General features: G+C 73.7%; 45 protein-coding genes (2 of these 45 cut by a window edge). 31 read left to right on the forward strand and 14 right to left on the reverse strand.

The features are described 5' to 3' along the window. Positions 1–1,295 carry the 5' portion of a glycosyltransferase gene (locus BF93_RS08335; RefSeq protein WP_038371995.1) on the reverse strand. It extends 649 nt beyond the left edge of the window, so only the first 1,295 of its 1,944 coding nucleotides appear in the window; it begins with the start codon at positions 1,293–1,295; its stop codon lies off the left edge, out of view. Positions 1,296–1,423: 128 nt separating this feature from the next. Here BF93_RS08335 and BF93_RS08340 point away from each other — a divergent pair, with 128 nt between their 5' ends. Both BF93_RS08340 and BF93_RS08345 read left to right on the forward strand, forming a co-directional pair. After that, a complete protein-coding gene (locus BF93_RS08340) occupies positions 1,424–2,416 on the forward strand; it encodes an aldo/keto reductase (RefSeq protein ID WP_084148403.1) in 993 nt (330 codons plus the stop codon). A gap of 124 nt (positions 2,417–2,540) precedes the next feature. Next, positions 2,541–3,350 carry a DUF6270 domain-containing protein gene (locus BF93_RS08345; protein WP_051486717.1) on the forward strand — a complete coding sequence of 270 codons (810 nt, stop codon included), beginning with the start codon at positions 2,541–2,543 and terminating at the stop codon, positions 3,348–3,350. A 68-nt stretch (positions 3,351–3,418) separates the two neighbouring features. Here the strand turns inward: BF93_RS08345 and BF93_RS18955 are convergent, their stop codons facing one another. Further along, the gene (locus tag BF93_RS18955) at positions 3,419–4,573 is read right to left on the reverse strand and encodes a hypothetical protein (protein ID WP_051486718.1); all 1,155 of its coding nucleotides are present in this window, start codon (positions 4,571–4,573) and stop codon (positions 3,419–3,421) included. Between the two features lie 320 nt (positions 4,574–4,893). Here BF93_RS18955 and BF93_RS08355 point away from each other — a divergent pair, with 320 nt between their 5' ends. The 5 genes from BF93_RS08355 (at position 4,894) to BF93_RS08375 (ending at position 12,025) form a co-directional block, all read left to right on the forward strand. Beyond that, positions 4,894–5,898, forward strand: a complete 1,005-nt coding sequence (locus tag BF93_RS08355; protein ID WP_038371996.1) for an AAA family ATPase — start codon at positions 4,894–4,896, stop codon at positions 5,896–5,898. Continuing rightward, the gene (locus tag BF93_RS08360) at positions 5,895–7,265 is read left to right on the forward strand and encodes a DUF58 domain-containing protein (RefSeq protein WP_051486719.1); all 1,371 of its coding nucleotides are present in this window, start codon (positions 5,895–5,897) and stop codon (positions 7,263–7,265) included. The genes BF93_RS08355 and BF93_RS08360 overlap by 4 nt, the downstream gene beginning before the upstream one ends. Then, the gene (locus tag BF93_RS08365; RefSeq protein WP_038371998.1) at positions 7,262–9,838 is read left to right on the forward strand and encodes a transglutaminase TgpA family protein; all 2,577 of its coding nucleotides are present in this window, start codon (positions 7,262–7,264) and stop codon (positions 9,836–9,838) included. The genes BF93_RS08360 and BF93_RS08365 overlap by 4 nt, the downstream gene beginning before the upstream one ends. A 95-nt stretch (positions 9,839–9,933) precedes the next feature. Further along, a complete protein-coding gene (locus BF93_RS08370; protein ID WP_232226273.1) occupies positions 9,934–11,337 on the forward strand; it encodes a TrkH family potassium uptake protein in 1,404 nt (467 codons plus the stop codon). Next, positions 11,330–12,025, forward strand: a complete 696-nt coding sequence (locus BF93_RS08375) for a potassium channel family protein (RefSeq protein ID WP_051486720.1) — start codon at positions 11,330–11,332, stop codon at positions 12,023–12,025. Before BF93_RS08370 ends, BF93_RS08375 begins: the two co-directional genes overlap by 8 nt. A 65-nt stretch (positions 12,026–12,090) precedes the next feature. Here the strand turns inward: BF93_RS08375 and BF93_RS08380 are convergent, their stop codons facing one another. Next, positions 12,091–13,464: an NAD(P)/FAD-dependent oxidoreductase gene (locus BF93_RS08380; protein WP_051486743.1), complete on the reverse strand. Its 1,374-nt coding sequence runs from the start codon at positions 13,462–13,464 to the stop codon at positions 12,091–12,093. A gap of 396 nt (positions 13,465–13,860) precedes the next feature. On the opposite strand from BF93_RS08380, the gene BF93_RS08385 reads away from it, so the two are divergent. After that, positions 13,861–16,266, forward strand: a complete 2,406-nt coding sequence (locus BF93_RS08385) for a bifunctional metallophosphatase/5'-nucleotidase (RefSeq protein WP_051486721.1) — start codon at positions 13,861–13,863, stop codon at positions 16,264–16,266. Positions 16,267–16,449: 183 nt separating this feature from the next. Next, positions 16,450–19,107: an ExeM/NucH family extracellular endonuclease gene (locus BF93_RS08390; protein WP_051486722.1), complete on the forward strand. Its 2,658-nt coding sequence runs from the start codon at positions 16,450–16,452 to the stop codon at positions 19,105–19,107. 314 nt (positions 19,108–19,421) lie between these two features. Here BF93_RS08390 and BF93_RS08395 read toward each other — a convergent pair whose 3' ends face one another. Further along, complete coding sequence (locus BF93_RS08395; RefSeq protein WP_038372001.1) at positions 19,422–20,174, reverse strand: class I SAM-dependent methyltransferase; 753 nt, start codon at positions 20,172–20,174, stop codon at positions 19,422–19,424. 136 nt (positions 20,175–20,310) lie between these two features. Between BF93_RS08395 and BF93_RS08400 the strand changes: the two genes are divergently transcribed. The 5 genes from BF93_RS08400 (at position 20,311) to BF93_RS08420 (ending at position 26,817) form a co-directional block, all read left to right on the forward strand. Then, positions 20,311–21,147, forward strand: a complete 837-nt coding sequence (locus BF93_RS08400; protein WP_038372002.1) for a phosphotransferase — start codon at positions 20,311–20,313, stop codon at positions 21,145–21,147. Between the two features lie 112 nt (positions 21,148–21,259). Beyond that, positions 21,260–21,742: an ArsR/SmtB family transcription factor gene (locus tag BF93_RS08405; RefSeq protein WP_084148391.1), complete on the forward strand. Its 483-nt coding sequence runs from the start codon at positions 21,260–21,262 to the stop codon at positions 21,740–21,742. Position 21,743: 1 nt separating this feature from the next. Then, positions 21,744–22,403, forward strand: a complete 660-nt coding sequence (locus tag BF93_RS08410) for an SRPBCC domain-containing protein (RefSeq protein ID WP_038372003.1) — start codon at positions 21,744–21,746, stop codon at positions 22,401–22,403. A gap of 68 nt (positions 22,404–22,471) precedes the next feature. Then, positions 22,472–23,749: an exonuclease SbcCD subunit D gene (locus tag BF93_RS08415; protein ID WP_038372005.1), complete on the forward strand. Its 1,278-nt coding sequence runs from the start codon at positions 22,472–22,474 to the stop codon at positions 23,747–23,749. Continuing rightward, positions 23,746–26,817, forward strand: coding sequence for an AAA family ATPase (locus BF93_RS08420; protein WP_038372006.1), 3,072 nt, complete (start codon positions 23,746–23,748; stop codon positions 26,815–26,817). The genes BF93_RS08415 and BF93_RS08420 overlap by 4 nt, the downstream gene beginning before the upstream one ends. Before the next feature lie 49 nt (positions 26,818–26,866). Here the strand turns inward: BF93_RS08420 and BF93_RS08425 are convergent, their stop codons facing one another. Beyond that, the gene (locus BF93_RS08425) at positions 26,867–27,397 is read right to left on the reverse strand and encodes an Lrp/AsnC family transcriptional regulator (protein WP_084148392.1); all 531 of its coding nucleotides are present in this window, start codon (positions 27,395–27,397) and stop codon (positions 26,867–26,869) included. Positions 27,398–27,470: 73 nt separating this feature from the next. On the opposite strand from BF93_RS08425, the gene BF93_RS08430 reads away from it, so the two are divergent. The 5 genes from BF93_RS08430 to BF93_RS08450 all read left to right on the forward strand — a co-directional run bounded on the left by BF93_RS08430 (position 27,471) and on the right by BF93_RS08450 (position 33,338). After that, a complete protein-coding gene (locus BF93_RS08430) occupies positions 27,471–28,424 on the forward strand; it encodes an AzlC family ABC transporter permease (RefSeq protein WP_269519660.1) in 954 nt (317 codons plus the stop codon). Next, on the forward strand, positions 28,417–28,743 hold the full coding sequence (locus BF93_RS08435) for a branched-chain amino acid transporter permease (RefSeq protein WP_038372007.1): 327 nt from the start codon (positions 28,417–28,419) through the stop codon (positions 28,741–28,743). The genes BF93_RS08430 and BF93_RS08435 overlap by 8 nt, the downstream gene beginning before the upstream one ends. A 139-nt stretch (positions 28,744–28,882) precedes the next feature. Next, positions 28,883–29,392, forward strand: coding sequence for a DUF456 domain-containing protein (locus tag BF93_RS08440; RefSeq protein WP_038372009.1), 510 nt, complete (start codon positions 28,883–28,885; stop codon positions 29,390–29,392). A gap of 101 nt (positions 29,393–29,493) precedes the next feature. After that, positions 29,494–31,446 carry an ABC transporter ATP-binding protein gene (locus tag BF93_RS08445; protein ID WP_084148394.1) on the forward strand — a complete coding sequence of 651 codons (1,953 nt, stop codon included), beginning with the start codon at positions 29,494–29,496 and terminating at the stop codon, positions 31,444–31,446. Further along, positions 31,443–33,338 carry an ABC transporter ATP-binding protein gene (locus BF93_RS08450; RefSeq protein WP_038372010.1) on the forward strand — a complete coding sequence of 632 codons (1,896 nt, stop codon included), beginning with the start codon at positions 31,443–31,445 and terminating at the stop codon, positions 33,336–33,338. The genes BF93_RS08445 and BF93_RS08450 overlap by 4 nt, the downstream gene beginning before the upstream one ends. A gap of 400 nt (positions 33,339–33,738) precedes the next feature. On the opposite strand, the gene BF93_RS08455 is transcribed toward BF93_RS08450, so the two are convergent. Further along, the gene (locus BF93_RS08455; protein ID WP_038372011.1) at positions 33,739–34,674 is read right to left on the reverse strand and encodes an endonuclease domain-containing protein; all 936 of its coding nucleotides are present in this window, start codon (positions 34,672–34,674) and stop codon (positions 33,739–33,741) included. Between the two features lie 291 nt (positions 34,675–34,965). Between BF93_RS08455 and BF93_RS08460 the strand changes: the two genes are divergently transcribed. After that, a complete protein-coding gene (locus BF93_RS08460) occupies positions 34,966–36,699 on the forward strand; it encodes an ATP-binding cassette domain-containing protein (RefSeq protein ID WP_198025388.1) in 1,734 nt (577 codons plus the stop codon). A gap of 10 nt (positions 36,700–36,709) precedes the next feature. After that, the gene (locus BF93_RS08465; protein WP_051486723.1) at positions 36,710–37,660 is read left to right on the forward strand and encodes a class I SAM-dependent methyltransferase; all 951 of its coding nucleotides are present in this window, start codon (positions 36,710–36,712) and stop codon (positions 37,658–37,660) included. A gap of 134 nt (positions 37,661–37,794) precedes the next feature. On the opposite strand, the gene BF93_RS08470 is transcribed toward BF93_RS08465, so the two are convergent. Beyond that, positions 37,795–38,451 (reverse strand): DUF6318 family protein, encoded by a 657-nt coding sequence (locus BF93_RS08470; RefSeq protein WP_051486724.1) that lies wholly within the window; start codon positions 38,449–38,451, stop codon positions 37,795–37,797. A 266-nt stretch (positions 38,452–38,717) separates the two neighbouring features. Here BF93_RS08470 and BF93_RS08475 point away from each other — a divergent pair, with 266 nt between their 5' ends. The 6 genes from BF93_RS08475 to BF93_RS08500 all read left to right on the forward strand — a co-directional run bounded on the left by BF93_RS08475 (position 38,718) and on the right by BF93_RS08500 (position 45,668). Further along, on the forward strand, positions 38,718–40,454 hold the full coding sequence (locus BF93_RS08475; RefSeq protein ID WP_038372014.1) for an ABC transporter ATP-binding protein: 1,737 nt from the start codon (positions 38,718–38,720) through the stop codon (positions 40,452–40,454). Further along, positions 40,451–42,565 carry an ABC transporter ATP-binding protein gene (locus BF93_RS08480; RefSeq protein WP_051486725.1) on the forward strand — a complete coding sequence of 705 codons (2,115 nt, stop codon included), beginning with the start codon at positions 40,451–40,453 and terminating at the stop codon, positions 42,563–42,565. The genes BF93_RS08475 and BF93_RS08480 overlap by 4 nt, the downstream gene beginning before the upstream one ends. Before the next feature lie 16 nt (positions 42,566–42,581). Beyond that, a complete protein-coding gene (locus tag BF93_RS08485; RefSeq protein ID WP_038372016.1) occupies positions 42,582–42,863 on the forward strand; it encodes a ribosomal L7/L12 family protein in 282 nt (93 codons plus the stop codon). Between the two features lie 83 nt (positions 42,864–42,946). After that, the gene (locus BF93_RS08490) at positions 42,947–43,879 is read left to right on the forward strand and encodes an ABC transporter substrate-binding protein (RefSeq protein ID WP_038372018.1); all 933 of its coding nucleotides are present in this window, start codon (positions 42,947–42,949) and stop codon (positions 43,877–43,879) included. Further along, a complete protein-coding gene (locus tag BF93_RS08495) occupies positions 43,876–44,856 on the forward strand; it encodes an amino acid ABC transporter permease (protein WP_084148396.1) in 981 nt (326 codons plus the stop codon). The genes BF93_RS08490 and BF93_RS08495 overlap by 4 nt, the downstream gene beginning before the upstream one ends. After that, positions 44,856–45,668 carry an amino acid ABC transporter ATP-binding protein gene (locus BF93_RS08500; protein ID WP_038372020.1) on the forward strand — a complete coding sequence of 271 codons (813 nt, stop codon included), beginning with the start codon at positions 44,856–44,858 and terminating at the stop codon, positions 45,666–45,668. Before BF93_RS08495 ends, BF93_RS08500 begins: the two co-directional genes overlap by 1 nt. Before the next feature lie 53 nt (positions 45,669–45,721). On the opposite strand, the gene BF93_RS08505 is transcribed toward BF93_RS08500, so the two are convergent. Next, positions 45,722–46,420 (reverse strand): FadR/GntR family transcriptional regulator, encoded by a 699-nt coding sequence (locus BF93_RS08505; protein WP_038372021.1) that lies wholly within the window; start codon positions 46,418–46,420, stop codon positions 45,722–45,724. Positions 46,421–46,602: 182 nt separating this feature from the next. Here BF93_RS08505 and BF93_RS08510 point away from each other — a divergent pair, with 182 nt between their 5' ends. The 3 genes from BF93_RS08510 (at position 46,603) to BF93_RS08520 (ending at position 50,482) form a co-directional block, all read left to right on the forward strand. After that, on the forward strand, positions 46,603–47,979 hold the full coding sequence (locus tag BF93_RS08510) for a GntP family permease (protein WP_038372022.1): 1,377 nt from the start codon (positions 46,603–46,605) through the stop codon (positions 47,977–47,979). Further along, positions 47,979–48,752, forward strand: coding sequence for an SDR family oxidoreductase (locus BF93_RS08515; RefSeq protein WP_038372023.1), 774 nt, complete (start codon positions 47,979–47,981; stop codon positions 48,750–48,752). The genes BF93_RS08510 and BF93_RS08515 overlap by 1 nt, the downstream gene beginning before the upstream one ends. A gap of 116 nt (positions 48,753–48,868) precedes the next feature. Then, positions 48,869–50,482 carry a gluconokinase gene (locus BF93_RS08520; protein WP_051486726.1) on the forward strand — a complete coding sequence of 538 codons (1,614 nt, stop codon included), beginning with the start codon at positions 48,869–48,871 and terminating at the stop codon, positions 50,480–50,482. Between the two features lie 60 nt (positions 50,483–50,542). Here the strand turns inward: BF93_RS08520 and BF93_RS08525 are convergent, their stop codons facing one another. The 4 genes from BF93_RS08525 to BF93_RS08540 are packed head-to-tail and all read right to left on the reverse strand — an operon-like array spanning position 50,543 to position 53,690. Next, positions 50,543–51,559, reverse strand: coding sequence for an aldo/keto reductase (locus BF93_RS08525; protein WP_038372024.1), 1,017 nt, complete (start codon positions 51,557–51,559; stop codon positions 50,543–50,545). Between the two features lie 10 nt (positions 51,560–51,569). Continuing rightward, entirely contained in the window at positions 51,570–52,079 is a 510-nt protein-coding gene (locus BF93_RS08530) for a GNAT family N-acetyltransferase (RefSeq protein ID WP_038372025.1), read from the reverse strand. Next, on the reverse strand, positions 52,076–53,182 hold the full coding sequence (locus BF93_RS08535) for an App1 family protein (protein WP_084148397.1): 1,107 nt from the start codon (positions 53,180–53,182) through the stop codon (positions 52,076–52,078). Before BF93_RS08535 ends, BF93_RS08530 begins: the two co-directional genes overlap by 4 nt. 22 nt (positions 53,183–53,204) lie before the next feature. Further along, positions 53,205–53,690: a GNAT family N-acetyltransferase gene (locus BF93_RS08540; RefSeq protein WP_038372026.1), complete on the reverse strand. Its 486-nt coding sequence runs from the start codon at positions 53,688–53,690 to the stop codon at positions 53,205–53,207. A gap of 198 nt (positions 53,691–53,888) precedes the next feature. Here BF93_RS08540 and BF93_RS08545 point away from each other — a divergent pair, with 198 nt between their 5' ends. After that, positions 53,889–54,425: a low molecular weight protein-tyrosine-phosphatase gene (locus BF93_RS08545; RefSeq protein ID WP_038372027.1), complete on the forward strand. Its 537-nt coding sequence runs from the start codon at positions 53,889–53,891 to the stop codon at positions 54,423–54,425. Between the two features lie 65 nt (positions 54,426–54,490). Here BF93_RS08545 and BF93_RS08550 read toward each other — a convergent pair whose 3' ends face one another. Together BF93_RS08550 and pgm are read right to left on the reverse strand one after the other, a co-directional pair. Then, positions 54,491–56,272: a hypothetical protein gene (locus tag BF93_RS08550; protein ID WP_038372028.1), complete on the reverse strand. Its 1,782-nt coding sequence runs from the start codon at positions 56,270–56,272 to the stop codon at positions 54,491–54,493. 230 nt (positions 56,273–56,502) lie between these two features. After that, positions 56,503–57,671, reverse strand: the 3' portion of a protein-coding gene (gene pgm, locus BF93_RS08555) for a phosphoglucomutase (alpha-D-glucose-1,6-bisphosphate-dependent) (protein ID WP_198025389.1). 469 nt of this gene lie beyond the right edge of the window; only the last 1,169 of its 1,638 coding nucleotides appear in the window; the start codon falls outside the window, past its right edge; the stop codon is at positions 56,503–56,505.

Genomic DNA, 57,671 nt, shown 5'->3' on the forward strand with positions numbered 1-57,671 from the left:
TCGGGGCGGTTGGTCGCCGCGAGCACGCTGACCGTGGGCAGCGAGGCCGCACCGGGCAGCCCGCGCGGATCGCGCCGCCCGGTGACCTGCACGGCGTCCAGCACCGTGCGGGCGCGGTGGGTGTAGGTGTGCTCGCGCCAGATCCTCCGCTGCGCGCGGTGCACGGCGCGGTCCCGCAGCTCGCGCGAGCGCACCAGGGCCCGCACCACGTGGCCGGCCTCCTCGCGCGTGGCGACCACGGGGACCTCGTCGTCCTCGAAGAACTCGCCGATCGCGGGGGAAGGGGTGGAGACCACCGGGGTGCCCGAGGCGGTGATCTCGAAGATCCGCCGGGCGCACATCGACGGGCTCGTGACCACCGAGTTGACGTTGAGGAACACCTTGTACGCCTTGTACGCGGTGAGCATCTGCGGGTAGGCGAGGGAGCCGACCACCCGATCGGCGAGCTCGCCGGGGAACTGGTAGTTCTGGTCGTCGCCCAGGAAGCGGGAGAAGATCTCCAGCCCCGTGCCCATCCGCGGGGAGACGTCCAGCGCCCCGCCCAGCAGCAGGTCCATCTGCTCGCGGCGCTCGGGGAACTTGTGGGCGAAGTACATCCCCGCGAAGGCGACGTCGCGGGCCTGGTGCCCGTTCTGCGGGCGCACCGGGTTGTGCACCGCGGACTGCGCCGCGAACGGCAGCACGTCCACCCGCTCGTGGCCCAGCTCCTCGCGGTACCGCGGCAGCAGCGTCACATCGGTCGTGAAGACCTGGTCGAACAGGCGTGCCGTCTCCCGGAAGTCCTCGAAGTGCGGGGGATCCTCCTTGTTCCAGAACACGGTCGGGATGCCCTGCTCGCGGCAGTGCGCCACCAGCTCCCGCAGCGGCGCCGAGGGGGCCTTCGAGCCGGTGAGCTGGTACTGCCAGGCATCGGCGTTGCCGTGCCAGGCCGACTCCACCAGCAGCAGGTCCACCGGAGCCTGCGCGAGCTGCTCGCGCCAGCCCTGCGGGGTCACGGCCACGGTCTCGAACTCGTAGCTCCAGGCCAGCATCGAGAAGTCGTCGAGGATCACGGCGGCGCGCAGGCCCTCGAAGCGCGGGGGGCGCTGCGGCATCACGGCCGCCTCGAAGGACAGCGGCCCGCCGTCCTGCTGCGTGCCCGAGCCGTCGGCGGTGGTGGCGCGGATCCGCCGGCGCTGCTGCCACGTCCGCAGCTGGGGGACGCCGCCCTTGCGCAGGTGCCACAGGGCGGTGCGGGCGGTGCGGAGAGGCGACTCCGGCGTCCGGCCGGAGGAGCCGGGGGGCTGCGCTGACATGCGAGAGGACCTCGAGGCGATGGGCGGGGCAGGGACGGGCACAGCCTACGTCGTCCTTCGCCGGGGCCAGGGCAGATCCTCGGGCCGACGCCTGGACGCGGAGCCTCCCGTGTGATGTGCTCGCGGTCATGGATCCGAGACCCGACCTGGACGCCTCCCCGTCGCCCGAGGCCCCGCCGCGCGCGAGCCGCCCGGTCGAGGCGCGCCCGTTGCCGCGCACCGACCTCCTCTGCAGCCCCCTGACCCTGGGCACCTCCGGCCTCGGCGCCGGCACCGTGCCCGGGAGCCCGGAAGAGGCCCGGGCCGTGGAGCTGGCCGCCGCGATGCTGCACGGCCCCTACGCGCTGATCGACACGTCCAACGCCTACGCGGGCGGCCGCAGCGAGGCCGTCCTCGGCCTCGCCCTGCGGGAGGCGGGCATCGGCGACGGCCGCGCGATCGTGACCAAGGTCGACGCCGATCCCGAGACCGGCGCCTTCGACCGCGATCGCGTGCTGCGGTCCTTCGAGGAGAGCCGGGCACGGCTCGGGGTCGACACGATCGGCCTGCTGCACCTCCACGACCCGTACGGGATCAGCGTCGAGCAGGGCATGGCCGAGGACGGCCCGGTCGCGGGCCTGCAGGAGCTCAAGGAGCAGGGCGCGGTCGGGGCCATCGGCATCGCGGCCGGGAAGCTCGACCTGATGCACCGCTACGTCGGCACGGGCGCCTTCGACGTGGTGCTGAACCACAACCGGTACACGCTCGCCGATCGCAGCGCGACGGCCCTGTTCCAGGAGGCGGGCGAGCGCGGCATGGGCGTGCTGAACGCCGCCCCGTTCGGCGGGGCGCTGCTGGCCAAGGGGTCCGCCAGCGGAGCCACCTACGCCTACCGGCAGCCCCCGGCGGAGCTGGTGGACTGGGTGCGGCGCGTCGAGGAGCTCTGCGCCCGCCACGGGATCACCCTGCCGGCGGCGGCGCTGCAGTTCTCCCTGCGCTCGCCGCTGGTGCACTCCACGGTGGTCGGGATCTCCTCCGCAGAGCGCATCGCCCAGCTGGAGCAGATGCGGGGCACGGCGGTGCCGGGCGCGTTCTGGGAGGAGCTGGACGGGCTGGGCCTGCCCGCCACCGGCACCCGGTAGCGCGCCGTCGCCGCGGAGCGCCGGGGAGCCGCCGCGAACGTGCGATCCGCCATGCGGAGCCCTCGCGCGCGGGCGCGTGCGGGTACTCTGAGGCCCGCTTCCGCCCGCCCCCTGGAGGAGATCCGTGACCGCTCAGCCGACCGCCAGCGCCCGCCCTGCGCGCGTCGCCGTGTACGGCAGCTGCGTCGCCCGGGACACCGTCGAGGCCGCGGGCGAGGGGCAGATGAGCATCCAGGTCTACGTGGCGCGCCAGTCCCTGCTCTCCGCGGGCAGCGACGCGAGCAGCCATTTCCCGGCCGATGCGCCCATCGACTCCGCCTTCCAGCGCCGCATGATGGTCTCCGACTTCGCCGGCGACCTGCGCACCCACCTCGAGGCCGTCGCCGAGGACGTCGACGTGCTGCTGTGGGACCTCGTCGACGAGCGCCACGGCGTGCACGAGTACCCCGACGGGACCGTCGTCACCCGCAGCATCGATCTGGTGTCGGTCCCGGAGGCGCTCGCCGCCGTCGAGGACGCCCGCCACATCCCCTTCGGCAGCGACGAGCACTTCGCCCGCTGGACGGAGCGGGCCGATGCCTTCATCGCCGCCCTCGAGGAGCACGGGCTGCTCGCGCGGACCGTCGTGCTGCAGGTCCCGTGGGCGCTGATCACCGTCGCCGGCGAGCCGACCCCCTGGTCGATGGGCGTGCCCGCGCGCGAGGCGAACGAGTCCTACCGGCGCTACTACCAGCACCTGCGCGATCACGGCCTGCGGATCCTGGAGCTGCAGCCCCTCGCCGTGCTCGCGGATCCCGAGCACCGCTGGGGGTTGGCGGCCTTCCACTACACGCCCGAGGTGTACCAGGAGATCATCCGGCGCCTCGCGCTCGAGTTCGCAGTGCCGATCCCCGGGATCGACCCGGACACGGACCCGGAGACCGACGCCGCCTGAGCGACGCCGTATGAGCGGCGCCGCCGCACGGCGATCGAGCATGCCGTTCGAGGACTCCGCTCGGAGGCTCAGTCTCGCAGCGCGCGCCGGCCCGACCACAGCGCGAGGCCGCCGCCGATGACGGCCAGGGCGATGCCCACCAGCCCCAGGCGCAGGTCCACGCCCGTGTTCGCGAGCTCGCCGGGCTCCTGGGAGCCGGCCGACGCCCCGGTCTCATCGGGCGCGGGAGAGGTGGTCGCGCCCGAGCCCTGCTCGGCGCCGAGCAGCTCGGCGATGGCCGAGGCCATGCCCACGCCCGAGGCGGGACCGGCCGTCGCGGAGCCGGCGGGGGAGCTCGGCTCCTCGGACGGGGTCTGCGGGGCCTCGGTGTCCTGGTCGTCCTCCGGATCGGTGGTCGCCTCGTGATCGACCGGCACGGTCGTGGTCTCGGGGGCGGTCGGCTCCGGCGAGGGGGTCGTGGTCGGCTCCTCGGTGGGCGTCTCGGTCTCGCCCTCGGTGGGCTCGGTCGAGGGATCCGGGGCCGGCGCGGACGTCGAGCCGTCCGTGGGCTCCCCGGAGGTCTCCGGGTCCGTCGGCGCGGTCGAGGGGTCCTCGCTCGGCGCGGTCGACGGGTCCTCGGTGGGCTCCTCGGTCGTGGGCTCGCCCGAGGTGGGCTCCTCGGTGGGCTCCTCGGTCGTGGGCTCGCCCGAGGTGGGCTCCTCGGTGGGCTCCTGCGTGGTGGGCTCGCCGGAGGTCGGCTCCTCGGTGGGCTCTGCCGTCGGCTCGTCCGTCGGCTCCTCGGTGGGGTCCTCCGTCGGGTCCGTCGGCTCGGACGGCTCCGACCCGGCGACGGTGACGGTGGCGTAGGCCTGGTCGGCCCCGGCGGTGAGGATCAGGCGGTACTCGCCGGGCTCGTCGAGGGTGACGGGCGTGCTCACCTGACCGCGGGAGTTCGAGGTGGTGGAGAACGAGGAGACCGAGGGCCCTTCGACGTCGACGCGCACCGCCGTGCTCGCGGGGAAGCCGCAGCCGGTCAGCTCGGTGCTCTCCCCGGGCGCGATGGTCGAGGGGGAGACGGAGGCGCTGGGGTTCGAGCACACATCGGGCAGGTCCGCGGGCGCCACGGCACCTGCCGTGGGCGCATGCTCGACGATCGCCACGGTGGCGGGGACCCCCGCGCAGGCGGCCACCAGCACGAGGCCGGCGCCGAGGCGGGCGAAGGGCGGGCGCGGTCGCGTGAGCACGATCCGTACTCCTCGGGGTCGTGGGGGAGAGGACCCTCGGCCACCGTCCGCCGCGTGGTCCTCGCGGAGGGACGATCGGCCCGGAGCGCGCACGCGGCTCGTGCCGCGCGGACGGCACCGTGCCACCCAGGAAATCCTCCGTACACTCTAGAGGTCGGCGTCCCGACGCTGAACCTGGTCGTCACCAGGGCCACACCAAGTCTTCGTCAACTCCTGCCGCCTGCGGCAGGGCCGGCGGAGCCGGTGCGGCAGCCTCGCCGGGCCCGCCCGGCATCGCCGCGGCCGCGGCCCGCACGTCCGTCCCTGACCAGGAGGCTCAGATGCTCGAGGCCGTTCCCCAGGCGGACCAGGCGCTCCTGACCGAGCCCGAGGCCCAGCGCATCGCCCGCACCGCCGCGGACGTCGTCCAGGAGGTCGCCCGGGTCGTGGAGGGCAAGCCCCGCGCGATCCGGCTGGCCATGACGGTGCTCCTAGCCGACGGCCACCTCCTGCTCGAGGACGTCCCCGGCGTCGGCAAGACCCTGCTGGCCAAGGCCCTCGCCGCGGCGCTCGGCGCCCGTCGCGCCCGCATCCAGTTCACCCCCGACCTGCTGCCGGGGGACGTCACCGGCGCGAGCGTGCTGGACCCCAGCACCGGCGCCTTCAGCTTCCGTCCCGGCGCCGTGTTCACCCACATCCTGCTGGCCGACGAGATCAACCGCGCCTCGCCGAAGACGCAGTCCGCGCTGCTGGAGTCGATGGAGGAGCGCCAGGTCAGCGTCGACGGCGAGACCTACGTGCTCGAGAGCCCCTTCATGGTCGTCGCCACCGCGAACCCCGTGGAGATGGAGGGCACCTACCACCTGCCCGAGGCGCAGCGCGACCGCTTCCTCGCCCAGACCTCCCTGGGCTATCCCGCCCACGACGCCGAGCTGCGGATGCTCGCCGTGCAGACCGGGCCGCTGGCCGCCAGCGCCCGCGAGGCGTCCGACGAGATCCGCGCCCGCACCAGCCCCGAGCAGATCGCCGCGGACATCCGCGCCATCCGCCGCGTCCACGCCTCCCCGGCGCTGCTGGACTACGTGGTGCGCCTGGCCGCCGGCACCCGCGACCACGGGCAGGTGGTCCTCGGCGCCTCGCCCCGCGCCACCGTGCACCTAGTGCGCATGCTCAAGGCCCATGCCGCCATGGAGGGCCGCGTCTTCGTCCTGCCCGAGGACGTGCGCGGCGTCATCGGCCCCGTGTGGCGCCATCGCCTGCACCTGGCCCCGCAGGCCCTCTCCCGCGGGGTGAGCGCGGCCGATGTCCTGCGCGACGTCCTCGCCTCGACCCCGCTGGAACGGTGAGCCGCCGCGCCCGCAGCCGGGTGCCGCACCGCTCCCTGGTGCGGCCCACCGGCCGCGGGACCCTCGCGATCGTGCTCGCGCCGCTGCTCCTGCTGGGCGCCGAGGTCACGGGCCTGGCCCTGCTGCACTACCTCGCCAGCGCGCTGCTGGTCGCGCTGGGCCTGTCGGGCCTGATGATCCTCCTCAGCGGGGTGCGTCTCGACCTCGAGCGCCGGGTGCAGGCCGATGCGGTCCGGGCCGGCGGCGCGGTCGACGTCCAGATGCGCCTGGTCCCGACCGCCCTGTTCGCCCGCGTGCCGCTGGGCCGCGGGGTGGTGCGCTCCTACCTGCCGGCCGCCCTCGGCGGCCACGGCGACCTGCCGCTCGCGCCGAGCATGCCGCACAGCCTGGTGGTGCGCCGCCGCGGAGTGCACGAGCTGGGCCCGTGCGGGATCCTCGTGCGGGACGTGCTGGGCCTGTTCCACCTGCGCCGCATCGTCCCGGCGCCCGCGCAGGTCGTCGGCCTGCCCGCGGTGGAGGAGATCGACCTCGTCCTCGCGCAGCGCCTGGGGCGCGCCCTCGGCGACTCCGCCTCCGCCGGCTCCCGGGCCCAGGGGGACCCGGGGCCCATCGCCCGGGTGTACGTCCCCGGCGACGACATCCGCCGCATGCACTGGAAGGCCAGCGCCCGCACCGGGCGCCTCATGACCCGTGAGGACGAGCCGTCCACCAGCGTGAACGCCCTCATCGTCCTGGACACCCGCGCCCCGGCCGGGCCCTTCCCGCCCGCGATGGAGGAGGCGATCGCCCGCGCCCAGGACCGCGCCGTCGACCACGCCGCCACCGCCCTGCTGGCCCTGCGCGGCCAGGGGTACGACGTGACGGTGCTCGACGCGAGCGGGGACCGCATCGTCGCCGCGGGGCGCGAGCACCCCCTCGGCGCCTCCGCCGCCGGCGGCTCCGGACGGTACGGGGCGGGCGCCGCCTCGGGCGGGTCCGGCGGGATCGCGCACCACGGGGCGCAGGCCGATGCGATCTCCGCCCACGCCGCCCTGCTGGCCCTGGCCGCCGTCGGCTTCGGCGACACCGACGAGCACCGCGACCCCCACCAGGGGGCGCCGGGACCCGTCGCGGTGGCGCTGGCCATCGGCGCCGGCGACGGCGAGGCCTTCGCCGACCTGGACCTGGACCGCTTCGCCGGCAGCGCCCCGCGCCGCCTGGCCCTCGCCGTCCTGCCCGAGCCGCGCCCCGGCCGCGGACCGGCCGACGTCGAGGTCGCCGGCGGCGGCGCGCGCGGCAGCTGGCGCCGCGTCGAGGCCGGCTGCGAGGCGAGCCTCCGCGAGATCCTTCGGGCCGTGGCCGATGCCGGCATCGGAGCGGCGCGATGAGCCCGCTGCTGGGCCGCCCCGCCCCCGATCCCGCCGCCGCGCTCGCCCGCGGCGGGATCCTCGCCGTCGCCACCCTGCTCGCCTGGACGCCGCTGTCGCTGCTGTTCACCGCCCCCTCCTGGTGGTTCGTGCCGCTGTGCAGCACGATCGCGGTGCTCGGCATCGGCGCGCTGGCCCGCGCCCTCGTGCCCATCCCGGCGCTGGTCCCCGTCATCCACCTCGGCACGGTGCTGGCGGTGACCGTCTTCGCCGAGCTCACCACCGGGGTGCTCGAGGCCCAGCACCGCATCGTCGCCCCCGGCACGGGGCTGCTCGACGCCCAGGTCGCCGTGCTGCGCGCGGGCATCGAGGAGATCGGCGGGGGCCGCGCCCCGGTGGACCTCACCGGTCCCGGCCAGGTGGTCCTGACCCTCGCGGTCTCCCTCGTGGTGGTGGTGCTGGACCTGCTGTTCCTCGACCTGGGCTGGCACACCCCCACCGGGTTCCTGCTGCTGGCCCTCATGCTGGTGCCCGCGCTCATGTACCCGGCGGGCGGGCCCTGGTGGACGGCGACCGGGCCGCTGGCCGGCGCCCTGATCGTGTTCGCCGCGCGCACCCTCCACGCCGACGGCTCCTACCTCCACGGCGACGAACGGCCCCACACCGGGCCCCTCAGCCGCCGCACCGCCGTCACCGCGCTGACCGCCGGGACCATCGGCGCGGTCCTCGCCGGGGCTCCGATGCTCTCCGCGATCCTGCCGCGGCCGGTGCGCCCGCTGCTGCCGCTGGACATCGACACCATCAACGCCTGGCGCGGCCAGGAGGCCACCGATCTCGGCGCCGTGATGATCGACGACTCGATCTCGGTGCGCCGCGACCTCATGCGCCGCGGCGAGGCGGAGGTGCTGCGCATGACGGTCACCGGCGGCGACCCCGACTACCTGCGCCTGCACACCCTGACCCGCTTCGACGGGGCGAGCTTCCGTCGCGGCGACGGCTGGGCCGCAGGCGGCGCGGGGGACCAGCTGCCCGCGGCGTTCACGGACCGCCGCCTGGCCGGGGGCCCTCCGGCCGATGCGATCACCTACCAGGTCTCCCTCACCTCCCTGCAGGGCGACGCGCTGCCCGCCCCGCCGGCCATCGGCTGGTACAGCACCCCGCTGGACGGGCGGATCGCCGCCGCCGGGGCGGCCGACGGCACCCTCCTGCTCGAAGACGGCGTCCAGGACCTCAGCGGCGTCGCGTACGAGGTCGCCTCCCGCCCCTCCGGGAGCACGGCCGCGCAGCTGCGGGCCCTGAGCACCTCGGCGTTCACCGAGCCCTTCGACGCCGGCTATCTCGCCGGGGACGTCCCGCAGATGATCGCCGACCTCGCCGAACAGGTCGCCGCGGACGCGGGCGCCGCCGGCGCCTACGACACCGCCCGCGCCTTCGTTGCGTTCTTCCACGCCGAGTTCGACTACTCGCTGTCGGTGACCACGCCGCCCGGCAGCGACCCCATCGCCTCCTTCCTCACCGAGCGGATCGGCTACTGCGAGCAGTTCGCCGCGACCTTCGCGCTGATGATGGACGCGCGCGGCTATCCCACCCGCGTCGCCATCGGCTTCACCGCCGGCACGGAGGACGGCGAGGAGCGCACCGTCACCAACCACAACGCCCACGCCTGGCCCGAGGTCTGGTTCGGGGCCGAGCACGGCTGGGTGCGCTTCGAGCCGACCCCGCCGTCGGCCGGCAGCGGCACCAGCGCTCCCGGGCATGAGGACGAGGACGCCCCCGCCGAGGAGACGACCCCCGCGACGGCGCCCAGCGCCGAGCAGACCACCGCGCCCGTCGAGCAGACCTCGAGCGCCTCCGAGACGCCCTCCGAGTCCGCGAGCACCGCCTCCGAGGGCGGCGGCACCGACCCCGGCGGCGACGCGGGGGACGGGGACGGCGAGGGGCCGGGGACCGGCGCCCTGGTCCTGGGCGGGGCGCTGCTCGGCGGCGCCGGCCTCGGCGGCGGCCTCCTGTGGCGCGCGCGGCACCGGGCCCGTGCCCGCGACGCCCGCTGGGCGGGCCTCGGCCCGGTGGCGGACGGGACCGACGGGCAGGCCGAGGCGAGGGCCGGGGCCGAGGCGGAGGCCGGAGCCGAGGCGGAGGCCGGGGGCGAGGCGGAGGCCGGGGCCGACGCCGAGGCGGTGCGCCGCGCCGCCGCCCAGCTCGCCTGGGAGGAGATCGGGCAGGCCATCGTCCACCGCCGCCGGGCCATCCGGCTGCTGGGCTGGACGGGCCGCTGGGGACGGCCCCCCGGCGACCTCGAGCTGGATGCGACCCTCACGCCGAGCCGCGCCCTGGAGGCGATGCTGGACCGCCTCGCCACCCTGGGCCGATGGGCCGGCCGCGGATCCGAGGCCGCGGTCGTCACGGCCCGCCACCACGAGGCGGCCGCCCGCATCGGCGCCGCCCTCGAGGCCTCCCGCTACGCACCCCCTCCGGTGCCGCGGGCGGCGAGCACCGCCGCGACCCGCCGGTCCCACGCCGCGCCCACCGCGGATCCCCGCGCCGCGCTGCGTGAGGACGCGGACCTCCTCCTCGCCCTCATCCGCAGCCTCTGACGCTCCCCGCCCCGGCCGTCGGCCGCTCCGAGCGCCGCCGACCCGCCCGTGACCTGCGGTCGGGGCCCGGCCGCAGCAGGCGTATGCTCTCCGGCGTGCTCTCCCCCCGCAGCGCTCCGTCCCGGGATCCGCAGCCCGCGCGATCCGACGCCCCGACCCGAGGCCCCGGCTCGGTGCGGCGCTGGATGCGATCCCCGGCGCGGCTGATCACGGCCGGCACCGCCATGATCCTCACCGCCGGCACCGCCGCGCTGATGATGCCCTTCACCCGCATCGGCGAGCACGCCCCGCCGCTGGTGGACGCCCTGTTCACCGCCGCCTCGGCGCTGTGCGTGACCGGGCTGATCACCGTCGACACCGCGACCTACTGGTCCCCGGCCGGGCAGCTCGTGATCATGGTGCTGATCCAGATCGGCGGGCTCGGCGTGATGACCCTGTCGACGCTGCTCGCGGTGCTCACCGTGCGCCGCATCGGCGTGCGCACCCGCGCCGCGATCGCGCAGTCCAGCGCCGGGACCCTGCAGGACGCGCCCGCGATCATCGGCCGCATCCTCGCCATCAGCTTCGCCGTCGAGGCGGTGATCGCCGCGGTGCTGGTGGTGCGCTACCTCCTGGACGGGATGAGCGCGGGCACCGCCCTGTTCCGCGGGGCGTTCCTGGCCGTCTCCGCCTTCAACAACGCCGGGTTCGCGCTGGACAGCGACAGCCTCATCGGCGAGAACTCCGATCCGTTCATCCTCGCCCCGGTCATGGTCGCGGTGGTGCTCGGCGGCATCGGCTTCCCCGTGATCGTGGAGATGCTGCGGCGCTTCCGCACGCCGCGCCGCTGGAGCCTGACCACCAAGCTCACGCTCACCGGGACCGCGGTGCTGCTCGGCGCGGGCACCGTGCTGACCCTCGCCCTGGAGAGCTCCAACTCCGCCACCCTGGGGTCGATGTCCTGGGGCGACCGCCTGTGGAACGCCGTCTTCCACTCGGTGGTCTCGCGCACCGCCGGCTTCAACGCCATCGACACCTCCGCGATGCGCCCGGAGTCGTGGCTGGGCACGGACGTGCTCATGATGATCGGCGGAGGCTCCGGCGGCACCGCCGGCGGCATGAAGGTCACCACCGTCATGGTGCTGCTGCTGATCATCCGCAGCGAGCTGCGCGGGGACCCCTTCGTGGTGGCCTTCGGCAAGCGGCTCTCCCGTGCCGTGCACCGCGAGGTCATCACCGTCGTCGGGCTGATGGGCGCGCTGGTGGCGGTGTCGACCTTCGTCGTGATGGTCCTCGAGTCGATCCCCTTCGACCGGGTGCTGTTCGAGGTCACCTCGGCGCTGTCCACCACCGGACTGTCCACCGGCATCACGGCGGATCTCTCGCCGGTGTCGAAGATCCTGCTGGTGGGGCTGATGATCATCGGCCGCGTCGGCCCGATCACCCTGGGCACGGCGCTCGCGCTGCGCCGCCGCCCGCTGCTGTTCGAACCTCCCAAGGAAAGGCCGACCATTGGCTAGGAACACCTCATCGCGTCGCGGGACGTCCGATCCCGCGCAGATCCGCTCCGTCGCCGTGCTGGGCCTGGGCCGCTTCGGCTCCTCCCTCGCCCTCGAGCTCGAGTCCCAGGGCATCGAGGTGCTGGGCGTCGACGCCGACGAGGAGATCGTCCAGGAGCTCAGCGAGGACCTCAACTACGCCGCGCGCGCCGACATCTCCCGCGCGGACGCCCTCGCGCAGCTGGGCGTCGCGGAGATGGACCGGGTCGTCGTCGCCGTCGGCAGCCGCATCGAGACCAGCGTGCTGACCTGCTCGCACCTTCTGCGCGCCGGGGTCACCGGGCTGTGGGCGAAGGCCGATTCGACCGCCCACGAGCAGATCCTCGCGCAGCTGGGCGTCGAGCACGTGATCAGCCCGCAGGCCGCCATGGGGCGGCGCGTCGCGCACCTGCTGGCCGACTCCGCGCAGGACTGGACCGACTACGGCGGCGGCTTCGTGATGGGGCGCTTCGCCGCCCCCACCTCGCTGATCCACCGCATGGCCGCCGATGCCGGCATCGAGCAGGACTTCGGGGTGCGGATCGTCGCGCGCCGCGCCATGGGCGGCCGATGGGAGTACGTCGCGGCGCAGACCGTGTACGCCCCCGGCGACGAGCTCATCGTCGCCGGGAACTACAAGGACATGGAGCGGTTCGGCCGGGAGGCCTGAGCACCGCGCGGCGCGTCGATCCTCGGCGTCGCGCGGGCGGGGCCGGCCCGTGGCCGCTGCCGGGGTCAGGCGCCCTGCGCGCCCTCTCCGAAGCGGCGCTGGCGGGCGGCCTCCTCGAACTGGCGGGCGGCCTTGAGGGAGTCCACCTCGCCGACCACGGGGTTCGGCTGGTGGGTGGCGCGGGTCCCGCTGTACAGCGACAGCAGGTTCATGGCGACGGCGCGCTGGTTGCGGTGGCCCAGCAGCTTGCCGACGTGCACGCCCAGCCACGCCATCCAGCCCACGGAGCCGGAGAGGTCCGGGAAGTGGGGGATCTCCGCGATCGCGGCATGGCGGCCGATGGTCGCCATCGTGCCCAGATCCAGGTACCGGAACGGCTTCGGCTGCTGGCCGCGGACATCGGCCGTGATGGAGCGGGCCACCGCCTGACCCATCTGGATGGCCGGCTGCGCCAGCTGCGGCAGCTCGTCGTCCTGGGCGGCGATGTCGCCGGCGGCGTAGACGCCGGGGAAGCCCTGGACCTGCAGGGTGTCGTCCACGAGGATGCGGCCGCGCTTGTTCTGCGGCAGGCCCCACTCCTTGACCATGTCGGGCACGCCGACCCCGGCCGCCCAGATGGTGATGTCCGATTCGAGGACGGAGTCGTCGTCCAGGATCACGTGGTCGTAGCCCACGGACTTCACGCCGTGGCCCAGGCACAGCGTGACGCCGCGTTCGCGCAGCTCATCGGCCGCGTACTGGCGGAAGGTCTCGCGGAACTCCTTGATGAGCTCGGTGCCGCGCTGCAGCAGGGTGATCTGCAGGGTGCCCGGGTCCATCTCCGGGTAGAGGATGTCCAGCTCCTGCTGGCGGAAGTCCGCCAGGGCGCCGGCGATCTCGACGCCGGTGGGCCCGCCGCCGACGATCGACACGTTCAGGCGGTCGCTGCCGCGCTGGCGGCTGGCGCGCTCGAGCTCGGAGAAGACGCGGTCGCGGATCGCGAGGGCCTGCGAGCGCGTGTACATCGGCATCGCGTGCTCCTCGGCGCCCGGGGTGCCGAAGTAGGTGGTGGTCGCGCCGTTTGCGATCACGAGGTAGTCGTAGTGGAGCTTCTTCTCGCCGACGCCGCCGCCGTCGATGCAGACGTACTTCTCCTCCGGGTTCACGCCGAGGATCTCGCCCTGCTGGTAGCGCATGTTGGGCACCTTCAGCGAGAGCCCGCGCAGGAACATGGTGACGTCCCCGGGGTTCAGGCCGGCGGTGGCCACCTGGTAGAGGAGGGGCTGGAAGGTCTTGTAGACGTTGCGGTCCACGAGGGTGACGCGCACCCGGGTGTCCCGCAGGCCGAGGACGGCGTTCGCGCCGGCGAAGCCGCCGCCCAGGATCACGACATGGGGCCAGCTGGCACCGTCCTTCGCAGGAACGATGGGTCGGCGACCGAAGAGCGACAGCACGGTGATCTCCTTAGGGGAGGGGCTCGGGGAGCAGGTCCTTGGCCGAGGGCAGCGCCGCAGTCCAGTCGATGCTACCGAACCGCACCACGGCGCGCTCCATCGACGACGCCAGAACCTTAGATGACACGGTGTCCGGGCCGCCAGGCGATGGGATGCATCAGACGTTCCCGGGCGCGCCCGCAGGGCACGGGCCCGCGCCTCCCCGGCGGGGCCGGCCTCCCCGGCAGTGCCCCGCGAGGGAGGCAAAGACCGATTCAGCAGAGAGTAAAGCCAGGTCAAAGCCGATGAACTTCCGGTAACAGACCGGGACCAGTTCCCCGAACCGGTCCGCGTGTCGCCTGCGGGAGGGCTTGGATAGGAGCGGCTCACACCTCGCATCCACGCTGCTCCCAGGAGACATCCATGACCGCGTTCTCTGCCCGGAGCGCCGCGCGCTCGACGATGGCCGGCCTCGCCCTGGCCGCGCTCGCGCTCGCTCCCGGCGCCCTCGCCCCCTCGGCGGCCGATGCCGCGCAGACCGGCGACCAGGTGACCCTCTACGACATCAACGACTTCCACGGTCACCTCAGCCAGGGGCGGGCCCTCGCCTGCACCCTCACCCAGGCCCGCGCCGACGTGCCGAACTCGACGCTGATCTCCAGCGGCGACAACATCGGCGGCAGCGAGTTCGCGTCCTTCCTGCAGCAGGACAACCCGACGATCGACTTCCTCAACGCCCTGGGCCTGACGGCCTCGGCCGCGGGCAACCACGAGTTCGACCAGGGCTACGACGACCTCGTCGGCCGTGTCGCCGACCGTGCCGACTTCGACTACCTCGCCGCGAACGTCTACACCGCCGACGGCTCCCGCGCCCTGGACGCGTACTCGATCGTCGAGGCCGGGGACGTGAAGGTCGCCGTCGTCGGAGCCGTCACCGCCTCGACCCCGTCCCTCGTCTCGCCCGGGGGCATCGAGGGCCTCGAGTTCCGCGACCCCGTCGACTCCGTGAACACCGCGATCGACGAGCTGGACGCCTCCGGCGCCGACTACGACGTCCTGGTCGTCACCTACCACGAGGGGGCGGACGTCTCCGCGAGCGCGCCCGGCGAGGCGCCCGAGACCGACAGCGCCGTCTTCCGGAAGATCGTCGAGGAGACCTCCCCGGAGGCCGATGCGATCTACACCGCGCACACCCACAAGACCTACGCCTACGAGGCGCCCGTCCCCGGCCAGGACGGCGAGGTGCGGCCCATCATCCAGACCGGCAACTACGGCGTCGCGCTGTCCCAGCTGACCCTGGAGCTCGGGGCCGATGGCGACTGGGACGCCACCGCCGAGGGCAACCAGCTGCTGGACGTCGGCGCCGCACCCCTCGAGCAGTGCGACGCGGACGCCGACCCCGCCTACCTCGAGGCCGCCGGCATCGCCGACCAGGCGATCGAGGACGCCGCCGGCCCCGCGGCCGAGCCCGTCGGCGAGATCGCCGCGGACCTCACCACCGCCTGGGACCCGAGCGTCGCCGCCTACCAGGACGGCGTGTGGACCGCGACCGGCCCCACCGGCGGATCGACCAAGGGCGACGACCGCGGCAGCGAGTCCTCCCTCTCGAACATGATCGCGGACTCCATGGTGTGGGCCACCCACCAGGACTCCTACTCCGGCACCGCCGCGACCATCGGCGTGATGAACCCCGGCGGCGTGCGCGCCGAGCTGTGGTACGCGGCGGACGGCGAGGAGGGCGACGGCGTGGTGACCTTCGCCGAGGCCAACGGCGTGGTGCCCTTCGCCAACAACCTCTCCACCGTCGACCTCACCGGCGCCCAGGTCAAGGAGCTGCTGGAGGACCAGTGGCAGCGCGACGAGGACGGCGAGATCCCCTCGCGCCCCTTCCTCGCGCTGGGCCTGTCCGACAACGTCGACTACGTCTACGACTCGACCCTGCCCGAGCGCGAGCGCATCCTGTCCATCACCGTGGACGGCGAGCCCCTCGACCTCGAGGCGACCTACACCGTCGTCGCGGCGAGCTTCCTCACCGAGGGCGGCGACAACTTCTGGACCTTCCAGGAGGGCACGAACCGCACCGACACCGGCATCCTGGACCGCGACGCGTTCGCCGAGTACCTCACCGCGCACGAGGGCATCGAGCCCAGCTTCGCCCAGCGCGGCACCGAGGTGCAGGAGCTGCAGCGCGGCACCCAGGACGGCGAGGGGTCCACGCCGATCATCTGGCGCTTCTCGCAGTTCGAGTCCCGCAGCCTGGGCGCCCCGCAGATCCAGTCCGTCCAGGTCACCGTCGGCGACCAGACCTACGAGGCCCCGTACGAGGCCGATGCCTCGACCGGCGAGCTCGCCGCGGTGGTCGAGTTGGACGAGTGGTTCTGCCTGCCCGCCGGCACCCACGAGGCCACCGTCACGGCCCTTCCCGAGACCGGCACCCGCGTCCCGGCGCTGACCCTCGAGGTCGAGTCCACGGGCGACGCCCCGGCCGACTGCGGCACCGAGCCGACCGAGCCCACCGAGCCGACCGACCCGGAGCCCACCGAGCCGGAGCCGACGCAGCCCGCCGACCCGGAGCCGACCCAGCCCAGCGACCCGGAGCCCAGCGAGGAGCCCTCCGCGCAGCCCACCGATGACGCCACCGGCGACCCGACCACCGCGCCGGTGGTCACCCCGGTCGACCCGGGCGCCGGCGACATCGATGCCGGCTCGGACCGCGACGACCTCGCCCGGACGGGCGCGGAGATCGCCCCGTTCGCGATCGGCGCCGCCGTGCTGCTGCTCGCCGGCATCGGCGCTCTGACGGCCCGCCGCCGGCTCGGCCGCCGCTGACCGGCAGGGCGGCCGGTGCCCCGCCCGGGCACCGGCCGCCCCGTTCCCGCCGCCGAGGGGTCCATCGGACGCACGCGGCGTCCCTCGACCTCTCCCGGCCTCGCGCCCGGCCGCCCCGCTGCGTCCGCGCGCCCGTCCTGCCTTCCGCCCCGCCCCGCCCCGCTCCCGTCTCCAGGAGATCCCATGCATCCCCGCAGCACCGCCCCCGGCCGTCGTCGCGCGAGCGTGCGTGCCGGTGCCGCCCTCGCGGCCCTCGCCCTCGGCGCGAGCCTCGTGCCGTCGCTGGTCCTCGCCCCCGCCGCCCGTGCCGAGGTCGTCGTCCCCGGCGATGTCGTCATCCAGGAGGTCTACGGGGGCGGCGGGAACTCCGGCGCCGCCTACCAGAGCGACTTCGTCGAGCTCGCGAACTCCGGCGCCGAGCCCGTCTCCCTGGACGGCTGGACGCTGCAGTACGCCTCCGCGAGCGGCACCTTCAACAACTCCGTCACCCTGCGCGGCGAGATCCCCGCCGGCGGGACCTTCCTGATCCAGCTCGCCTCCGGCAACGGCAACGGCGAGGTCCTGCCCGCGGCCGATGCGACCGGCGGGATCAACGCCTCCGGCACCTCCGGCGTCTTCGCGCTCTCCGACAGCGAGGGCCGCCTCGCCTGCACGGGCACCACCTGCGCGAGCGACCCCGCCGTGGTGGACCTCGTCGGCTACGGCGCCGCCGCGACCTTCTCGGGCGAGGCCCCCGCCCCGCGCACCTCGAACGCGACCTCCGCCGCGCGCGTCGCGGCCACCGGCGAGAACAGCACCGACTTCGTCGTCGGCGCGCCCACCCCGCAGCCCTCCGGCGCCGAGGCGCCCACCGACCCGACCGATCCCACCGACCCGACGGACCGCGTCCCGGTGCCCGCGACCATCGCCGAGATCCAGGGCGAGGGCGCGCAGAGCCCCCTGGTCGACCGGACCGTCATCACCGAGGGCGTGGTCACCGCCGTGTACGCCGAGGGCGGGCTGGACGGATATATCCTCCAGACCGGCGGCACCGGCGGCGCGCGGGACCTCAGCACGCAGACGGCCTCCGACGCGGTGTTCGTGTACTCGCCCGACACCGTCGCCGACGTCGCCATCGGCGACTCCGTGCAGGTCACCGGCACCGTCTCGGAGTACTACGGCTCCACGCAGGTCTCGGTGCGCGCCGGCGGGCTGGCCCCGCTCGCCGAGGCGCTGCCCGCGGTGGAGCCGGTGACGCTGGACGCCTTCCCGACGGAGGAGGCCCAGCGCGAGTCCCTGGAGCACATGCTGTACCTGCCCGGCGAGGGCGACTTCACCGTCACCGACGTGTACAGCACGCACCGCTACGGCGAGGTGGGCCTCGCCATCGGCGACGAGCCCCTGGTCCAGGCCGGCGACATCATGGCGCCGGGCCAGGAGGCCACCGCCTACTTCGCGGCGCAGGCCGACAAGCTCGTGCTGCTGGACGACGGGCGCACCACCGACTTCTCCCGGAACGCCGATCAGCCGATGAGCTGGCTCACCACGCAGGAGCCGGTGCGCGTGGGCGCCGCCGCCACCTTCACCGAGCCGGTGGTGGTGGCCTACTCCCACGAGGCGTGGCGCCTGAACCCGACGCAGCCGTGGGAGGACTCCGCGACCGACGGCGTGACCTTCGAGGACACCCGCCAGGACGCCCCCGTGGACGTGGGCGGCGACCTGAAGGTGTCCACCTTCAACGTGCTGAACTACTTCACGACCCTCGGCGAGGACACCCCGGGCTGCACGCCCTACACCGACCGCGCCGGCGAGGGCACGACCGTGCGCGGCGGCTGCGAGCTGCGCGGCGCCTGGGGCGAGGACGACCTCCAGCGCCAGCAGGACAAGATCGTCGCCGCCATCTCCGGCACCGGCGCCGACGTCGTCGGCCTCACCGAGATCGAGAACTCCGCCCGTCTGGGGGAGACGCCCGATGAGGCGACCGCCACCCTCGTCGACGCGCTGAACGCGCACGACGGCGCCGGCACCTGGGCGTACGTCCCCACGGCCGATGCCTACGCGGCGCAGGGCACCGACGGCGGCGGCGACGTCATCACCAACGCCATCATCTACAAGCCCGCCGCGGTCACCGCGCAGGGCGGCGCCCAGATCCTGGTGGGCGACGAGGCCTTCGACAACGCCCGCGAGCCCATCGGCCAGGTCTTCGTGCCCGTCACCGACGGGCCGGGCCGCAGCGGGAAGACCGGCGAGGGCGAGCCGTTCCTCTTCGTCATCAACCACTTCAAGTCCAAGGGCTCGGCCGATGCCGAGGACGCGGGCCTGGAGCCCGACCCGGTCCAGGGCAACGCCCGCACCTCCCGCCTGCAGCAGGCCGAGGCCCTGCGGGAGTGGACCGAGGAGCGCACCGCGGAGCTCGGCGTCGAGGACGTCCTGCTGGGCGGCGACTTCAACGCCTACACCCAGGAGGAGCCCCTCCAGCTGTTCGCCGAGGACGGCTACGTCGACCTCGGCGCGGTGCACGACCCCGAGGGCTGGTCCTACAGCTACGGCGGCATGACCGGGTCGCTGGACCACGTGCTCGCCAACGAGTCCGCCGCCGATCGCGTCACCGGCGCCACCGACTGGTCGATCAACGCCCCCGAGTCCGTGCTGACCCAGTACGGGCGCTACAACACCAACGTCACCGATCTCTACGAGGCGGGGCCCTTCGGCTCCTCCGACCACAACCCGCTGGTCGTGGGCCTGGACGCGGGCGCGACGAGCCCAAGCAGCAGCGCCCCGGGCAAGCCCGCCCCCGGGCAGGCGCCCTACGGCCCCGGCGGCCGCTTCGGCAAGGGCGGCCCCCACGCCGCCCACGGCTGATGTGCCCCGCGCCCGCGGCTGACGTCTCTCGCAGCCGCGGCTGACGTCCCGGCCCCGCGCCCGCGCCCGCGGCTGACGTCCCGGCGGCCCCGCGCCTGCGAGAAGTCATTCTGCGTCGCTTGAACACCCGTTCAAGCGACGCAGAATGACTTCTGGCGCGGGGAGAGTCCGCATCCCGCGGCCGATGACCTCCGCGCGAGGCCATCGCATGGCTCGGAAGCGTCACACGGCGCGAAAGCACTCGCACGGTGCCCTCCCGCGCACGGCGCGGAGGCCTTCACACCTCGAGGAGGCCTTCACATGGCGCGGGGCCCTCACACAGCGCGGGCGATGACCACGTGCTCGAGGCCGGGCCGATCGGGGGCCTCGCGGACCTCGAGAACCTCGAATCCGGCCGCGGCGACGCTCGAGCGCAGCTCCGCCTCCTCGCGGAACCGCAGCGTGGAGGTCGAGGTGAGGACCGTCCCGTCGGGCATGACGAATTCGTCGGTGAACGTCACCCGCGGCAGGTCGACCGTGATCCCGCGCGGCCGCGTGAGGACGGTGCCGATGCCGGGCACCTCGTGGCGCTGCTCGTGATCCTCGGCCTGCCAGCGCTCCCAGGCCCGGGCCGCGGGCCGGCGCGACTCGAAGACGAGATGTCCGCCCCGGCGCAGGGCGGCGCGCAGCCCTCGCAGGGTCGTCTCCCAGCTCTCGTCGGTCGTGAAGACCTGGGCGACGTTCCCGGTCATCACCGCGAGATCCGCCTCCAGCGGGCCGATGGCGGTCGCATCCCCCTCCACCCAGGTGATCGGAGCGGCCCCCGGGGGAAGGGCGCACTCCTTGGCGCGGGCAAGATCGAGGGAGGCAGCGGCAGGGTCGACGCCGATGACCTGGTATCCCGCCGACGCCAGGAGGACGGCGAAGCTGCCGGTCCCGCAGCCCAGGTCCACCACGGTCCGGGCGCCGAGCACCTCGGCGATCGCCCGGTAGTGGTCGAGGTCCTCCCGCGAGCCGTCGATGGTGTCGTAGCAGGCGGCCAGGCGCGGATCGGCGTAGTAGGCATCGGGCGGGGGAGTGGAGGGCATGCGCCCACGGTAGGGCGGGGCACCCTGCCGCGACCAGCAGATTTTCCGCGATGGCGGGCGGCCCGGCATGGCACGATGAGCGCATGGACCCTCAGCTCGGCCCTGCCGTCGTCCGTCCTGCCCGTTCCGATCCGCGATGACGCCCCCGGACCGCCCGCGCGCGCTCGCCGCCGCCCGGCAGCTCGCCGAGGAGCTGGGCCTCGAGGTCGATCACCTCGAGATCCTGCACGCCTCCAACACCCTCACCGTCCTGCTGCAGCCCTGCGCGGTGGTCGCGCGCATCGGCACGGGTCCGCTCGAGGCGGCGCGCGTCGAGGTGGGCATCGCCGATCAGCTCGCCCGCACCGGCGCGCCGGTGGTGCCGGTGCTGCCGCGCGAGGATCCGCAGGTCCATCGGCGCGGCGATCTCGTCATCTCCCTGTGGGCGTACCGGAAGCCCGTGTCGACGCGGGCCGTCCCGGCCGCCGAGTACGCCGATGCGCTGCATCGTCTGCACGCCGGGATGCGCCTGGTCACCCAGCCGACCCCGCACGCCTCCGACCGCGTCGACGCGGCGCTGGGCCTGCTGGCGGATCCCGCGCGGACCCCGGACCTCGCCCCCGCCGACCGGCAGCTGCTGGTGCACACCCTGCGGGCCCTGCGCCCGGGGATCGTCGGGACGGCCGCGGAGCAGATCCTGCACGGGGAGCCGCACCCCGGCAACATCCTGGCGACGGAGACCGGGCCGGAGTTCCTCGACTTCGAGACCTGCTGCCGCGGGCCCGTCGAGTTCGACATCGCCCATGCCCCCTCGGCCGTGGCCCAGCACTATCCGGGGGCCGATGCCGAGCTGGTCGCCCGCTGCCGGCGCCTGATGCTGGCGATGGTGACCACCTGGCGCTTCGACCGGGGCGACGAGTTCCCGGACGGCCGGCGGCTGGGCGCCCAGTGGCTCGAGGACCTGCGGCGCGGTCGGGATCCCTTCGCGGGGTGACCGTGCCCGCCGCCCGACCCTCCGCCCGGCCCGCCGCGCGACCCTCCGCCCGGACCTTCGCCTGCCAGAATTAAGCCTTGACTTATATGACGCGCGGGCGCAGGCTGGTCCCGTGCATGCGCTCGACGTCCTGGGGGACCCGGTGCGGCGCAGGATCCTCGAGCTCCTCGCCGACGACGGGGAGCTCAGCGCGGGCGAGATCGGCGCGGCGGTGCAGCAGGAGTTCGGCATCAGCCAGCCGGCGGTCTCCCAGCACCTGCGCGTCCTTCGCGAGCACGGGTTCGCCACCGTCCGCCCCGAGGGCCGCCGTCGGCTGTACGCCGTCGACGCCCGCGGCCCCGCCGAGGCCCGCGACTGGCTGACCCCGTTCGAGAGGTTCTGGCTCCCGCGGCTGGACGCCCTGGGCACCGAGCTCGCGCGCGGACGGCGGCAGCGCCGTCTCGCGGCCGAGCGCCCATCGGCCCCCGGCCCCGACCCTGCCCCCGACCTCGACCCTGCCCCCGACCCCGGATCCCGCCGCCACATCCAGGACCCTCACGACACCTCCGGCATCGCGCCCGCGGGCCGGCCCGCCCCACCCACGAAGGAGACCTGACATGGTCGACGTCCCCGCCCAGCTCGCCGCCGTCACCCGTGGCTACCGCACCGAGGAGCGCGACGGCGAGCCCTCGCACGTGCAGTCCCTCGAGCAGGACTACCCCTCGCCGATCGAGGATGTCTGGGAGGCCGTGACATCCTCCGATCGCATCGCCCGCTGGTTCCTGCCGATCAGCGGCGAGCTGCGCCTCGGCGGTCGCTACCAGCTCGAGGGCAACGCCGGCGGGGAGATCCTCGCCTGCGATCCCCCGGCCGACGGCACCGCCGGGTACAGCGCCACCTGGGAGTTCGGCGGCGGCGTCTCCTGGATCACGGTGCGGCTCGCCGCGACCGGCGAGACCACCACGCGCTTCGAGCTCGAGCACGTCTCGCGGGTGGCCGACGTCCCCGCCGAGATGTGGGAGACCTTCGGCCCCGGCGCCACCGGCGTGGGCTGGGACGGCGGTCTGCTGGGCCTGTCCCTGCACCTCAGCGCCGTCGAGGGATCCCTCGCCCCGGCCGAGGCGGAGGCCTGGGCCCAGACCGAGGAGGGCCGGTCCTTCTACCGCGGCGCCGCGGACGGCTGGGCGATCGCCCACGCCGCCTCCGGGGCCGATGCCGATCTCGCCGCCCGCAACGCCGACGCCACCTACGGCTTCTACACGGGCACCAGCGCCTGACGCCGCCGCTTTCCACAGCGGTGGGCGCCGGGTCCTCGTCCGTCGGGAGGCGCGCCTAGGGTGGGCGCATGAGAATCCTGCACACCTCGGACTGGCACCTGGGGCGCACCCTCCACGGGCAGGACCTGCACGCCTACCAGCAGGTCTTCCACGACTTCCTGGTCGACCTGGTGCGCGAGCGCGAGGTCGATGTCGTGGTGATCCCCGGGGACGTGTACGACCGCGCGGTGCCGTCGGTGGAGGCCGTGCGCCTGCTCGGCGCCACCCTCGCGCGCCTGGCGGAGATCACCACCGTCGTCCTCACGCCCGGCAACCACGACTCCGCCACGCGGTTGGGCTTCGGTGCGGCGCTCATGCGCGCCGGCGTGCACATCCTGGCGGACCTGCCGGGTCTGGACCATCCCGTGGTGGTGCCGGACGAGCACGGCGACGTGCTGTTCTTCGGCCTGCCCTACCTCGAGCCCGACATCGCGCGCGTGCAGCTCGCCGGCGAGGACGGCCCGTCCCTGGCCCGCAGCCACGAGGCCGTGACCGCCGCGGCGCTGGACCGGGTGCGCCGGCGGATCGCCGGCCGCGCCGGGGAGGGGCCCCGGCCGCGATCGGTGGTCCTCGCCCACACCTTCGTCACCGGCGGCGAGGGCAGCGACTCCGAACGGGACCTGACCGTCGGCGGCGTGGACTCGGTGCCCGCGGGGCTGTTCCACGGGATCGACTACGTGGCGCTGGGGCACCTGCACGGCTGCCAGGACCTCACCTCCCGGGTGCGGGCCGATGTCGCCCGCCGGGCGGGCGGGGGAGCGGCCCCCGGATCCGGGCCCGACGCACCGGCGAGCGAGTCCGCCCCGGCGGTCGAGGGACCGGCGGCGATCGAGCCCACCGCCTGGTACAGCGGCTCGCCCCTGGCCTTCTCCTTCTCCGAGCGCACCCAGCGCAAGTCCGTGCTGCTGGTCGAGCTCGGCGCCCCCGGGGACGTGGCCGTGGAGCGGATCGCGACCCCCGTCCCGCGCCGCCTCACGGAGCTGCGCGGCACCCTCGAGGAGATCCTCGCCCGCGCCGACGAGCACGGACAGGACTGGCTGAAGGTCACCATCACCGATGCCGCCCGCCCCGCGCATCTCCAGGAGCGCCTGCGCGCCGTCTATCCCCACCTCCTGCACACGACCTTCGAGCCCGAGGGGCGCGAACGGGACGAGGCGACCCCGCAGGTCCGCCCCGAGGCCCACCCGCTCGAGGTCATGGACGACTTCCTCGCCTTCGTCACGCAGGCCGCGCCCACACCCCAGGAGCACGCCGTGCTCGAGGCCGCCTACCAGCACGTCCGCACCGCCCGGCAGGAGGCCTCGTGAAGCTCCACCACCTGTACCTGCGGGGCATCGGCCCGTTCCGCGGCGAGGTCGAGATCGACTTCGCCGCGCTCGGCGCCAGCGGGATGTTCCTGCTCGAGGGCCCGACGGGATCGGGGAAGTCCACGATCCTCGACGCCCTGGTCTTCGCCCTCTACGGCAACGTCGCGGGCGCCGGGGCCAGCAGCGACCGCATCCGCTCGCAGTTCGCCCCGCCGACCACGGCCAGCGTCGTCGACCTCATCTTCGAGACGGCCCAGGGGATCTTCCGCGTGCGCCGCGAGCCCGAGTACCGCCGCGCCAAGCGGCGGGGGACGGGCACCACGAAGGAGCAGGCCAAGGCGGTGCTGTGGCGCATCGGCTCCCCGGACCTGATCCCCGCCCTCGTCGCCGACGAGCCGGGGGACGGGGCCGGCCTCACGCCGCTCGCCACCCGCCTGGACGAGGTGGGGCGGGAGATCGCCCGGGCCGTCGGCCTCAGCCACAGCCAGTTCACCCAGACCGTGCTGCTGCCCCAGGGCGAGTTCGCCCGCTTCCTGCGCGCCCGCACCGGGGAGCGCCAGCAGGTCCTCCAGCGCGTGTTCGGGACCGAGATCTACGAGGACGTCGAGAAGCGCCTCGAGGAGATGCGCCGCGAGGCATCGGCCCAGGTCGAGCGCGCCACGGCCGAGCTCTCCCGCGCCGTGGCCCGCTTCGTGGAGGCCACCGGCCTCGCCGCCGACGAGGCCGGGGAGCAGGCGCGCGAGAACCTCGAGGCGCACGCCGCGGCGCTGCACCTGGAGGACCTCGGCGAGGCGAGCTCCGCCCTCGTCGACCAGGCGGCCGAGGCCGGTGCGGCCGCCGCCGGGCGGGCCGACAAGCTGCGCGCGGAGGCCCTCGCCGCCCGCACCGCGGCCGACACCGCCGCCGCCGCCCTCGCCCGCATCGACCGGCGCCGCGCCCTCGACCAGCTCGCCGCCCGCCTCGAGAAGGACGCCGCGCAGGCCGCCGAGGCCCGCGCCTGCCTGGAGGCGGATCGCGCCGCCCAGCCCGTCGCCGAGGCCATCGCCCGCCGCGACCGCGCCCGCCGCCAGGAGGCGGAGGCCGCCGCCGGGCTAGCCGCGCTGCGCGACCAGCACGCCGCGGACCATGCCGAGCTCGTCGCGCTGCTGGACGGCCCGGCCCCCCTGGAGGAGCTGGACCGCCGGATCGATGCGGCGACCACCGCCGCCGGGGAGCTGACAGCCCTGGTGGCCCTCGAGAAGGAGCTGCCGCAGCGCCGCCGCGAGCTGGCCGCGCGCAGCACCCGCCTGGAGACGGCGCAGGCGGCCCTCGCCGCGCTCGAGACGTCCCTCGCGCAGCGCCCCGAGGCCCGCACCGCCCTGCTGGAGCGCCGGGACGCGGCCCGCACGGCCGCCGAGGGCCTCGCCGATGCGCGCCTCGCCCTCGACGCGGCGACGCAGCGGCGCGACCACGCCAAGCGCGCCCAGGACCTCTCCGCTCAGGTCGAGACCGCCCGCACCCGCGCCCGGACGGCGCGCCGGGCCGCCGACGAGGCCGCCGAGACCGAGGCGCAGCTGCGCCGGCGCCGCAACGCGGGCCTCGCCGCCGAGCTCGCCCTCGCCCTCGTGGACGGCGACCCCTGCCCGGTCTGCGGGGCCCAGGCCCACCCGCATCCCGCCGAGCCCGGAGCGGACCACGTCGACGCCGAGACCGTCGACGCCGCCGAGGAGGCGCGACGCCGCGCCGAGCGGACCGCAGCCGATGCGAAGGAGGCGCTGGCGCTCGCCGAGAGCCGCCACGACGACGCCGCCGAACGCGCCGGCGGCCTCACCCTGGAGGCCGCCCTCGCCGCCCACGAGCAGCTCAGCGCCCAGCTCACGACCCTGCAGGAGCAGCAGGCCCTCGTCGCCGAACTCGAGACCGAGATCGAGGCGCACGACGAGGAGGACCGGCGGCTCGCCGCGCAGCGGGAGGCCCAGGCCCTCGCCGCCAGCACCGAGCAGACCTCGATCCGCGAGGCCGCCGCCGCGCTCGAGGCCGATGCCGCCCGCGTGGACGCCGCCCGGGAGCAGTCCGCCACCGTCGCGGAACGCCGCGCCGCGCACACCGCGACGGCCCGCGCCGCCCGCGCCCTGCGCGATGCGCACGTCGCCGCCGACCAGGCCGCCGCTCGGGCCCGCGAGCTGGCCGCCGAGGTGCGCCTGGGCGATTTCGCCGACGACGCCGCCGTGCGCTCCGCCCTGCTGGCCCCGGCCCGGCGCACCGAGCTCGAGGAGATGCTCCAGCGCCGCCGCACCGACCAGGCACGGCTGGCCGACGGCCTCGCCGAGGACGGCATCGCCGAGCTCGACGCCGGCGACGCCGCCCGCGAGAGGGCCCAGCAGGCCTGCACCGACACCCGCGCCCGGGCGGCCGCGGCCGAGGAGGCCACCACCGTCGCCGACAAGGAGGCCGGGCGTCGCGAGTCGGTCCTGGCCGCCAGCCGCCTGGCCCAGGAGCGGCTGCACGGAGCGATCACGCAGGTGCGGTCCGTCAGCGCCGAGGCCACGACCGTGGTGCGGGTCGCCGACCTCGCCACCGGCCGCTCGAGCGACGGGGACCGGATCCAGCTGTCCACCTACGTGCTCATGCGCCGCTTCGAGGACGTGATCGACGCCGCCAACGCCCGTCTCGCCCTGTTCTCCGACTCCGACCTCGAGCTGCTGCGGGACCCCGGCGCGCGCGGCGCCAAGAAGACCGGCCTGGACCTGCTGGTCATCGACCGCCGCACCGACCAGACGCGCGTCCCCGAGACCCTCTCCGGCGGGGAGACGTTCTTCGTCTCCCTCGCCCTGGCCCTGGGCCTGGCGGACATCGTCACCGCAGAGGCCGGCGGCGTGCAGATGGAGACCCTCTTCATCGACGAGGGCTTCGGCAGCCTCGACCCCGAGTCGCTCGAGCGCGTGATCGGCGAGATCAGCAGCCTGGCCGCGCACGGCCGGACCATCGGCCTGGTCAGCCATGTCACCGAGATGAAGCAGCAGATCCCCGAGCAGATCCGGGTGCGCCGCCGGGAGGACGGCAGCTCCGCCGTCACCGCGACCGCGTGACGGCGTCTTCGCGTGAGGGCGCGACCGCGGGTTCCGCCTCGCCCGCGGGTCAGCCGCGGCGCGGGGACCGCGCCATCACGGCGACCGCCGAACCCCGGGGCGGGGCGTCCGGCGCGGCGACGCCCGGCGCGGTGCGCCGCGAGGACTTCAGCACCTTCATCGCGAACCGCGAGAACACCTTCGCGATGCCGGGGATCGTGATCACCTCCTCGGTGAGGAAGCGCTCGTAGGCCGGGAGGTCCGAGACCGCGACGCGGATGAAGTAGTCCGGGGAGCCGAACAGGCGGTACAGCTCCACGACCTCGTCGAAGGCCGCCATGGTGGACTCGAAGTGGGCGATCGTGCCCGCGTCGTAGACGGTGAGCTCGACCTCCAGGATCACCTCGAAGGACTGCCCCAGGGCCTCGGGAGCGACATCGGCCGAATAGCCCAGGATCACGCCCTCCGCCTCCAGCCGCTGCACGCGGCGCAGGCACGGCCCCGGCGTCAGATGCACCCGCTCGGCCAGGGCCACGTTCGACAGGCGCCCCTCCTCCCGGAGATGGTCGATGATTGCGCGATCCACGTCATCAAGGTGCATGCATTGCATGGTAGGCCGCGGGTGCGGTCCACATCGCAATCGGCGCGTCGGTCCCAGGTGGGATGATTGCGCTGTGAACGAAGGAAGCACCCTGTGCGGCGACGCTGCGCCCGCCCCGGCGGCCGATCCCGCAGCCGCCCCGGCGGCCGATCCCGCCGCCGCCCCGGCCGCCGATCCCGCAGCCGCCCCCGTTGCCGCCCCGGTGGCATCCACCGCGCCCCGGGCCGCCGCGGCCCTCACCCGACGCCGCGAGATCCTCGCCGGCGTGCGCATGTCGCTCGCCGCCGGGCTCGGGATGTTCCCCATCGGCGTGGCGTTCGGCCTGCTCGTGGTCCAGACCGGACTGCCGTGGTGGGTCGCACCGGGGCTGTCGATCCTCGTGTTCGCCGGCTCGGCCGAGCTGCTGCTGGTCGGGCTCATGGCCGCGGCGACCCCGCTGGCGACGATCGCGCTGACCACGCTCCTGGTCAACTTCCGCCACGTGTTCTACGCCTTCTCCTTCCCGCTGCACGTCGTGCGGCACCCGCTCGCGCGGCTGTACTCGGTGTATGCGCTGATCGACGAGGCCTACGCGGTCACCGCCGCGACGCCGCGCGGCTGGAGCGCGCCCCGGCTGATCGCGATGCAGCTCTCCTTCCAGAGCTACTGGGTGGGCGGGGGCCTGGTCGGCGTCGGCCTCGGCGCGGTCATCCCCGGGCGCATCGAGGGCCTCGACTTCGCCCTGTGCGCCCTGTTCATCACGCTCACGCTCGACGCCTGCCGCAGCCGCCGCGAGATCCCCTCGCTGCTGCTGGCCGCGCTCTCGTTCTCGATCGCGCTGCTGGTCGCCCCACAGGACGCGCTCTTCCTGGGGCTGCTCGGCTTCCTCGTGCTGCTCGCGGTGCGCTTCCTGCTCACCCACCGCACCGCGCCGATCGCCCAGCCCGACGTCCCGCCCCTCGCCGCGCCCGCCGCCGCGACCGATCCGAGCATCACGGCCGATGCGGCCGATGCTCCCGCCGACCCCCAGGAGGCCGACCGTGCCTGAGACCGGATACCTCCTCGCCGTCCTCGGAATCGGCTTCGGGATCACCTTCGCGCTGCGTGCCGTGCCCTTCGCGATCCTCGGACCGCTGCGGGAGTCGCGCTTCGTCGGCGCCATGGCGTTGTGGATGCCCGTGGGGATCCTCGGGATCCTCGCCGCCGCGACCCTGCGGTCCTCCATCGACGCGGACCCCACGCGGATCCTCCCCGCGGCGATCGCGGTCGCCGTGACCGTCCTCGCCCACCTGCTGGGCGGGCGGCGCACCCTGCTCAGCGTCGGCCTCGGCACCGTGACCTTCGTGGTCCTCGTGAACCTCCTCTGATCCTCGCGGTCGGGCGCCCGGCCTCCCGCACGGGCCTCCGCCCTCGCCGTGCGACCCTGCGCACCGATACGATGGACACGGTCCCGGGATAGCGCTGTACACCGCCCGGGGACCGTCCCTCACCTGCATCGGAGGCCCCATGGGTTCGCTGACCCTCGACATCGTCGTGACCGTCCTCGCCGCGCTCGCGTACATCGTCGGCCTCACGGGCATCGTCCTGCCGGTGCTGCCGGGGACCATCACCTACGTGATCGCCACGCTGATCTGGGCGATCGTCATCGGCGGCTGGCCGGCATGGGTCGCCTTCGGCCTGATCCTGCTGTTCGGCGCCGCCGGCATGACCGCGAGCTACGTCCTCACCGGGCGGCGGCTCAAGCAGCACGAGGTGCCGACCTGGCCGATCCTCGTGGGCATCGCCGCCGGCATCGTGGGGATCTTCGTCATCCCCTTCCTCGGGTTGCCCATCGGCTTCCTGATCGGCCTGTACGTCGCCGAGTCGCTGCGCCTGAAGGACTGGAAGCACGGCCTGACCTCGACGTGGGTCGCCGTCAAGGCGCTCGGGATCGGGATCGCCATCGAGCTGAGCCTCGCCTTCTGCGCGACGATCACCTTCGCCGTCGCCGCGGTCGTCCACTTCACCACCCTCTGACGCGGCGCGCCCTCCGCCCCCGCCCCGCCCCGCCCCGCACCCGCACCGCACCGCACCCGCACCGCACCGCCCACCATCCGAGGAGCCTCGACCAGCTCGCCATGACGACGTCGTCACTGCACTCCGCATCCCGCCCCGCCGACCTGGGGACCGAACCCGCCCGCGCCCCGCGCTCCGCCGAGCCCGCCGCCCCAGCGCGCCCCCGGGTGCTGGTGCCGGGCCTGTCCCGGCTGTTCCGCGCGGTCGCGGAGCGCCCGCTGCCCTTCACCATCGCGATCCTCGCCGGCATCGCCTTCGCCCTGCTGCAGATCGCCACCAGCTCCGTCATCGGCCGCGTGACCGAGGGCGTCGTGGTGCCGGCCTTCGCCACCGGCCGCCCCGTCACCGGCGCCGTGGTCGCCGGGGCGCTCGCGATCATCGGCATCGGCCTGCTGCGCGCGGTCACCGTCGCCGCCCGCCGCGTGCTGACCAACGTGGGCCTGTTCGACCTGCAGCGCGAGTACCGCGAGCGGCTCTCGAAGGTCTTCGCGGACGTGCCGCTGCTGTGGCACCGCCGCCAGTCCACCGGGACCCTGCTCAGCTCGGTCTACGCGGACGTCGAGGCGACGTTCTTCGCCCTCATGCCCTTCCCCTTCGCGCTGTCGACGGTGGTCATGCTCGCCTACGCGGCCGTGGTCGTCGCCCGGGTGGATCCGCTGATCCTGCTGGTCATGCTCGGCATGGTGGGGATGCTGCTGGCGCTGAACGTGCTGCTGCAGCACTTCGCCGCGCCCATCGCCATGGAGTCCCAGCGCCTGCGCGCCAAGGTCGCCGAGATCGCCCACGAGTCCTTCGACGGCGCCAACGTCGTGAAGTCGATGGGCCGCGAGGACCAGGAGGAGGAGCGCTTCACCGACGCCGCGGAGCAGCTGCGCCGCAACGGCATCCGCTTCGGCTACGTGCGCGCCTGGTTCGACCCGCTGATCGACGTGCTGCCCAACGTCGGGATCCTGCTGGTGGTGCTGCTGGGCGCCTGGCGGATCACCTCCGGCGACGTCACCACCGGCCAGGTGGTCGAGGTCGCCTACCTCTTCACCCTGATGGCCCTGCCGATCCGCTCCTTCGGCTGGGTGCTGGGGGACCTCTCGCGCACCGTCGTCGGCTGGTCGCGGATCCAGCGGGTGCTGACCGTGCGCCGCCGCCAGACCTACGGCACCTCCGCGCTGCCGGCCGATGCCCGCGGCCGCCTCGTCCTGGACGACGTCTCCTTCGCCTACCGCGACGACGAGTTCGAGGTCCTCGCCCCGCGCACCGGCGAGGGCCTGGAGGACCTCGACCTCGCCGAGACCACCGCGCTGCACGACGTGAGCCTCGTGGCCGATCCCGCCGAGGGCTCCCGCGTGCTCGCCGTCGTCGGGGCGACCGGCTCCGGCAAGTCCACCCTCGCGCTGCTGGCGGCGCGGCTGGTCGACCCCACCGAGGGGTCCGTCTCCCTGGACGGCACGGACCTGCGCGACCTCACCGCCCCGGCGCTCACCGGCGACGTCGCCCTGGTGCTGCAGCAGGCGTTCGTCTTCGACGACACCGTCCGCCACAACGTCACCCTCGGCGCCGACTTCGACGACGAGCAGGTCCGATGGGCCCTGCGCATCGCCCAGGCCGAGGGCTTCGTCGACGGCCTCCCCGACGGGCTGGACACTGTCCTCGGGGAGCGCGGCGGCTCCCTCTCCGGCGGGCAGCGACAGCGCATCGCCCTGGCGCGCGCCCTGGTGCGCCGGCCCCGCCTGCTGATCCTCGACGATGCGACCAGCGCCTGCGACCCCTCCGTCGAGGAGGCGATCCTCGCGCAGATCCGCACCCACATGACCGAGTCGACGCTGCTGCTGGTGGCCTACCGCAAGTCGACCATCTCCATCGCCGACCGCGTCGTCTTCCTCGAGCACGGCCGGGTGCGCGGCGCCGGCACCCACGCCGAGCTGCGCGAGTCCCTGCCCGCGTACCGGGCCCTGGTGGACGCCTACGACGAGGCCGCCATCTCGCACAGCCTGCTCGAAGCAGGGGAGGAGGACGCATGAGCCCGACCGCCGTCACCCCGCAGAAGGACGCGTTCTCGTCCTCGACCCTGCAGGCCCCGGGGGCCTCGGCCGACCACGGCGCGATCGCGACGATCCGCCGCGGCCTGTCCCTGACCCCGGAGGCCCTGCGCGGCATCTGGATCACCCTGCTGCTCGCCGTCATCGCGACCGCCGGGAAGATCGTCGTGCCGATCGCCGTGCAGCGCGTGATCGACCACGGCATCATCGCCCCGCCGGAGCCGGACATGGCGATCATCGCCGGGACCACGGGCCTGGCGGCCCTGGTGCTGCTGGTGACCGCCGCCAGCAACGTGCTCATGAACCGCCGCCTGTTCCGCACCGCGGAGACGGCGCTGGCGACCCTGCGCGAGCGCGCCTTCCGGCACATCCACGACCTCTCGCTGCTCACCCAGGGCACCGAGCAGCGCGGCGCCCTGGTCTCCCGCGTGACCAGCGACGTCGACACCGTCAGCCAGTTCATGAGCTTCGGCGGGATCATGCTCGTGGTCATGTCGCTGCAGCTGCTGCTGGCCACCGTCGTGATGGCGGTGTTCTCGTGGCCGCTCGCCCTGGTGGTGTGGATCGTCTACATCCCCATGTTCGTGCTGATGGGCTTCCTGCAGAAGCGCATCCGCGCCCGCTACCAGAAGGTCCGCACCGCCGTCGGCGGCATGCTCGGCGCCGTCTCGGAGTCCCTCGTGGGGGCCGCGACCCTGCGCGCCTACGGCATCACCGGCCGCGCCCACGACGACAACGCCGAGCGCATCACCGAGGTGCGCGACCGCCAGTTCTCCGTGCTGCGGCCGATGTCGGGCTCCTTCGTCCTGGCCGAGGCCTTCGACGGGATCTCCACCGCCGTGGTCATCGTGGTCGGCATCTACCTCGGCACCGGGGTGCTGGGCTTCGGCGAGGGCATGGTCACCGCCGGGCAGCTGGTCGCCTTCGTGTTCCTCGTGTCGCTGTTCAGCCAGCCCGTCCGGATGGGCGCGGAGATGCTCTCCGAGGCGCAGAACGCCGTCGCCGGCTGGCGCCGCGTGCTCGGCGTCCTGGACACCCCGGCCGATGTCTCCGACCCCGCCGGCGGCATGGACCCGCAGACGGGCCGGCGCTTCCCACCGCGGGACGATGCGCGCGAGCTGCCCGACGGCGGCCTCTCGCTGGTCGTGCGCGACCTGCGCTACCGGTACCCCACGGGACCCGAGGTCCTGCACGGCATCGACGTGGAGCTGGCCGCCGGCTCGCACACGGCGATCGTCGGGGAGACCGGCTCGGGCAAGACCACCTTCGCCAAGCTGCTCACCCGCATGATGGATCCCAGCGCCGGCCAGGTGCTGATCGGGGACGTCCCGGTGGACCGGGTGCCCTTCGCCTCCCTGCGCCGCCGGGTGGTGATGGTCCCGCAGGACGGCTTCCTGTTCGACACCACCGTCGCCGGGAACCTGCGCTACGGGCGGCCCGAGGCGAGCGACCGGCAGATGCGCGAGGCCATCGTCGAGCTGGGCCTCCAGGACTGGCTCGACGGCCTCCCGCGCGGCCTCGACACGCGCGTCGGCCAGCGCGGCGAGGCGCTCAGCGCGGGGGAGCGGCAGCTGGTCTCCCTGGCCCGCGCCTATCTCGCCGACCCCGACGTGATCGTGCTGGACGAGGCGACCAGCGCCGTCGACCCGGCGGCCGACGTCCGGCTCCAGCACGCCATCGAGGGCCTGGCCCGTGGGCGCACCACGGTGACCATCGCCCACCGCCTGTCCACCGCCGAGCGCGCCGACCAGATCCTCGTGCTCGACCGCGGCCACCTGGTCGAGCGCGGTACCCACGCCGAGCTGGTCGCGCTGCCCGAGGGGATCTACGCGGGGCTGCACGGCTCCTGGGTCGCCCACCGCCAGGAGCGCTGAGCCCGCCGCCGCGGCCGCCGCTCTCGCCCTGGCCGCCGTGGCCGCCGCCTCCGCCCCGGCCGCCGTGGCCGCCGCTCTCGCCTCTGTGGCCCGGCGACCCTGGAGGCACGGGACTAATACGGGGACATGGACGCTATATCGGCCTGTGTCCCCGTATTAGTCCCGTGACGATCTTCAGCTCGGGGCACACAGCGTGGGGTCTGCTCCGAGGTGGCCGTCCCGACCGTCCCGACCGTCGCGACCTCGCGCCGTCGTGAGGTCCGAGAGGCCGGTCCGTCGGTGGGGCTCCGCGGAACTCGGTCACGCCCCGCAGAACTCGGTCACGCCGCGCGGAACTCGGTCACGCCGCGCGGAACTCGGTCACGCCCCGCAGAACTCGGTCATGCTCCGCGGAACTCGGTCACGCCGCGCGGAAGGCTCGGTCGGGGATCGGCCTGCGGTGGTCACCACGGCGGTAGATCGTCTCGAGCATCTTGGCGGTCGCCGGCCAGGTGAGGAAGACCTGTTCCCAGGTGAGACGCGTAACGGTGTATCCGAGCGTGCGCAGTACCAGGTCGCGGGAGCGATCGTTCTCGTACTGGTCCTTGATCTCGTGGAACTCGTGGCTGTCGCACTCGATCACCCAGCTGTCTCCCACCAGCAGATCGACCCGGCCCACTCCAGGGATCACCACCTGCGAGCGGACCTTGATGCGGCGGGATTCGAACCACCAACGCACGGTGGTCTCGGTGCCGGATCCCGCATCGCTGCGCACCCGTGCGAGCGCGCGGCGGGCATCTCGGGGCAGGGCGGCGAGAAGATCCTCCAGCCCGCTCCTCGTGAGCAGACGCTTCTCGAGAGCGGACTCGATGATCGTCGCCGCCTGGATGACGGTCAGGCACCGTGCACAGTGCTCCAGCACGGTCGACAGCGGCGGTACCGGCTGATTGTCCGGCCAGTGACGCAGAGACGGCCCGTGGAACTGCAGGGGGACGAGCTTCATCCCGGACCGGATGCTGCCGTCGCGATTCCTGCGGATCGGCGTCGCGCGCACCGTCGGATCGACCCCTGTGGGCAGGATCGCTCGGTCGCGTCGGCCCGTTCCCATCCGAGGTCGGAAGACATGCACAGCCGTGGCGACCGGAGGCGTCCACAGCCCGAGGAGGGCGGCGCCGTCGATGCAGGTGGGCCGGGCGCCCTTCGCGAGCACGGCGACGACGTCGGCCGGCGCCTCAGGCTTCACGTACCAGCGCTGCACCCTGCGCACTGCCCCCTCGCGGACCATGGCCAACAGTTCGTCAGACGACATGTCGAACTGCGACAGCTCATCTCGATGCGCGATTCCGGCGACCCTCATGCAGGAGATCCGATCACCGGGCCCGAGCCGTCGCCAGCGGTACCCGAGGACTGTGGATAACCGCGAGCCCTGCCCGTCGGGGAGCGCGAGCGGGCCGGGTGATGCCGTCCAGGGGACGAACACAGGGAGCCGACCGTTCCGCTGACGGTCGGATCCCGCATTCCCGGGCACGTCGAATGGACATCCGCCCGCGAAAACATAGGATGATTCGACGGGAGGAATCCGCCGCGGGGTCGACGCGGCATGGCCGTTGCCGAGGCCGAGCCGGCCGACGACGCGCCAGGGGGTGTCATGCACGAATCTGACGAGCCGGGCTCGGACAGGACACGGGGACGTGTGCGCCGCGGTGTCGCGCTCGTTCTCCGCACGGCCTTCCGTCGCCATCTGGGACTGAGCCTGCTGGTCATCGTGATGGCGCTCGTCCTCGCGCTGATGCCGGCGGTGCAGCTGCGGGTGCTCGGCATGCTCGTCGACGGCGTCGGGCAGGGGGACCGGATCAGCCTCCTGCCCATCGTCCTGCTGGGGCTCACCCTGGGGCTCTCGACGGTCGTCAACAGCATCCAGATCCCCTTCCGGGAGCAGCTGTACACCGATGTCTCCGGCGATCTTCTCGAGAAGGAGCTCGCCGTCTTCGTGGACGCCGCCCCGGGGGACCTCTCCGACCCCGGCGTCCAGGACCGGCTGCGGATCCGCCGCGAGAGCGCCGACGACCGCAGCCGCGTCCTGCTCGACACCCTCCTGAACGTCGGCGTCGCCGCGGTCACCTCGCTCGGCGTCGGAGGAGTGCTGTTCTCGGTCTCGCCGCTGGTGGCGGTGCTCATGTGCGCCGGGGCGGCCGCCCCGCTGGTCGTCATGCACCGGATCCGGACGGTCTGGCAGCGCGCCCAGGAGGACGCCGCCGCGCCGCAGCGCGTGCACGACGACCTCTTCCACCTCGGAGCGCAGCCGCGCGCGTTCGACGCGATCCTCCAGCACGGCGGCGGAGGCCGTGTGCGCGGGGAGTCGATGCGCATGTGGCGGGTCGTGCGCGGGCTCATCCTCGGCGCGCAGCGGACCGAGGCGCTGCTGTGCGTGGTCTGCGCGGTCCTGACGACGGCCTTCGTCACCGCCGCGCTGCTGGTCCTGCTGCGCAGTCAGGATGTCTCCGTCGGGGACATGGCGATCGTCGCCAGCTCCGTGGCCGCCCTCGCGACCCTGAACCAGCTGGTGGTCTGGGCCTCGGGATGCGTGGAGGTCGCCCAGTTCGTCGGCGACCTCGACGCGCCGCTCGTGCAGCGGGCAGCGGCGGGTCCGTCGCGGACGGGCGGGGAGCCGACCCGCCTCGAGGGCATCGAGCTCGAGGGCGCGAGCTTCACCTATCGCGGCCGCACCGCCCCCGCGATCGACGAGGTCTCCGTCCGCCTCGCCGCCTCGGGCCTGGTGGTCCTCACCGGCCCCAACGGCGCCGGCAAGAGCACCCTCGCGAAGCTCGCCTCCGGAGCGCTGCACCCCTACCAGGGCGCGGTCCGCTGGCTGCGGGCCGATGGCACCTCGACCCCGCCGTCCTGGCAGGAGGTGAGCGTGCTCCACCAGGACGAGGCGATGCTGCCGCTGAGCGTGCGCGACTTCGTGCGGATGGGCACGGACGCCTCGGACCAGCAGATCGCCGCGGCGCTGCGGCGCACCGGGCTCGGCCCGCTGCTCGAGGCGGCTCCCCGCCTGCTGGACCAGCGGGTGGGGGAGGGGTACGAGGGCGGGGCCGCCTTCTCGGGCGGCCAGTTCCAGCGCCTGTGCCTGGCCCGGCTGCTGCTCCAGGATCGGCCGATGTGGGTGCTCGACGAGCCGACCAGCGCGATCGACGTCGCCGGGGACGCCGACTTCCTGGACCTGCTGCGCGAGACGGGGGCGGAGCGCTTCGTCCTCGTGATCACCCACAAGGAGCTCGGCTTCGAGGACGGCGACGAGCTGTGGCGCGTCGAGCACGGCCGTCCCCGGCTGCTGCGGCCTGCCCCGGCAGGCGGCCCCGGTCCCGATGCCGCTCCGTAGGATGGGAGCCATGCCCGATGCCTCGCAGCCCGCCCAGCCCGCCGCGGACGTCGTCCATCCCCCGATCCCGCCCATCTCCGGCAAGGACACGCCCCGCTTCGGCAGCGAGGAGCGCAAGCAGGCGCTCGCCGCGGCGTTCCGGAGCCAGGGGGAGGACTACGACCGGCTGCGTCCCGGATACCCGCCGGCGGTCATCGACGCGATCCTGCGCCATCTCCCGGAGGCGGATCCGGTGCGGGCGGTGGACCTGGGCGCCGGGACCGGGAAGCTGTCCTGGGCCCTCGCCGCCCAGGGGGTCGAGGTGACCGCCGTGGACCCGAGCGAGGCCATGCTCGAGTCCGCCCTGCGCGCCGGAGCATCGGTCCCGCGCGCCGGGGCATCGGTCCCGCGCGCCGGGGCATCGGCCCTGGGCACCGGGGAACAGGCTCTGCGCGCCGGAGCATCGGCCGCCGGTCGCGCGGCCTCCCCGAGCATCCGCACCCGCCTCGCATCGGCCGAGGACACGGGCCTTCCCGAGGGATCCGCCGACCTCGTCACCGCCGCACAGGCCTGGCACTGGTTCGACGCGCAGGCGGCATCGGCCGAGGCGGCGCGGCTGCTGGGGGAGGGCGGCATGCTCGCCCTGGTCTGGAACATGCTCGACGTGACGATCCCGTGGGTGCATCGGCTCTCGCGGATCATGCACGCGGGCGACATCCACCGGGAGGACTTCGCGCCCGAGGTCGCCGCGCCGTTCGTGCTGCGCGAGCGGCTCGTGCACTCCTGGGAGGACCCGATGCCCACGCACGACGTCATCGACCTGGCGCGCACGCGCAGCTATGTCATCACCGCGACGCCGGAGCGGCGCGCGAAGGTCCTCGCGAACCTCGACTGGTATCTCCACGAGCATCTCGGCCATGCCCCCGGCAGCACGATCGGCCTGCCGTACCGCACCGACCTCTTCCTCTACGCCCGCACCTGAGCGCCTCCCCCTCGGAGCCGGCTGATGTGCGCTCCCGGCGGGTCATAGCGCGCGCCACGCGGAACCCACGTCAGGCTCGATGAGGCCGCGGACGCAGGCGATCGCAGCGCCACGAGGGAGGGGCCCGGGACGGTTCAGGCGCCGCCCAGGTCCGAGGCGCCTCCGGCATCCGAGGCGCCGCCGGCATCCGAGGCGCCGCCGGCGTCCGAGGGCGCGGCATCGGGCTGCAGGGTCATGTCGGTGATGCGCCAGCGCTCGCCGTCCCAGGCCACGGAGGCGTCGAGCCGTCCGCTCACGCCCTCCAGCGGGTACGCCTCGCCCTCGGCCTCCTCGAAGATCAGGCTCGGGGCCTGCGTGAAGCGGGCGGAGACGGTGCCCGTGACGGGCGGCTCCCCGGTCCCGTCGAAGGTCGTCGACTCCACGGTGAACTCGCCCTCGACGAGGTAGCCGCCCTGGGAATGGAGCTGCTCGGCGTTCGCCATGAACTGCACGCAGACCGAGCAGTTGGGGTCCACCACCTCGTCCCAGGCGGCGGTGTCGCCGGTGGTCATCATGTAGGTGTAGGAGCCCAGCAGATGCTCGACGGTCTCGCGGGCGCCCGTCTCGGACTGCTCGAGGACCGGCGCCGGCAGCTCGGGCTCGGCGATCTCGGGACGCGGGTACTGCTGGTCGGACCAGGAGGTCGGATCCTGGTCCCCGCCCATCAGAGAGGACACGCCGAACGCGCCGAACGGCACCACGAGGGCCAGCGCGACCGCGAGGATCACGATCTTCTGCATGCGTCTGCTCACCCGGCCACGGTAGACGACGCGTCCGCGCCGTCCCTGGGGAGCGCCGGCCGCGCACGGCGCCGCAGCATCCTCCCGATGGCGGGTCCCGTCGCGGCGGGACCCCCGACCTCCGTCGATACCTCCCGATAAGGGGATGTCGTGCGTCGGCGCCGCTGGATAGGCTACGTCGGTCGCGCCTCCGGAGCCTGGCGGCCGTCCCCATCGGCCGCGAGGAGCTCGGTCGAGCCCCGCCGAGCTCCGCCGGTGCGACCTATGAGAGGAACCCTGTGACCCTGCTACGGCTCTCCCTGTCGTCCCTGTGCCCGTACTGGCCGGCCGTCCTCCTGGTGATCGTCTTCCAGGTGGCCGGCGTGCTGGCCGCGCTCTATCTCCCGACCATCAACGCGTACATGATCGACGACGGCATCGCCCAGGGCGACATCCCGACGATCTGGCGCCTGGGCGGCTACATGCTCGTGGTGACCGTCGGGAACATCATCGCGGTGGTCGCCGCGAACTACTTCGCCGCCCGGTCGGCCATGCGCCTGGGCCAGGACCTGCGCGAGCGCGTGTTCACCACGGTGCAGCACTTCTCCGCGCAGCGGCTGCACGAGTTCGGCGCCCCGTCGCTGATCACCCGCTCCACCAATGACGTGCAGCAGGTCCAGATGCTCACGTTCTTCGCCATGAACTTCCTGGTGCAGGCGCCGATCACCGGTATCGGCGGCATCGTGCTGGCGCTGAGCGTCGAGCCGGGCCTGGCCTGGCTGATCGCGGTGATGGTGCCGCTGATGCTGCTGGCGGTCGGCACGCTGGTCGCGCTCGCCTCGCCGCTGTTCGGCAGGATGCAGAAGCGCATCGACGTCATCAACCGGGTGCTGCGCGAGCAGATCACGGGGATCCGGGTGCTGCGCGCCTTCACCCGCGAGGACCTCGAGCGCCAGCGCTACGAGGACGTCAACGCCGAGCTGACGGACCTGAACCGTCGGGTCGGCCAGCTGATGATCATCATCCAGCCGCTGATCATGTTCATGCTCAACGTCTCCAGCGTGCTGGTGCTGTGGTTCGCCGCCCCGCGCGTGGAGTCCGGGCAGATGGAGGTCGGCTCGATCACCGCCTTCATCGCCTACCTGATCCAGATCCTCATCGCCGTGATGATGGCGTCGTTCATGACGATGATGATCCCGCGGGCCATGGTCTCCGCCGGCCGCATCGCCGAGGTCCTCGACGTCGACGACTCCGTCCGCGAGCGCGAATCCGTAATCACCGAGGTCCCCGGCCCCACCCGCCTGCAGCTGCGGGACGTGAGCTTCACGTACCCCGGCGCGGAGCGGCCCGTGCTGAGGGGCGTGAACCTCGACGCCCACGCCGGGCAGACGGTCGCGATCATCGGCGGCACCGGCTCGGGCAAGTCGACCCTCATGAACCTCGTGCCGCGCCTGCTGGACGCGACCGAGGGCGAGGTCCTCCACAACGGCACGCCCATCGAGACGCTGCACCCGGACCTGCTCGCCTCCCGCGTGGGCCTGGTGCCGCAGAAGCCGTACCTGTTCTCCGGGACGGTCGCCTCCAACCTGCGCTTCGGCAACCCCGAGGCGACCGACGAGGAGCTGTGGCACGCCCTGACCATCGCCCAGGGCCGCGACTTCGTGGCCGCCATGCCCGACGGGCTGGACTCGGTGATCGCGCAGGGCGGCACCAACGTCTCCGGCGGCCAGCGCCAGCGCCTGTGCATCGCCCGCGCGCTGGTGGCCCGGCCCGAGATCTACGTCTTCGACGACTCGTTCAGCGCCCTGGACCTCACCACCGATGCGCGGCTGCGCGCCGCCCTGTTCCCCGAGACGCGGCACGCCCTCGTGCTGATCGTCGCCCAGCGGGTCTCGACGGTGACATCGGCCGATCTGATCCTCGTGCTCGACCACGGCGAGATCGTCGCCTCGGGCACCCATGAGGAGCTGCTGGCCAGCTCCGAGACCTACCTGGAGATCATCCGGTCCCAGGGCGCCGAGGAGGTGGTCGCATGAGCACGCAGAACCCGCCGCAGGACCCGGGCCGGGACCGGACCCCGGGCGCGACCCCGGCCGTCGCGCCGGAGACGACCCCCGTCCTCGCCGGCGACGAGGCGCACGAGGCGGCGCAGCTCGCCGCGGAGAAGGACGCCGGCCGCGGCCTGCGCCCGGGGCAGAAGTCCAAGAACTTCTGGCCCAGCACCAAGCGGCTGATCCGCGAGATGGGCCCCGAGCGGGCCTACATGCTCGGGGCCATCGGCCTCGGCGTGATCGCCGTGCTGCTGGCCGTGGTCGGCCCGCGCATCCTGGGCCGCGCCACCGACATCGTCTTCTCCGGCCTCATCTCGCGGGACATGCCCGCCGGGGCCGACCGCGAGGAGATCATCGCCGCCCTGCGCGCGCAGGGCGAGACCACCACGGCGGACATGCTCTCGGGCATGGACTTCACCCCCGGGCAGGGCATCGACTTCCCCGCGCTGCACCAGGTGCTGCTGCTGGCGCTGGGGCTGTACGTCGCCTCCTCGCTGCTGATGTGGCTGCAGGGCGTGCTGCTGAACCGGGTCATCTTCCGCATGGTCTACCGCCTGCGCCGCCAGGTGGAGGAGAAGCTGCACCGCCTGCCGCTGGCGTACTTCGACCGCACCAAGCGCGGGGAGATCCTCTCGCGCGTCACCAACGACATCGACAACATCCAGAACACGCTGATCAACACGGTGACGGGGCTGGTCAACGCCTTCCTCACGGCGGTCGGCGTGATCGTCATGATGCTGCTGCTGTCCTGGCAGCTGTCGATCATCGCGCTGGCCTCGATCCCCGTCGCGCTCGCGATCACGGCCATCGTCGGCTCCCGCTCCCAGAAGCTGTTCCAGCAGCAGTGGGACGCGACCGGCGTGGTCAACGCCGAGGTCGAGGAGGCCTTCAGCGGCCACGCGCTGGTGACCGCCTTCGGGCGCCGCCGCGAGGTGGGCCGCCGCTTCGACGAGAAGAACGAGACGATGTTCACGGCGTCCTTCGGCGCCCAGTTCGTCTCCTCGCTGATCATGCCGCTGATGATGTTCGTGGGGAACCTCAGCTACGTCCTCGTCGCCGTCGTGGGCGGCCTGCGCATCGTCTCGGGGCAGATGACCCTCGGCGACGTCCAGGCCTTCATCCAGTACTCGCGGCAGTTCACCCAGCCGCTGTCCCAGCTCGCCTCGATGGCGACCATGCTGCAGTCCGGCGTGGCCAGCGCCGAGCGGGTCTTCGAGATGCTGGACGCCGAGGAGCAGGAGCTCGAGGCCGAGGTCCCCGGGGCCGTCTCCCGGATCCGGCAGGGCCGCGTGGAGTTCTCCCACGTGCGCTTCTCCTACTCTCCCGACCGCCCGCTGATCCGCGACCTCTCCCTGGTCGCCGACCCCGGGCACACCGTCGCGATCGTCGGCCCGACCGGCGCCGGCAAGACGACCCTGGTCAACCTGGTGATGCGGTTCTACGAGCTGGACGGCGGCAGCATCCGGATCGACGGCGTGGACATCCGCGACCTCACCCGGCGCCAGCTGCGCGAGCGCACCGGCATGGTCCTGCAGGACACCTGGCTGTTCGAGGGCACGATCCGCGAGAACATCCGCTACGGGCGCCTGGACGCGACCGACGAGGAGGTGCTCGAGGCCGCCCGCGCCACGCACGTCGACGACTTCGTGCGCCATCTGCCCGAGGGCTACGACACGGTCCTGGACGACGAGGGCGGCAGCATCAGCGCCGGCGAGAAGCAGCTGCTGACCATCGCCCGCGCCTTCCTGGCCCAGCCCAGCCTGCTGATCCTCGACGAGGCGACCAGCTCCGTGGACACCCGCACCGAGGTGCTCGTGCAGGAGGCCATGAACCGGCTGCGCGAGGGGCGCACCTCCTTCGTGATCGCCCACCGCCTCTCCACGATCCGCGACGCGGACCTCATCCTCGTGATGGAGTCCGGGGACATCGTCGAGCAGGGCAGCCACGACGAGCTCCTCGCGGCCGACGGCGCCTACGCGCGCCTGTACCGCTCGCAGTTCGAGGGCGCCGCGCACGATCCCGACGACGACGAGGATCCCGAGGCCGACGCCGTCGCCGCGGGCGCCGGCGGCGGCGGGATGATGCCCGGCATGTGAGGGCTAGGGTGGCCGCATGTTCGGACGCACAGCGCACCTCGAGTCCCAGATCGCCCACCTCCGAGACCGGCTCGACCGGCAGGAGGCCCTGCTGACCGCGCTCGCGGCGCAGGCGGGTCTCGACCCGGCCGCGGTCCGCGCCGCCGGCGTCGAGGACTCGATGCCGGCCCCCGTGCTCGATGCGCTGCGCCGGCGCCAGATGATCCTCGCGATCAAGGAGTACCGCACCGCGACCGGGGCGGGCCTCGCCGAGGCCAAGCGCGCCGTCGAGGAGTACGCCGCCGCGCACGGGTACTGAGCCCTCCCGCCGGGCGCCCCGGGTGGCGAGGCTCTCCCCGCGAGGAGTTGGGCGTTATGCAAGGCTATGCATACTATGCAGGGATGACGCATCATCCGCCCCGGCGCCGCACGCTCCTGCGCGCCCTGCCCGCCGTCGCGCTCGGCGCGGGCGCCGCCCCGGCGCTCGGGGCCTGCACCCGGGCGAGCGAGCGCCTGGACGCCGAGTCCAATGCGGTGCCCGAGGTCGACCTCTCCGGCATCGAGGAGGTCCCCGAGATCGCCGCCCTGGTGCCCGCGCACATCCGCGAGCGGGGTGAGCTGATCAACGGCGCCGCCCTGAACTACGCGCCGGGGGAGTTCATCGGATCCTCGGGCGAGGCCGTGGGCTACGACATGGACATCCTCGCCGGCATCGGTCGCGTGCTCGGGCTCGCCACCCGCACCGAGGCGGCCGTGTTCGCACAGATCATCCCGGCCGTCGGCGCGACCTACGACGTGGGCATCTCGAGCTTCACCGTGAATGCGGAGCGGCTCGAGGCCGTCACGATGATCTCCTACTTCCAGGCCGGGATCTCCTACGCGGTCCGGGCCGGCAACCCCTACGGCATCGACCCCGAGCAGCTGTGCGGCAAGCGCGTCGCCCTGCAGGTCGGCACCTACCAGGAGGAGCTGTCCCTCGAGCGCTCCCAGGAGTGCCGCGAGGACGGGCAGAAGGCCTACGACCTGCTCGCCTACGCCTCCAACTCCGACGCCGCGACCAACGTCGCCGGCGGCAAGGCCGACATCCTCATGGCCGATTCCCCCGTGACCGCCTACGCGATCACCCGCTCGCGCGGCACCCTCGAGGGCATCGGCGAGATCGAGGAATCGGCCCTGAACGGCATCGTCGTCGCCAAGGACCAGCCCGAGCTGGCCGAGGCGATCCGCGCGGCCGTCCAGCACCTTATCGACTCCGGCGACATGCAGCGCATCCTGGCCGCCTGGGGCAACGAATCCGGCATGATCCCGACCGCGGAAGTGAACCCCGAACCGTGAGCACCTCCTCCATCGCCCCGCCCCCGGCCGCCGCGCCGGCCGCCGGCGACTACACCCCCATCCGCGCCAGGTCCGCCCCGCGCCCGGGCACCTGGATCGCCGCCGTGATCGTGGCGCTGCTGGTCGTGGCGCTGGTGAACTTCCTGCTGACCAACCCCGTCCTGGACTGGGGGACCGTGGCCACGTACATCCTGGACGTGAAGGTCGTCCAGGGCGTGGGCTGGACGCTGCTGCTGACGGTGCTGTCCATGGTGGTCGGCACCGTGATCGCCCTGCTCGCCGCGATCATGCGCCGCAGCGACAACCCCGTCCTGCGCGGCGTGGCCTGGGCCTACATCTTCGTCTTCCGCGGCACCCCCGTGTACACCCAGCTGGTGTTCTGGGGCCTGTTCACCGTGATCATCCCGAAGATCGTGATCGGGGTGCCCTTCGGCCCGGAGCTGCTGTCCTTCTCCACCCGCGACCTGTTCACCGCCTTCTGGGCGGCCGTGATCGGCCTGGGCCTGAACGAGGGCGCCTACCTCGCGGAGATCTTCCGCTCGGGCCTGAACAGCGTGGACCGCGGCCAGAGCGAGGCCAGCCGCGCCCTGGGCATGAGCGAGGGGCTGATCCTGCGACGGATCATCGTCCCGCAGGCCATGCGCGTGATCGTGCCGCCGCTGGGCAACGAGACCATCGGCATGCTGAAGACGACGTCGCTGGTGCTCGCGGTGCCGTTCACCCTCGACCTCACCTTCGCCACCAACGGCATCGCCAACAAGCTGTTCACGCCCATCCCGCTGCTGATCGTCGCGGCGCTGTGGTACCTCGCGATCACGAGCGTGCTCATGGTCGGCCAGCACCACCTGGAGAAGTACTTCGGCCGCGGCTTCGACGCCCGCACCCCCGGGGCGCCCGGGACGAAGCGCTCCCGCCAGTCCGCCGTGAACAGCGCCGGCACGACCCCGCAGAACCCGCTCCCCGAGGTGGAGCTGTGATGAGCCACGAGAACACCCACCGCGCCGCCCCCGCCGAGGAGGCCGTCCCCGCGATCCAGATCGAGGGCCTGCACAAGTCCTTCGGCGACGTGCACGTCCTCACGGGCTGCGACCTGACCGTCCGCCCGGGCGAGGTCGCCGTGCTGGTGGGCCCCTCCGGCTCCGGAAAGTCGACGCTGCTGCGCTGCATCAACCAGCTCGAGGAGGCCAGCGCCGGGCGCGTGCGCATCGAGGGCGTCACGCAGGGCTACGCCGAGCAGCCGCTGGCCGACGGCCGCTGGCAGAAGCTGTCGGCGAAGCAGATCGCCGCCCAGCGCGCCCGCATCGGCATGGTCTTCCAGCGCTTCCAGCTGTTCCCGCACATGACGGCGCTGCACAACGTGATGGAGGCGCCGGTCCACGTGCTCGGCATGGAGAAGGCGCAGGCCGAGTCCGAGGCGCGGGAGCTGCTCGCCCGGGTGGGCCTGGCCGAGCGCGCCGACCACTACCCCTCGGAGCTCTCCGGCGGCCAGCAGCAGCGCGTCGCCATCGCCCGGGCCCTGGCCATGAAGCCCGAGCTCATGCTGTTCGACGAGCCGACCAGCGCCCTGGACCCGGAGCTGGTCGCCGAGGTCCTGGCCGTCCTCCAGGACCTCGCGGCCGATGGCATGACGATGGTCGTGGTCACCCACGAGATGGGCTTCGCCCGCGAGGTCGCCGACACGGTCGTCTTCATGGACGAGGGCCGCATCATCGAGCAGGGCCCGCCCGCCCAGGTGATCGACTCCCCGCGCTCGGACCGCCTGAAGGACTTCCTCGCCTCGGTGCTCTGAGCCCCCGCGCGGGCGCGCTCTCGGTGCTCTGAGCCCCCGCGCCGCGGGCGCGCTCAGGCCTCCGGCGCGGCGACCTCGCCCCAGACGGTGCGCATGTGGGAGCGGGAATGGCGCTCGGCGGCGTCCTCGTCGCCCTCGGCGATGGCGAGGGCCAGGCGCATGTGCTCCTCGAGGGTGCCGGGCACGGGGATCGGCGGGGTGAGGCCCAGGCGGGTGCGCCCCTCGAGGACGGCCTGGACCGGCCGGGCGAGCGCGGCGAGCTGCGGGTTGCCCGAGGCGGCCAGCAGCAGCTCGTGGAAGGCGACATCGGCCTCGAGATAGGGCTCGGTGTCCCCGAGGCCGCGGCCGCCGAGGTCGACGAGGACCTCCGCGAGCCGGCGCAGCTCGGCGCGCTGGGCCGCCGTGGCGCGGCGCGCGGCGAGGAGGGAGGCCATGGGCTCGGCGGCCACGCGCAGCTCGGCGAGGGCCTCGAGCTGGCGCTGGCGGAAGGGCCCGCGCAGGTTCCAGCCGATCAGCTGGGGGGAGAAGGCGTCCCACTGCTCGCGCGGCTGCACGGTCACGCCGACGCGGCGCCGGGAGGTGACCATGCCCAGGCTCTCGAGCACCCGCACCGCCTCGCGCACCACCGTCCGCGAGGCGCCGAGAGCCTCCTCGATCCCCGACAGGGTGAGCACCTCTCCCGGCGGAAGCTCCCCGGCGGCGATGCGCCCCCCGATATCGTCGAGAACGTCACGGTGCATGCCGATCGCCATCGCGTCTCCTTCGTCGTGCTGCGGCGGCCGAGGAGCGGGCGGTCCGGATCACAGCCCGAGTTCCTCAATGGTGCTACCTTACCGGCTGAAAAAGTAGTACCTTTGCTCCACGGCGCCGGGGCCCGAGGCTCGTCCGGACGGCACGGCGCCTCCTGTCCCTCGCATTCAACGGAGAATCCCCCATGGAAGACTGGACCCAGACCCTGGGCGCCGGGCCGCTCCTCGGCATCGCCGCGGTCGCCGTCGCGCTCATCCTGTTCCTCGTCATCAGGGTCAAGCTGCACGCGTTCCTCGTGCTCGTGATCGTCTCCCTGCTGACCGCCGTCGCCACCGGCATCCCCGCCGAGTTCCTCGTGAAGACCCTCGTGGAGGGCTTCGGCGGGACGCTCGGGAACGTGGCCCTGCTCATCGGCTTCGGCGCCGTGCTCGGTCGGCTCATCGAATCCTCCGGCGGCGCCAAGGTCGTCGCGGAGAAGATGGTCTCGATCTTCGGCGAGAAGCGCGCCGCCTTCGCCCTCGGCGTCACCTCGCTGCTGCTGGGCTTCCCGATCTTCTTCGACGCGGGCCTGATCGTCATGCTGCCGATCATCTTCGCCGTCGCCCGCCGCATCGGCGGCAAGAACCTCCTGCTCTACGGCATCACCGCCGCCGGCGCGTTCTCCGTCATGCACGTCTTCGTGCCGCCGCACCCCGGCCCCGTCGCCGCCAGCGAGTTCTTCGGGGCGAACCTCGGCGTCGTGCTGCTGGTCGGCCTCGTCATCGCCTTCCCGGTCTGGTACATCACCGGCTACCTGTGGGCCCGGTTCGCCAACGCCCGCAACCCGCTCGAGGTCCCCAACCTCTTCGGCCAGGACGACGACGAGATCGCCAACCCGCCCAGCGCCGGACTCGTCGTCGCGATCGTCGCCCTGCCGCTGGTGCTCATCCTCATGAACACCGGCCTGAACGCCCTGGGCAGCGCCGGCATCGTCGACAAGACCCAGGGCTGGGTCCACGCCCTGCGCCTGATCGGCGAGTCGCCCGTCGCCCTGCTGATCACCGTGCTGGTGGCGCTGGTCGCCCTCGGCACCGCCCGCGGCGAGAAGGGCTCGGCCCTCGAGAAGCTCGTCGACGGCACGCTCGCCCAGGTCGCCTCGGTCATCCTCATCACCGGCGCCGGCGGCATGTTCGGCTCGGTGCTGCGCGCCTCCGGCATCGGCGACGCGCTCGCCGACACCCTCTCCGGCTGGGGCCTGCCGGTCATCTTCGCCGCCTACATCATCGCGCTCGTGCTGCGCGTGGCCCAGGGCTCGGCGACGGTCGCCCTGGTCACCACCGCCGGCCTGCTCTCCCCGGCGGTCATGTCCGGCGGGTTCAGCGTCGTGGACACCGCGGCGATCACCCTGGCCGCCGCGGCCGGCTCCGTGTTCGCCGGCCACGTCAACGACTCCGGCTTCTGGCTGGTCGGGCGCCTGATGAACATGGACGTCAAGACCACCCTGAAGACCTGGACCGTCCAGCAGGCGATCCAGTCCGTGGTCGGCTTCGTGCTGGTCCTGGTCATCTACGTGGTCCTCTGATGGCGGGGCACGACCTCTTCGACGTCACCGGCCGCCTGGCCCTGGTCACGGGATCCTCCCGCGGCCTGGGCCTGGCCCTGGCCACCGCGCTCGCCGATGCGGGCGCCCGCGTCCTCCTCCACGGCCGGGACCAGGCCGCCCTGGACGCGGCCCGGGCCGCGGTCGAGGCGGAGACCGGGCAGCGGCCGGAGGCGGTCCGCTTCGACGTCACCGACGCCGCCGCGGTCGAGGCGGGCATCGCCGCGCTGCTGGCCGAGCACGGCGTGCCGGACATCCTGGTCAACAACGCCGGGGTCCAGCGCCGCGCCCCGATCGCGGAGTTCCCCGTCCAGGACTGGGACACGGTGATCGCGAGCAACCTCTCCAGCGTCTTCTACGTCTCCCGGCACCTCGCGCCGGCGATGGTGGAGCGCGGCTCGGGCAAGATCATCAACATCGCCTCGGTCCAGTCGAAGCTGGCCCGCCAGACGATCGCCCCGTACTCGGCCAGCAAGGGCGGCGTCGCGCTGCTGACCCAGGGCATGGCCGCCGACCTCGCGCGATCCGGCGTGCAGGTCAACGCCATCTCCCCGGGCTACTTCGCCACCGAGATGAACCGGGCCCTCGTCGAGGACGAGGCGTTCACCGCCTGGCTCACCGCCCGCACCCCGGCGCAGCGCTGGGGCGAGGTGCGCGAGCTCGCCGGGACGCTGCTCTACCTCGCCTCGGACGCCTCGGCGTTCGTCTCGGGCCAGAACATCTTCGTCGACGGCGGCATGACCGCCGTCGTCTGAGCCCCCGCTGCCGGCCGTCGGCCGAGGTCCCCTCGGGGTCCCGGCCGGCGGGGGCAGCCCCCGGCTCCATCGGCCCGGGCCGATCCCGCTCGACCCCGCACGGAAGGACGCAGACCATGGCAGCACTGGACGACCCCGCAGCGCAGGCCCCCGCACGCGATGTGGTGATCGGCGTGGACATGGGCACCACGGCCACCAAGGCCGTCGCCTACGACGTGTCGGGGGCCCAGCTGGCCTCGGCCTCGCACGGCTACCCCCTGCACGCGCCCCATCCCGGGCATGCGGTCCAGGACCCCGAGCTGATCCTCGCCGCGGCCTACGCCGGCGTGCGCGAGGTCGTCGCGAGCATCGGCGCCGAGCGGGTGGCGGGGCTGTCGTTCTCCTCGGCCATGCACAGCCTGCTGGCCCTGGACGAGGACCTGGCCCCGCTCACGCCCGTGGTCACCTGGGCCGACACCCGGGCGTCCGCCCAGGCCGAGCGGGTGCGGGCCTCGGCCGAGGGGCTCGCCCTGCACCGCCGCACCGGCACGCCGGTGCATCCGATGTCGCCGCTGCCCAAGCTCATCTGGTTCCGGGAGCAGGAGCCGGAGATCCGCACCAAGGCCGCGATCTGGGCCGGGATCAAGGACTGGGTGCTGCTGCGCATGTGCGGCGCCCTGGTCACGGACCATTCGCTGGGCTCGTCCTCGGGCCTGATGGACATCCATGCCCTGGCCTGGGACGAGGAGGCGATGCGCCTGGCCGGCGTGCGCCCCGAGCAGCTGCCGGAGTTGGTGCCCACCACCACCGTCCTCGAGGGCCTGACCGAGGAGGCCGTCGCCGCCACCGGGCTGCCCGCGGGGACCCGGGTGGTGGTCGGCGCGGGCGACGGGCCGCTGGCCAACCTGGGCGTCGGCGCGGTGCGCCCGGGCGTGGCCGCCTGCTCGATCGGCACCAGCGGCGCCCTGCGCGTCACCGTCGACCATCCCGCGGTCGACCCGCTGGGCGGGGTGTTCTGCTACGCCCTCACCGAGGACCGCTGGGTGATCGGCGGCGCCATCAACAACGGCGGCGTCACCCTGGACTGGGTGCGCTCCCAGATCGCCCGCGGCCCCGCGGTCCCGGCCCCGGCGGCCGAGGGCCCCGCGGGCGACGGCCCCGCGCCGGAGGCGGCCGAGCTGCCCTCGGCCGCCGAGCTCCTGGACGAGGCGGCGACCGTCCCGGCCGGCTCCGGGGGACTGCTCATGCTCCCGTATCTGCTCAGCGAGCGCGCCCCGCACTGGGGCAGCACCACCCGCGGCGCCTATGTGGGCCTGACCCGCGGGCATCGGCGCGAGCACCTGGTGCGCGCGGCCGTCGAGGGCGTGGCCCTGCAGCTCTCGCTGGTCCTGCAGTCGATGCGCTCGGCCGGGCTCGAGATCGACGAGATCCGCGCCACCGGCGGGGTCATGCAGCACCCGCTGTGGCGGGAGACGCTCGCCGATGCCCTCGGCGCCCCCATCGGCTTCCCGGCCCAGCACGAGGGCTCCGGCTTCGGGGCGGCGCTGCTGGGCATGCAGGCGCTGGGCCTGATCGCCTCGATCGACGTCGCCGCCGAGATGATCCCGGTGGCCACCCGGCAGCGCCCCCGGCCGGCCGATGCCGCCGTCTACGCCTCGCTGCGGCCCGTGTTCGACCAGCTCTACGACGCGCTGCTGCCGGCCAACGACCGCCTGCTGCGCCTGGCCCCGTCCCTGCCGCTGGACCGCTGAGCCCGCTGGACCGCTGAGCCCGCCGGACCGCTGAGCCCGCCGGACCTGCGACCGGGAGGCTCAGCGGCCGGTGCCGTCCACGGCGAAGGTCTCGATCGCCGCGAGCTCGGCGTCGGTGAACGGACCGGCCTCCAGCGCGGCGACGTTCTGCTCGAGCTGATGCACGCTCGAGGCGCCCACCAGGGCCGTCGTCACCAGCGGGTTGCGCAGCGCCCAGGCCAGCGCCATCTGGGCGAGGCTCTGCCCGCGCCCGGCGGCGATCTCCGCCAGGCCGCGGGCCCGCTCGAGGTAGCGGGGATCGCGCACCGTCTCCGCGCTGAGGAACACGCTGGCCCCGCCGGCCCGGGAGTCCTCCGGGACGCCGCGCAGGTACCGGCCGGTGAGCAGGCCCTGCTGCAGCGGGGAGAAGACGGCCACGCCGATGCCCAGCTCGTCGACCGCGTCCAGCAGGCCGCCCTCGATGTGGCGGTTGAACATCGAGTACGAGGGCTGGTGGATCAGCAGCGGCGTGCCGAGGTCGGCGAGGATCCGCGCGGCCTCCCGGGTGCGCTCGGGGGAGTAGTTGGACACGCCCGCGTACAGCGCCTTGCCGGAGCGGACGGCGTGGGCCAGGGCGCCCATCGTCTCCTCGAGCGGGGTGTGCGGGTCCTCGCGGTGGTGGTAGAAGACGTCCACCGTCTCCAGGCCCAGGCGGCCCAGGGACTGGTCCAGCGAGGCGAGCATGTGCTTGCGCGAGCCCCAGCTGCCGTAGGGCCCCGGCCACATGTCATAGCCGGCCTTCGTCGAGATGATCAGCTCGTCGCGGTAGCGGGCCAGGTCCTGGGCGAGGATCCGGCCGAGGTGGGTCTCCGCGCTGCCCGGGGGCGGGCCGTAGTTGTCGGCGAGATCGAAGTGGGTCACGCCCAGGTCGAACGCACGGCGCACGATCGCACGCAGCGTCTGCGGATCCCGGTCCTCGCCGAAGTTCTGCCAGAAGCCGAGGGAGATCGGCGGCAGCAGCACGCCGGAGCGCCCCGCCCGCCGGTAGTCGGTGCTGTCGTAGCGGTGCGCGGCGGGGACGAAGGCGTCGATGCTCATGGCTGCGAGCCTAGTGGCTGAGGTCGCGCACCAGGACGTCGAACCGGGCCTCGGGATCGGCGAGGGCCGACGGGTCCAGCGGGAACGGATGGGTCGCGCCGGTGGGCACGAAGCCGCGGCGCTGGTACCAGGCGTTGAGCTCGTCCCGCCCCTGGAGGACGTGGATCTCCAGCTCGAGCACGCCCGCCTCGCGCAGCAGCGCGACCTGCGCCTCCAGCAGGGCGCGGCCGATGCCGCCGGCCTGGGCGGCCGGATCCACGGCGAACAGCCCGAACTCCGCCCGGGTCCCGGCCCGCTCGGTGTAGCAGCAGCCGATCACGCGGCCGTCGGCCTCCGCCACCAGCAGCGCGACCGCGGGCGCCGCGATCAGGGCGCGGACCTCGGACTCGTCGGTGCGGGCACCGGAGACCAGCCCCTCCTCGGTGGTCCAGCCGCCCGGACCGCGGTAGGCCGCCTCCACGATCTCGAGTATGCGCGGCACGTCGGCCGCATCGGCCGCGCGGATCTGCGGGGCGCTCACGAGAGCACCCCCAGGCCCCGCAGCGCGCGGGACAGGCCGTGGCCGTCGGGCGCCCGGACCGTGCGACGGGAGTCGCCGGGAAGCCGGGACGGCGCCTCCGCCAGCGGGCGGCGGCTGCCATGGGCGAGGACCTGCTCCGGTTCGGTCAGCTGACGGATGGCGATCGCCTCCACATGGTCGGGATGGTAGGCCTCGAAGGCCCGGTAGGTGTCGGGGTCGTGCTGCCCGTCGTCGCCGATGAGGATCCACTTCACCTGCGGGAACGCCTCGGCGAGGCGGGCGAGGGCGCGGACCTTGTGCTCACGGCCCGAGCGGAAGAACCCGGTGTTCGTCGGACCCCAGTCGGTGAGCAGCATCGGCCCGTCGGGGTAGCCGTTCTTGAACAGGAAGCGCCGCAGCACCGGGAACACGTTCCACGCGCCGGTGGAAAGATATACCACCGGGGCGGCGGGATGCTCGCGCAGGATCTCCTGGTAGAGCGCCGGCATGCCCCGCACCACCCGGCGCGAGGACTGGTGGATGACGAAGGCGTTCCAGAACGCCAGCAGCGGCCGCGGCAGCCAGGTGATCATCACCGTGTCGTCGATGTCGCTGACCACGCCGATCCGCTCCTCGGGGGAGAACACGAGCACCTCGGCGGTGACGGCGTTGCCCGGATGCGTGGACAGGACGGCCTGGTGCCGTCCGGGCGGCAGGTCCACGACGAGCTCGGTGTCGATGATCCCGGAGCGGTCGGCGTGGACGAGGAACTCGTCCCCGGCGATGGTCACGCGCACGCGCGCGAAGGGCGCGACCTGCGAGGCGAAGTTCCGCCAGCCGCGCACCGCCATGGTGCGCATGTCATGGACGGGCTGGTCGTGATAGTCGGCCGGGGTCGAGGGGGAGGCGTACAGGACCTTCGCCAGCACGCGGATGCGACCGGGGGCGCCGTAGCCGATGAAGGGCTGCAGGCGCACGTCCCAGCCGAGGCGCTGCAGCACGCGGCCCATCAGCCGGTTCTTCGTGTTCTCCGTGCGCGCCGCCCAGTGCGGCCGGTCCCGGGCCGGGATGAAGGGGGCGTCGGAGGGCAGGGGAGGGCGCGGTCCTGCGGGGCGTCGCGGCATGCCGGACGAGAGCGGGGGCGGGTCAGACCGCGCGGGACATCTTGATCCAGGACGAGTCCGGATCGTCCTCGACGACCTGCCAGCGGTCCCCGGTGTCGGTGAAGCCGAGCGACTCGTACAGCTTGCGGGCGGGGGCGTTGGTCGGCCCGACATACAGCGTCACGGTGTCCGCGCCGTCGGCCTTCGCCCAGGCGAAGACGGCCTCGGCGAGAGCGTGGGCGATGCCCGACTTGCGGGAGGACGGCGAGACCCACATGGCCTGCAGCTCGCGCTCGTTGGCGGGGGAGTCCTCCTCGTGCCGCGAGGCGACCACGGCGACGGGCTGCTCGTCCTCGACGGCGAGGAACCAGGCGGCCTCGTCCACCCGGCGCTGCCATGCCTGGTCGTCGTAGGCGGACTCGCGGTCCCAGCTCTGCCCGAAGGAGGACGGGTCGGAGCTCAGCGAGCGCAGGCGGATCTCCCGGACCAGATGCCAGGTGTCGTTGTTCGCGCGGATGATCTCGGCCAAGGCAGTCCTCCAGTGCAGGTCATGTATCGCTGGTCCCCGCAGATGGGGCGAGGAACGGCGCTCCCTGGTGATTGTACGGGTCGACACGGGGCACCGACACTGTGCCACAGCCGTGCCCGGAACGCACGCCGGGGCCCCGCGGAGCGCGAGCCGGTGGAACGGCGCCCCGCACGGTGCCGGAGCTGTCACAATGGCCGGGTGACTGCACTGCGCGTCCTCACCGTCTGCACGGGAAACGTCTGCCGCTCGCCCGCCGCAGCGGTGATGCTGCGCGAGGCGGTGCGCGCGGATCCCCGTCTCGCCGCCGACGTCGAGGTGCACTCGGCGGGCCTGAGCTGGGAGGCCGAGGGGGAGCCGATGGACCCCCGCACCGTCCTGGCCCTCGAGCATGCCGGCTACACCCAGCCCTTCGAGCACACGGCCCGCAGCATCCACCAGTCGGAGCTGCCGACCTGGGACCTGCTGCTGCCGATGACGACCGATCATGCCGCGGCGCTGCTGCGCAAGGCCGAGCAGATCCCGCCGGACGCCCCCACCCCGGAGATCTCCCTGTGGCGGACCTTCGATCCGCTGCTGCCCGCCGGCGCCGAGGACGAGGACATCTCCGTCCCGGACCCGTGGTACGAGGGCCAGGAGGCCTTCGACGAGACCATCGAGGTGCTGCGCGGAGCGCTGCCGACCCTGCTCGAGCACATCGCCGAGCTGCTCGAGGCCAAGCGGGTCGCAGGGCGCTGAGCGCGCCCGGCCCCTGCGGCCGGCAGGACCTCCCGGCTCAGCGGCGCGGGCAGGGGCCTTCGGGCTCAGCGGCCCTTCGAGGCCTCGCGGGCGGCCCGGCGCTCGGCCCGCACCGTCTGGTGACGTCCGTGCCAGGTGGCGGCGACGAATCCCGCGGCCGTCAGGAACCCGACGCCGAGGGCGACGACGAGGACCTGCCCCATGCGGCCCCACGCGGAATCCGAGTCCTCGGTGAAGGTGCTGATGAGCTTGACGATCCGCCCGTCGTCCTCGTCCTCGTCCTGCGTCCGGGACGCGCCGGTGTGCAGGGTCTCGGACTCCTCGGCCTGCGGCGCGCCGCGATCGGCCGTCTGGGACTGCTCAGGGGTCCGCGCTGCGGCCGATGCGCTCCGGTCGGTGCTCTCGTCCGTCGCCGGCGGGTCCTCGGGGACCGCCCCGGGCGGGAAGAAGGCTGCGGGCTCCGTCGGGGTCGAGGGCTGCTCGCTCGGGGTCGTCGGCTCCGGCGCAGCGGGAGCGCTCGTGGCGGCGGCGGAGCTCTCCGGATCCTCCGTCGGCGTGGTGGGCGACTCGCGGGGCGTCGACGGCTCCTCGGTGGGCGTCGTGGGCGCCGGGCTGGACGGCGTGGGCGACGTCGACGGGGTCGTGGGCGACGGGGCCGGGGTCGTGGGCGACGCGGTGGGCTCCGGCCCCGTCCCCTCGGACGAGTCGTCGGTCGGCGTCCCGGAGCCCTCCCCCTCGGTGGGTGCCTCGCTGCTGGGCTGCTCGGTGGGGGTTCCCGTGCTGGGGTCCCCGCTGCTGGGCTCCTCGGTCGGGGTCGGAGCGATGGTCCCCGGCGGGGCGATGCCGTCGTCGGGGTCGGGCGTCGGCTCGCAGCTCGGGTCGTCCGACGGGGTCGGCTCCGGCGACGGTGACGCGGTGGGCGTCGCCGTGGGGGAGGTCGTCGTGGAATCGGGCTCGCTCGTCGTCCCGTCGCTCGGGGCGGGAGCCGGCTCGGGGTCGCAGGTCGGCGTCGGGGAGGGCGTCGGCGTGGGGGAGGCCGTCGGGGTGGCGGTCTCGGAGGGGGTTGCGGTCGGCGTCCCGGTCGGGGAGGGGGAGGCCGTCGGCGTCGTCGTGGACGATGCGGTCGTGGTGGTGGGGGCGGAGGGCGCGGCGCTCGTGGTCGTCGTCGGGTCGCCGGTGGCGGACTCCTCGGAGTCGGGCTGCGTCGAGGGCTCCTCGACGGGAGGGGAGACGGGATCGCTGGGCTGCGGATCCGAGATCGCGGAGTCCTCGACCGGCGTCGTCTCGGGATCGGGATCCTCGACGGGCGTCGTCTCGGGATTCGGGTCCTCGGCAGGCGTGGTCTCCGGGTCCTCGACGGGCGTGGTCTCGGGATCGGGGTCCTCGACCGGGGCGCTGGTGGGCTCCTCCTCGGGGGGAGCGGCGGCGTCCTCCGTCACCTCCGCCGGGGGCGGATCCTCGGTGCTCTCGTCCGGGGCAGGGGCGTCCTCATCGGGCGCAGGGGTGTCCTCGTCGGGGACGGAGGTGTCCTCGTCGGGGACGGAGGTGTCCTCGTCGGGGACGGTCTCCTCGAACGGCGGCGCATCGGCCGCAGGCTCCACCGGCGCGCGCCGGTCCGCGGCAGGGACGTCCTCGGGGCTGCGCCCCTTCTCCGAGCTGCCCTGGTCATCGCCATGAGCGCCGCGGGTGATCTCGACCTCGAGGCCGTCATCGGCGGCATCGGCCGGGGCCTCGACGGTGGCGGGATCCGAGGGGGCGGGGGACTCCGCGGCGGCGGGAGCGAGGGGGAAGACGCTGGTCGCCAGGAGGGCGGCGACGGCCGCGCGTGCGCGCGCAGAGCTCCGCATGTGCGTCCCCCTCTCCTGCGGTTCGCTGTTCCGGTCGTCCGATATCGGCTCCCGGGTGGTCGATCCCGGAGTCCGGTGCACGTTTCAGGATCCGCCGAAGCGGTGCACCCCGCAAGAAGGCGTGAAGGATCCCACCTCGCGGAGAGGCCGCCCGAGGGACGGCCAACGGCCCCCCACGATAGCGGATGCGCCGCAGACCGAGGAGGGCCGATGGGGAAAGGAGAGGAACGTCAGCTGTTCAGCGCGCCGTCGACGACGTTCTTCGCCGCCTCCTGCACCTCGCGCAGATGCTCCTCGCCGCGGAAGGACTCCGCGTAGATCTTGTAGACGTCCTCCGTGCCCGAGGGACGGGCCGCGAACCATGCCGACTCGGTGGAGACCTTCAGGCCGCCGATCGCCTCGCCGTTGGGGGCGACCGTCATCTTCGCGGTGATCGGCTCCCCGGCCAGCTCGGAGGCGGAGACCTCCTCGGGGCTGAGGGCCTTCAGCCGGGCCTTCTGCTCGCGGCCGGCCGGGGCGTCGATGCGGTCGTAGGCGCTCGCCCCGAACTCCGCGACGAGCTCGCCGTGCAGCTGGCTGGGCGTGCGGCCGGTGACGGCGAGGATCTCCGAGGCGAGCAGCGCCAGGATGATGCCGTCCTTGTCCGTGGTCCACACCGAGCCGTCGTGGCGCAGGAAGGACGCCCCGGCGCTCTCCTCGCCGCCGAAGCCGACGGAGGAGTCGATGAGCCCGGGCACGAAGTACTTGAAGCCCACCGGAACCTCGTAGAGCTCGCGGCCCAGCGATGCGGTGACCTTGTCGATCAGGCTGGAGGAGACCACCGTCTTGCCGACCTTCGCGCCCGCGGGCCACTGGGGGCGGTGCGAGAAGAGGTAGCGGATCGCGACCGCGAGGTAGTGGTTGGGGTTCATCAGCCCCGCATCGGGCGTGACGATCCCGTGGCGATCGGAATCGGCGTCGTTGCCGGTGGCGATGTCGTAGGTGTCCTTCTGCTCGAGCAGCGAGGCCATCGCCCACGGGCTCGAGCAGTCCATGCGGATCTTGCCGTCGCGGTCCAGCGTCATGAAGGACCACTGCGGGTCGACGGTGGGGTTGACGACGGTGAGGTCCAGGTCGTGCATCTCGCCGATCATCGCCCAGTAGTCGACGGCGGCGCCGCCCAGGGGATCGGCGCCGATGCGCACGCCCGCGCGGCGGATCGCCGCGATGTCGACGACGCTGGGCAGGTCCTGCACATATGTGTGGAGGTAGTCGTAGCGGCCCGCGTGCTGGACGGCCTTGCTGCGGTCCACCCGGCGCACCTCGCGCAGGCCCGAGGCCAGCAGCTCGTTGGCGCGGTCGGCGATCCAGCCGGTCGCCTCGGACCCGGCCGGCCCGCCGTGCGGAGGGTTGTACTTGA

The organism is Brachybacterium phenoliresistens, assembly GCF_000576425.1.
Lineage (GTDB): Bacteria > Actinomycetota > Actinomycetes > Actinomycetales > Dermabacteraceae > Brachybacterium > Brachybacterium phenoliresistens.

What these genes read in the sequence shown, in the direction of transcription:
- BF93_RS08400 (WP_038372002.1), top strand. Translation starts at nt 20,311, where the DNA reads ATGACGCCCCCGGACCGCCCGCGCGCGCTCGCCGCCGCCCGGCAGCTC.
- BF93_RS08455 (WP_038372011.1), bottom strand. Translation starts at nt 34,674, where the DNA reads ATGAGGGTCGCCGGAATCGCGCATCGAGATGAGCTGTCGCAGTTCGAC.
- BF93_RS08525 (WP_038372024.1), bottom strand. Translation starts at nt 51,559, where the DNA reads ATGAGCATCGACGCCTTCGTCCCCGCCGCGCACCGCTACGACAGCACC.
- BF93_RS08465 (WP_051486723.1), top strand. Translation starts at nt 36,710, where the DNA reads ATGCCCGATGCCTCGCAGCCCGCCCAGCCCGCCGCGGACGTCGTCCAT.
- BF93_RS08510 (WP_038372022.1), top strand. Translation starts at nt 46,603, where the DNA reads ATGGAAGACTGGACCCAGACCCTGGGCGCCGGGCCGCTCCTCGGCATC.
- BF93_RS08550 (WP_038372028.1), bottom strand. Translation starts at nt 56,272, where the DNA reads ATGCGGAGCTCTGCGCGCGCACGCGCGGCCGTCGCCGCCCTCCTGGCG.
- BF93_RS08535 (WP_084148397.1), bottom strand. Translation starts at nt 53,182, where the DNA reads ATGCCGCGACGCCCCGCAGGACCGCGCCCTCCCCTGCCCTCCGACGCC.
- BF93_RS08450 (WP_038372010.1), top strand. Translation starts at nt 31,443, where the DNA reads ATGAGCCCGACCGCCGTCACCCCGCAGAAGGACGCGTTCTCGTCCTCG.
- BF93_RS08505 (WP_038372021.1), bottom strand. Translation starts at nt 46,420, where the DNA reads ATGGCGATCGGCATGCACCGTGACGTTCTCGACGATATCGGGGGGCGC.
- BF93_RS08490 (WP_038372018.1), top strand. Translation starts at nt 42,947, where the DNA reads ATGACGCATCATCCGCCCCGGCGCCGCACGCTCCTGCGCGCCCTGCCC.
- BF93_RS08390 (WP_051486722.1), top strand. Translation starts at nt 16,450, where the DNA reads ATGCATCCCCGCAGCACCGCCCCCGGCCGTCGTCGCGCGAGCGTGCGT.
- BF93_RS08340 (WP_084148403.1), top strand. Translation starts at nt 1,424, where the DNA reads ATGGATCCGAGACCCGACCTGGACGCCTCCCCGTCGCCCGAGGCCCCG.
- BF93_RS08395 (WP_038372001.1), bottom strand. Translation starts at nt 20,174, where the DNA reads ATGCCCTCCACTCCCCCGCCCGATGCCTACTACGCCGATCCGCGCCTG.
- BF93_RS08480 (WP_051486725.1), top strand. Translation starts at nt 40,451, where the DNA reads ATGAGCACGCAGAACCCGCCGCAGGACCCGGGCCGGGACCGGACCCCG.
- BF93_RS08515 (WP_038372023.1), top strand. Translation starts at nt 47,979, where the DNA reads ATGGCGGGGCACGACCTCTTCGACGTCACCGGCCGCCTGGCCCTGGTC.
- BF93_RS08365 (WP_038371998.1), top strand. Translation starts at nt 7,262, where the DNA reads ATGAGCCCGCTGCTGGGCCGCCCCGCCCCCGATCCCGCCGCCGCGCTC.
- BF93_RS08520 (WP_051486726.1), top strand. Translation starts at nt 48,869, where the DNA reads ATGGCAGCACTGGACGACCCCGCAGCGCAGGCCCCCGCACGCGATGTG.
- BF93_RS08425 (WP_084148392.1), bottom strand. Translation starts at nt 27,397, where the DNA reads ATGCACCTTGATGACGTGGATCGCGCAATCATCGACCATCTCCGGGAG.
- BF93_RS08355 (WP_038371996.1), top strand. Translation starts at nt 4,894, where the DNA reads ATGCTCGAGGCCGTTCCCCAGGCGGACCAGGCGCTCCTGACCGAGCCC.
- BF93_RS08445 (WP_084148394.1), top strand. Translation starts at nt 29,494, where the DNA reads ATGACGACGTCGTCACTGCACTCCGCATCCCGCCCCGCCGACCTGGGG.
- BF93_RS08500 (WP_038372020.1), top strand. Translation starts at nt 44,856, where the DNA reads ATGAGCCACGAGAACACCCACCGCGCCGCCCCCGCCGAGGAGGCCGTC.
- BF93_RS08385 (WP_051486721.1), top strand. Translation starts at nt 13,861, where the DNA reads ATGACCGCGTTCTCTGCCCGGAGCGCCGCGCGCTCGACGATGGCCGGC.
- BF93_RS08440 (WP_038372009.1), top strand. Translation starts at nt 28,883, where the DNA reads ATGGGTTCGCTGACCCTCGACATCGTCGTGACCGTCCTCGCCGCGCTC.
- BF93_RS08460 (WP_198025388.1), top strand. Translation starts at nt 34,966, where the DNA reads ATGCACGAATCTGACGAGCCGGGCTCGGACAGGACACGGGGACGTGTG.
- BF93_RS08410 (WP_038372003.1), top strand. Translation starts at nt 21,744, where the DNA reads ATGGTCGACGTCCCCGCCCAGCTCGCCGCCGTCACCCGTGGCTACCGC.
- BF93_RS08415 (WP_038372005.1), top strand. Translation starts at nt 22,472, where the DNA reads ATGAGAATCCTGCACACCTCGGACTGGCACCTGGGGCGCACCCTCCAC.
- BF93_RS08485 (WP_038372016.1), top strand. Translation starts at nt 42,582, where the DNA reads ATGTTCGGACGCACAGCGCACCTCGAGTCCCAGATCGCCCACCTCCGA.